The sequence below is a fragment of the uncultured Thiocystis sp. genome, from assembly GCF_903866365.1.
In the GTDB taxonomy this organism is placed as follows: Bacteria; Pseudomonadota; Gammaproteobacteria; order Chromatiales; family Chromatiaceae; genus Chromatium.
This window is the reverse complement of the sequence record NZ_CAIPNF010000174.1, coordinates 1-41,435: the sequence shown is the minus strand read 5'-3', so window position 1 is coordinate 41,435 and position 41,435 is coordinate 1. Positions and strand designations below refer to the sequence as shown.

Genomic DNA, 41,435 nt, shown 5'->3' with positions numbered 1-41,435 from the left:
GATAGTAGAGCTGGACATCTTCGGCGGGGAGCGCGGCGGCCAGCGCGGCCAATCGCGCCCGGTCCGGATCGTCCGCCGCCAGGATTCCCGGCACCTGCTGGATCAGCGCAATCCGATGCAGCAGGGCGATCGTCTCGCGCAACAATTCACCGAAGTCCGGCGTCAGCGCGGCGGCCCGTTCGATGTCGGCGAGCAGACGCGCACCGTCGGCCGCGGCCAGCGCATCCAGCAGATCGAGCACCAGGTCGCCGCTGACGGTCCCGAGCATGGCCCGCACTTCGTCTTCGATGACCCGTCCGCCGCCGAAGGCGATCGCCTGATCGAGCAGGCTCAAACCGTCGCGCATACTGCCATCGGCGGCGCGGGCAAGCAATGGCAGCGCCGTCGACTCGAAGTCGAGACCCTCGGTGCTCAGGACATGACGCAGACGCTCCGCGATTTCGCCCGGCAGGAGACGACGCAGATTGAATTGCAGACAGCGCGAGAGCACCGTGACCGGCACCATTTGCGGATCCGTGGTGGCGAGCAGAAACTTGACATGCGGCGGCGGCTCCTCCAGCGTTTTCAACAGCGCGTTAAAACTGTGGGAGGAAAACATGTGCACCTCGTCGATGAGATACACCTTGAAACGCGCCCGCGCCGGGGCATAAGGGACATTGTCGAGCAGTTCGCGGGTCTGATCGACCTTGGTGCGGGAGGCCGCGTCCACTTCCAGCAGATCCACGAACCGTCCGCTATCGATCTCCCGGCAGGCCGAGCAGACACCGCAGGGCCGGGAGCTGATGCCCTCCTCGCAATTCAGCGCCTTGGACAGGATCCGCGCCAGCGTAGTCTTGCCGACACCGCGTGTCCCGGTAAACAGATAGGCGTGATGAAGCTGGTCGCGGTCGAGCGCATTGGACAGCGCGCGCACGACATGCTGCTGTCCGACCATGTCGTCGAACGATTTGGGGCGCCATTTGCGGGCGAGCACCTGGTAGGACATGCGCGAGTCGAATCGGCTGGTTTGGTGATAAGCGGGCGCTTGGAATGCGCGCCAGTGTAACAGATGACGCCCTGTCGAAACCGTCTCGGGCATGGCACGCGCGGTCTGCGCACCGTCCCGGCCTCGCGGGAAAAGCCGCGAACGGAGTATCTGTCAGGATTCAAGGTAATGGCGGCGGCCGACGCCAGCCACACCCCGGCACACGCTTCAACCGCTGCGGCTGCTCCCTTCCGGGCCTGACCGGGTTCACGGTTTCGCGTTGCGAGGGGACCGACGCAGGCCACCATAACGCAATGTTCGGGCGCACCCGAACGCAAGCGGCGAAGAGTAACAAAGAGCCAACGAGAAAACAAACGTGCCAACGTTTCCAAACCGCGCCCGTTCAGACGGAGCCACCCGACCGATCGCTCGCAACGAGACATGTCGTCGCGGATGCGAGTCGGACGATTTCCGGACATCGCCATGAAAAGCGGTGAGACACGTCAAAAACCGAAAGCCCGACCGGGTTTCCGGGCGACGATCAGCATCTGCTCCCGACCGAGATAACCGAACTCCCGTGACCAGTAATACAAAGCCTCTACCTGGTGGAATCCCAGATCCCGCATCTCCTCCAGCAAACGCCAGCCGAAATGATAGAACGCGAGACAGCCCTCGTCCCTGACTGGATCGCCATGGTATTCCGGCGGCAGCAGATGCAAGACCTCGCCAGTCTCTTGCATCCTGGCCCGCACAAGATTGTCCGCGCAATCGCTGCGAAACGGCACACTCATGATCAAATGACCGCGGGGAGCGAGGCATCTCAGAAACTCCTGTAATGCCTTGCGATAGTCAGGCACATGCTCCAGAACGTCGAAACTCAGTACCTTGGTAAAGCGCGCGTCGCCAAAGGACAGCCGCGTGACGTTCTCGTGGCGAAGCCCACGCGCATCGATCTCGCCACAGAGCCTATCGGGTCCCAGGAATTCGCTTCCGATCAAAGTCGCGGAATAGCGACCGGCGAGGGTCTTGTACAAGTCGGTCGTTTGCTCGGTGATATAGACTTCACCACTTAATCCCCCAAGATGCTGATCGAGCAGATGAATGACCGCACGCATCCGGTTATTCAAACCACAGGACGGACATTTGAGCGACTCTCGCCAGTTTGGCGTCAGGATGCCATCGACTGGGTAGGCATGCTCGAACGACACCTCGAAATCGACCTGCCGCGAGCAGACGTAGCAGGTTCCCGCCACGCCGAACCGGTCGTTAGCGGTCACGAGATGACGCTCGACCGACCGCTGCGCTGAAATTTCGGACTCTGCCCGCGCCAGGCATTCCTGGCGCTCTTGGCAGGTTCCGATCTTCTCCCACTCAATATCATGGCGACCGAGCGGAACCGACTTGCGGGGAAGCCACTTGCCGATACCTGAAAGCAGGTTCGCCAGCATGGTCAAAACCTCTTTTAACGACCGCGAATCAAGGTTCCCACGCCGGTATCCGTGAAGAGATCCAGCATCACCGCGTGCTCCACCCGACCGTCGATGATATGGGCCGTCTTGACGCCGGACTGAACCGCGTCGATCGCGCACTGGATCTTCGGCAGCATGCCGCCGTGGATGACACCCTCCGCGATCAGCGTCTTGACGCGCCCGACATCCAGATCCTGGATGAGCGTGCCGTCGGCGTCGAGCAGTCCGGCGATATTGGTCAGCAGCAGGAGCTTTTCGGCCTTCAGCACCTGGGCGATCTTGCCCGCGACCAGATCGGCGTTGATGTTGTAGGAACGCCCGTCCTCGCCCACCCCGATCGGCGCGATAACCGGGATGAAGTTCCCGTTGACCAGCAGGTTGACGATGCTGGGATCGATGCTCTCGACCTCGCCGACATGCCCGATATCAATGATTTCGGGCTCCTTCAGCTCCGGCGCGTCGCGTCGCAGCAGCAGTTTACGGGCGCGGATCAGGTCGCCGTCCTTGCCGGTCAGGCCGACGGCGGAACCGCCGTGGCGGTTGATGAAATAGACGATTTCCTTGTTGACCAGTCCGCCCAGAACCATCTCGACCACATCCATGGTCTCGGCATCCGTGACCCGCATGCCCTGCACGAACTCGCTCGTCTTGCCAAGCCGTTTGAGCAGCGAACCGATCTGCGGTCCGCCGCCATGCACGATCACCGGGTTAATCCCGACCATCTTCATCAGCACCACGTCGCGGGCGAAGCCCTCCTTGAGAACATCGTCCACCATGGCATTGCCGCCATACTTGATCACCATGGTCTTGCCGCGAAAGCGCCGGATATAGGGCAGCGCCTCGATGAGGACATGGGCGATGGTCTGGGCGTGATCGTGAGGAAGTGTCATCGCGCGATGAGGCTCTTGATTGAAAGACGAAATCCGCATTCCCAAAGACGTTTTCGCCTGTGGGGAGAAGAGAAAGCGGAAATAGTAAGCGGTTGCGGCGATTTTTGCATCGCGCTCCCAGGACTACCGCTTCCCGGTATGCCCAAACCCCCCGCTACCGCGCGACGATGACTGGAACTCATCGACCAGCACGAGATCGGCGCGCAGGACCGGCACCAGCACCAATTGGGCGATCCGTTCGCCGATCTCGATCCGAAAGGCCGTGTCGCTCCGGTTCCAGCAGGACACCAGCAGCGGCCCCTGATAGTCGGAGTCGATCAGGCCCACCAGATTGCCGAGCACGATGCCATGCCGATGCCCAAGCCCGGAGCGGGGCAGGATCATCCCGGCGACATCCGGTTCGGCGATATGCACCGCCAACCCGGTCGGCAGCAGTTCGCAACCCCCTGGCGCCAGATCCAGCGGCGTCTCCAGCATCGCCCGCAGATCGAGCCCGGCCGAGCCCTCGGTCGCGTAGTGCGGCAGCGGGAACTCGCGGCCCAGCCGCGGATCGAGAATTCTGACCTCAAGTCGATGCAACATGGCGCTCCAGATACCGTTCGGCGATCAGTGCGGCCAGCTCCCGCGCGAGCCGGGTCTTGCTCATCATCGGCAGCTCGCGGCGCCCGCCGTCCCAGAACACCGTCAGCGCGTTCTCGTCGCGCTCGAATCCGCCCCGCTCGCCGCCGACCCGATTGGCGGCGATCATATCCAGCCCCTTGGCTGTCCGCTTGGCGAGCGCATGCCGCTCGACCTCGTCGGTCTCGGCCGCGAAGCCGACGGTGAAGGGCGGCGGCGTCAAGGCCGCGACCTCGGCGAGGATATCCGGATTGCGCACCAGACGCAGCGTCAACGCCTCGGCATCCTTCTTGATCTTCCGGTCGGTCGGCTCGGCGGGCCGATAATCCGCGACCGCCGCGGTTGCCACGAAGAGATCGCAGGACGCGACCTGTTCCATGACCGCCGCCCGCATCTCCAGCGCCGTTTCGACCTGGGTCGACTCGGCGACGTTCGGCGCGGGCAGTGCGGTCGGTCCGCTGACCAGCACGACTTGGGCGCCCAGATGGCTCAGGGCCGACGCCAGCGCATAACCCATGCGGCCCGAACTGCGATTGCCCAGATAGCGCACCGGATCGAGCGGCTCGCGGGTCGGTCCGGCGGTCAGCAGCACCCGCGTCCCCGCCAGCAGACGCTCGGCCAACGGACGCATCGCCTCGGCAATCTCCATGGGCTCCAGCATGCGCCCCGGCCCCACGTCGCCGCACGCCTGATCGCCCTCGGCCGGCCCCAGGATGCGCGCCCCGCGCTCGCGCAGAACCTCCAGATTCTCCCGCGTCGCCGGATGGCGCCACATGTGCTGATTCATGGCGGGCGCCAGACACAACGGCGCCTCGGTGGCCAGGGCCAGGGTCGTCAGGAGATCGTCGGCGATGCCGGCGGCCAGGCGCGCCATGAGATCGGCGGTGGCGGGCGCGATCAGCAGCCAGTCCGCCCAACGCGCCAGTTCGATATGACTCATGCCCGCCTCGGCGGTGGGGTCGAGCAGCGTGGTGCGGACCGGATGGCCGGAGACGGCCTGAAACGTCAGCGGCGTGACGAGGGCGGTCGCCGCCTGCGTCATGACCACGCGGACATCGAAACCGCGCTCCTTCAGACGGCGCACGAGATCCACGGACTTATAGGCGGAGATGCCGCCGCCGATCCCGAGGAGCAACCGCGAATCCTGGTGTTGATCCATTGGCGTTTCGTGTATTCTAGGCTGACATGAAAGGCGCAAGTGTAGCCGAAGGAGAATGCATGGCAATCAAGGACTGGCCGGAAGGCGAGCGGCCGCGGGAAAAACTCTTGGAACGGGGCGCCGCGGCACTCTCCGACGCCGAACTGCTGGCGATCTTTCTGCGGACCGGAATCCCCGGCAAGAGCGCGGTGGATCTGGCCCGCGATCTTCTACAGGAGTTCAGCGGCCTCGCCGGGCTGCTGGCCGCCGATCAACGGCGTTTCTGCGAGGGCAAAGGGCTCGGCGCGGCCAAATTCGCCCAATTGCAGGCCGTGCTCGAACTCAGCCGCCGGTATCTCATGACGCGCATCAACGACCAGGATGTGCTGACCAGCCCGGAGGCCACCCGCGACTATCTGAAGATGCGGCTCTATGGCTCGCCGCACGAGATCTTCGCCTGCCTTTTTCTCGACAACCGCCATCGCATCATCTGTTTCGAGGAGCTGTTTCGCGGCACCATCGACGGCGCGAGCGTGCATCCGCGCGAGGTCGTGCGGCGGGTGCTGGAGACCAACGCCGCCGCCGTGATCTTCGCGCACAATCACCCCTCCGGTGTCGCCGAGCCCAGTCAGGCGGACCTGCGCATCACGCAACGGCTCAAGGCTGCGCTCGATCTGTTCGAGGTACGGGTACTCGATCACGTCATCGTCGGGGATGGCGACGGCGTCTCGTTCGCCGAGCGGGGGTTGTTGTGATCCCCCCGCACCAACGCTCCGCGGGATTCATGGCGCGGCATAGAACCATCGACCTGGGCTTGGACCCAGGTCGGTTTGGGAGATCAAGCCCCGGTCGACGGAGTCTCCGGGCGAAAGCCCGAAGCGGCATCAAGCCAGTAACTGCGAGACGAACTGAGAGGAGATGTTGTTGGCCTGGCCGAGCATGGCCATGTTCGCCTGGCTCAGGATAAGGTTGCGGCTCTGCTCCGCCGTCGCGCGCGCGTAGTCGGTGTCCTGGATGCGGCTCCGGGCCGCCGCCGTGTTGACGTTGCCCTGCTCCAAATTGCGAATGCTGGCGTCGAAGCGGTTCTGGGCGGCGCCCAACTCTCCCTGTATCCCGCTGAGATAGTCGCTGCTCTGGTCCAGCACCTTGAGTGCGCTGGCGGCGCCGGCGGCGGTGGAAAGGTCGATGCTGTCGAGACCAAAAGTCTTCATCTGCCCCTGAAGGTCACGGGTGTTCACGGTCATGGAATCGTTCGCCTTGGCGCTGGCCTGGAGCGTCACCTCACCTTCCTGCGTGAGTAACTGAACCCCATTGAACGCGGTGCCTTCGATGTCCTGGGCGATCTGCTCCTGCAACGCGCTGGCCTCGGTCTGAAGGGCGGCGCGATCCGAGTCGGAGAGCGTGCCGTTCATGCCCTGGAGGCTCAGATCGCGGATCCGCTGCACGGCGTCGCTGATTTGGCTGACCCCGGCTTCCGCCGTCTGCACCATCGAAATCCCGTCGCTGAGATTGCGAACCCCCTGCGTATCTCCGGTCAGTTGGGCGGCGAACTGCGAGATGAGCGCCAATCCGGCGGCATCGTCGGCGGCGCTGTTGACCCGCTTGCCGGAAGCCAGGCGTTCCTGCGTCGTCTCCAGGGTACCCTGACTTCGGTTGAGGAGGCTCTGCGCGCCCAGCGCCATCTGATTGTTGATTCCCACCATCGCGGTCACCTCTGTTGTGTGCTGGATGTGAAACAGTATAGAGAATGGTACGCGATACGTACCGGCGACCGGTCCCAATTCCAAATTTCGTCTGCGTGAGAGTATGGATACCGGTGCTTGCGACGGTTTAGGGTATTTTGGGCGGAATCGTAGAGCGGAACGCTGGCGAATCTGAAAGGCCATATCGAAATGAACGGCGGAACGGTCATCGGCGCGACGGTTCTGACCGGCAAACCCTATTCGTCTGTTCTGGAGCCAACCGCGCAACAGCTCGCGGCACTGAGGGCGAAACATGGACAAGCACTTGAAGACTGGTGGCGAGACCGATTCGGTGACGGCTTCGACTGCCTTACTCAATCGGAGGCTCGCACCTTGAGCGCTCCCCGGATGCTGACAGAATCCGAGATCGCATTGCTGAGGAAGAGTAAGCAGGAGATTGCCACGCGCTTTAAGGCGGGAAGGCGAGGAAGATAAGGGATTCGCCGCCATCCCTTATCGGGTTCTATCGGCGCGACCGCTTGGAGGTCTTGGGCCGCTTGGTCGGCTTGGTGGCCTTCCGTCGCTTCGGAAAGTGCGGAAAGATCGGTTGATCCGGGTCCGGTGGGATCAACGCATCCCAGTCAAAATTGAAAAAGACGTAAGCCCGGTCGGAGATTCGCCGCTTGTAGGCTGCTGATCGCTCGGCATCGCCACGCATGGCAAACAGCAGGCAAAGCTGCTCCAAAGCCTCATCTTCGGTGATGTCCGCCCGATACGCCTCGGCGTCTGGTTCAGCCAGATACCGCAGCTCCTCGGGTGTCGGGTCGTGGTCAAAGATCGTTTCCATGTGCCTGTCGGATGTCCGCCCTCTCGTTCAAATCCGAGACGACCGTGGTGGCGCGATCGGATTGCCCAGCGAATCAGGCAGCCTCGTCCGCCGCCTGCTCATAAACGGCCCGCAGATGCTCGGGGAGCAGATGGGCGGGATAGGTCCGGTGGCGCAGCTTGCCGAGGTGCCACCACCAATGATCGAGCGGCTGCGATGGGTCGTCTTCCAGGAGCACTGGATCGATGTAGTCGTTGACTTGAACCGCTTCGATGACAATTTCATCGAGGTCTCGCACTTCCTGGGACTGCGCGAGCGACGGGGCAAGCGCCGCGCGCGCCTGACGCATTCCACGCCCCTCCCCATCCATTGAGAACTGAAAAAAGGCGTATTCTTCATAGCGCTTTAGCGGATCAGATCGCTTAATGTCCATAATGCATCTCCAAAGTCGTCATCCAGGTCATGGTAGAGGCTGATCCGCGTCCCGTCAGGATCATAGACCGCAATCCAGCCTTCGCGCGGCGAGCGGACTTGATACCGCCGGCCCGCTTGACGATAAACCTGCGCATCCGGATCGCTCAAAATCCGACCATAGAGCGCGTCCATGTCATCCATATCGCGCAACGCGACGCCATCAAGATATCGCTTCCTCATATAGTGTAGTTGACGGCTGTCGACACTGGCGGGAGCCTTTCGCACTCGCTGTATAAAATCGGCGACCTCTTGGACTTGCTGGTGAGGATCAAGCAGAGTCAGCAGTTTCTCGGTTTCTTTTTTGTTGCGGTTCATGTTGTTGATTGGCCATCGCGGATTCTCGCGCGCCTGGATCAAGGCCGCGCGCGCCGCCTGGCGCTCTGGCTGTCGCTCCTCGCTCATCGCGCGCCCGGCATCCGCGGCGGGGCGGTGCGCCACAGCAGGTCGATCTCCGCGTCGGTGAGTTGATACGCCTGGATGATCAGATCGGACATCCGCCGCTCCAGGGCGCGGAGCCGGGCGGCGCGTGCCTGTTCGGCGGTGGCGTAGCGGCGATGGGTGTCGGTCAGCTCGGTCAGGGTCTTGGGAGTAAGGCGGGGCGCACCCCTCGGGCGGCGTTTACGCACCTCGGCGGCGAACGCCTCGCCGGTCAGGTCGGCGAAGGTCTCCAGACGCTGACCGGGCTTGTCGACGCCGAGTTCCAGACGCAGCCAGGTCAGCAGTTCGCGGGATTCCTGCTGGGTGACGCGCGTCAGCTCCAGGGCGGCGGCGGCGTGCTCCTCGACCTCGCGGCGAAGCGCGGGGGGCGGGTCGGCGATTGGGAGGGTCGTCGTGAAAGAGTTGAACAGACGCAGCGCTTCATCCTTGCCGTGTTGAGCGTGACGCCACATATAGGCCCACATCACCGGGGAGTTCATGACGGCGAGAGCGTAAAGGTCTGATGTTCCCCAGATATAGCAGGTGTTGAGGAAATAAAGCGGCTCTGCTGAGTAAGCGAACTGAGGGCGCCAGGCAATGTCGGTGTGGACGATCTTCGGTCGCTCGAACTGCTCCCAATACTCGACGCTGTCCTGAATCTCGTACCAAGCATAGCGGCCCGGCTTCCTTCCAGACCAGTCACCATCCTTGGCCGCGTCCCAATCGCCCGGCCTTGGCTCAAGTCGCTCGCGGAAGCGTTCCAGATGCGCCCGGATCGACGGATAGGCATCGATCTCAAAACCACGACGCGCAAAGATCATCCACAACCCCTGCCAATCCGGCACCCAGCGCCCGATGTCCTGACCCCGCAGATAGGGTTTGATGACCTCCGCGCAGCCCGGATCGTCGCGGATCAACTCGGCGCGGGTCGCCTCGTCGATCAAAAAGGCTTCGTTGAATCCGGTCAAAACACCTCGGTACGGTTTGACTCCAACGAACTCGGCCAGCGGCACCCCGCGCTCGCGCAGCCGGCCCATCAGGGTCTCGACCTCGGGCGGCTCCAGGCTCCAGGGTTCGGCGCCGTAGCGCGACCAGGGCACCGGGTAGCCGTGCTCGTGGACATAGTTGTCCAGCGACAGCTCGGCCGAACGGTCGCGCGGGACCGGGCAGACCCGCACCACGCATGGCTCCGACGCGGGCTCGGGGGAGCGGTGGCGGGCGATCAGGATGCAGGGAAAGGTGTCGGCATCCTCGAAGATGGGCGCGTGGCCGAAGTCCAGGATCTCCTCGATCTCGGCGCGTTCGGCGAACAGTCGGCGCAGCGGCTCGCCATAGCCGGCGCGCAGCCATTTGTTGGTGACGATGTCGCTCAGTTTGCCCTGGGGGGCGAGCAGTTCCAGGCCGCGCTCGTAGAAATAGACATAGAGGTCGGCGACCCCGTGATAGCTGGCGTAACGCGCGGCCAGATAGGGCTTGAGCGGGCCGAGCGATTCCTGGCGCACGTAAGGCGGATTGCCGACGACGATGTCGAAGCCGCCTTGGGCCATGACCTTGGGAAAGGCGGCGTGCCAGTCGAAGGCGCGGGTATCCGCCGGCAGCTTGGCGAAGGCGTCGACGAGGGCCGGCGGGGCATCCGTCGGCGGCGGCTCCACCAGCGAATTGCCGCAGCGGATGTTGGCGTCGAGGTTGTTGAGCGGCTTGTCCTGGCGCGCGGTCTTGAGCCAGAGGCTGAGTTTGGTGATCTCGACCGATTCGGGGTTGAGGTCCACGCCGAAGAGGTTGTCTTGCAGGATCTGGCGGTTCAGGTCGAACAGCCCCAACTGCGCGGGCGTCCCTTGCAGTTCGGCGATGGCGCGGTTGACCCGCTCGTATTCGCCGATCAGAAAATCGAAGGCGGCGACCAGGAAGGCCCCGGAGCCGCACGCCAGATCCAGCACCTTGATCCGGCCCAGTACTTCAAGCAGATCGATCCAGACCTTCAGGCGGGTCTCGTTCGACAGCGGGCCGGGCTTGCCGGTGCGGTGACGGGTCTCGATCTCGGCGTGACGCTCGGCGAGCCAGCCGCCGATGGTGCGCGACACCATGAAGCGGGTGATCGGCTCGGGGGTGTAGAAGATGCCGTCGCGCTTGCGCCGCGAGCGCTGCCGGTCCACGTTCTCGCCGCGGATCTCGGCGCGCAACGACTCCAGGTCGCTGATCGACTGCTCGAAGATATGCCCGAGAATGTTGACGTTGAGATCGGTCTCGAAGTCGTAACCGGCCAGGGCCGCGATGCCATCCAGACCCGCGTCGGCCACCCGCAGGGCGTCGAGCGCGGGATCCGCGGCGAACAGACCGCCGTTGTAGGCGTTGATGCGCAGGGGCGGATGACCCTGGTCGACGGCGCGGAAGAGTCCGCACAACTGCTGCCAGCGCGAGACCGGGACGAAGCCCTCGCTTTTGGTGCCGAGCGCCTGCTGGAGCACCTTGGGCGGCAAGAGTCCGGTGTCCTCGCAGACGCAGATGAAGAGACAGCGATCGAGGATCTTTTGGGTCAGCTCCAGGAGACGGACGCCATGCGCATCCGTCTCCCGGTCGACGGGCGGCGGGTTGTCGCGGCGTAACTGATCGAAGAGATCGAGGCGCAGATCGCGATAGACGACATAAAACGCCTTGCCGATGCGCTCCTCTTCGACATGGGTGTGGGTGGCCAGACGCTCGACCGCGCTCTCGCTGTCCGGCGTGGTTCCGAATAGGTTTTCGCGGCCGAGCAGGAACAGGAAGGTGCGCAGATGCTCGGGATCGGCGAGCGCGCCGAGGTCGAAACGCTGGCAATAGCCCTGGCCGCGATCGGTGCGATAAAGACGCAGCTCGATGAAGTTGCCGACCAGCACCCAGCGGCAGCCGTCGACCCTGGCGGCATAGCCGAACGCCTGCTCGACCGGAGTGAGCCGACCATAGCCCGCCGCCTGCCGGGCGTCCAGATCGGCGCCGGGGGATTTCAGCTCCAGCACGGCGCGGGTGCGCTCGATGCGCGCGCCCGCGCTCGCACCGGCGCCGTACCAGCCGAGTCGGGCATCCGGCGGACGATAGCCCTTGACCGCCTTGGAACTGGTTTCGGGTTCGAGATGGTGCAGCCCGTCGGCGCCGACGATCTGCCGATAGCCGAGCAGGCGGTCGATGACCTGGCTCAGGAATTGACCCTGGAGCGGCTTTTCCTTCTGACCGAGCAGCGCGCCCGTGCCGGCGCTTGCGGCCCAGCTCGCGGCGATCTGACGCTGCTCCGTGTCGAGGGCGGGCGTGAAACCGCGTTGCGCTTCGTCCAGGAGTCGCCGGTTGAACAGCGGCTTGAAGTTGTCCGTGCTGGCCATGCGCGGCGATGCTCCCATGCGTCGAGTGTTCCAAAATGAGTCGGTCTGTCCAGACGGCTCGGCTGCGGTGCGCTCCCGTTGGGCCTTTGCGGATCGATTATGTCATCCTGCTCGCCCTGACGCGCGCGCCACTCCGGGTTAGAGGATATCAACAAAAGAAGGCAGGGCTTGCGCTGCACTCAATCCGCTGATAGCATTCCGCTTCTTTCTGTACCGAATCACACTCGCCGACTTGCAGGGATTCCCGCCATGTCCAAGGTATGCCAGGTTACCGGTAAACGTCCCCTCACCGGCAACAACGTCTCGCACGCGAACAACAAGACCAAACGCCGCTTTCTGCCGAATCTCCACGATCACCGTTTCTGGGTCGCGACCGAGAAACGCTTCGTGAAGCTGCGCGTCTCCGCCAACGGGATGCGCACCATCGACAAAAAAGGGATCGACACCGTGCTCGGTGAGATCCGCGCCCGCGGCGAACGGGTCTAACCGGAGGATTTATCCATGGCCAAGGCAGCACGCGACAAGATCCGCCTCAACTCCAGCGCCGGCACCGGTCATTTTTACACGACCACCAAGAACAAGCGCAATCAGCCGGGCAAGATGGAGATCAAAAAATTCGATCCCGTCGTCCGCCAGCATGTGATGTACAAGGAAGGCAAGATCAAATAGCTTGGTCCTTCCCGTGACCGTGGTTGGCCTGACAGCTTGCCGCAACAAGAAAACCCGTTGAACGCGGGTTTTCTGTTTTTGATCCCGAGCGGTTGCGCGCGACTCGCCACGCGAGAGCCGGGCGGCCTAAACCGCGGACGCGCCTTGTAGCGAATAGCCACGCAGATTGCGGGAAAAGCGTTCCAGCGCCTCGATACCGCTGGCTTCGGCCTGCTGACACCAATCCCCCAGGGCGGCCAGCAGCGCCTCTTGAGACGACGCCTGACGATCCCAGACCTCCTGAAGACGTTCCCGAAACTGATAGACGATGGCCAGGGTCCGATGCCGCGCCAGCAGTTGTTCCAGACGCTCCCTGGCGCTCGCGTCGAGCCGGCTTCCCTCCTTGATCAGCAGACGCTGGGCGCTACGGACCAGGCGTCGGCAATGCTCGGCGTCACGGCACAATTCAGCCCGCGAAACCGGCCGCATGACCTCTTTGCCATAGCGGGCAAACACATGCATCCGGCTCACGATGACGGCACTCAGGGTCTCCATATCCAGTTGACGCTTCCCCGCGATGACCCGCGGCTGGGGCGCGACCCGGCGGATGTGGGCCAGACCCAGTGCGCCGAGGATCCGGATATACAGCCAGCCGATGTCGAATTCCCACCACTGCGAGGAAAGACGCGCCGAACTCGGATAGGCGTGATGGTTGTTATGCAGTTCCTCGCCGCCGATCAGGATGCCCCAGGGCAGGAAATTGGTCGAGGCGTCCGGCGACTCGTAGCTGCGATAGCCGTAAAAGTGCCCGACGCCATTGACGACGCCGGCGGCCCATACCGGGATCCACAGCATCTGCACCGCCCACACCACCGGACCATAAAGGCCGAACAAGACAAGATCCAGGATCAGCATCAGACCCAATCCCTGCCAGCGGAAGCGGCTGTAAAGCTGGCGCTCCAGCCAGTCGTTGGGGACGCCCTGGCCATAGCGCTCCACCGTCGGCCGATCGGCGGCGGCCTCGGCGTAGAGTTCCGCCCCCTCGGTCAAAACCTTACGCAGCCCCAGCACTCGCGGGCTATGCGGATCCTCGGCGGTTTCGCACTTGGCGTGATGCCGGCGATGCACCGCCACCCATTCGCGGGTCACCATGCCGGTGGTCAGCCACAGCCAGAAGCGAAAAAAATGCGCCACGCTGGGATGCAGATCGAGTGCGCGATGGGCCTGCGCCCGGTGCAGATAAATGGTCACGCCAGCGATGGTGAGATGGGTGAACGCGAGGGTGAAAAGCACTGCCTGCCAGAGGCTGACATCGAGCATGCCATGGAGAGTCATCAAAGTTCCTAATGGGATGAAAGAGAGACATGGGTAACATTACCCAGTATTTTATAGACCCATTTCGGTCGGGATGGTTTGGACCGTTCGTCGCCTGATCGCGCGTGGCCGGCCAAATTCAATCGCGCGGCAGCAACAGGAGTTGGCCCAACACATCGCCATCGACCGGGCCGTTCCAGGGCCAGGGATGGCTGTCTCCCGCCAGCCAGTCGTCGAGCTGATCGGTTCGATAGGGCGAAAAGCGGTGTCCCGATTGGCCGAGCGGAAGGGTGCCGCGGGTCTGCGTCCAGTCCGCGGGGGTCGCGATCATGCGCATGGAGGGCGCGAACAGCGCCTGCTCGGGCTTCAGCGGCGTTGTTTTCATGACATTGACGGTATCCGTGCCGCCGCCCACCCCGATGGGACCGACGCTGAACCCGCGTCCGAGGATGGGCAGCTTGTCGAAGGCGTGCGGAAAGGTCAGGGTGCGGATGCGTTCCAGAGGCGCCTTGCCCGAGACCCCGGAGCGGGACTTCAGGTCCGCCGTTGCCGCCAGGATCGCCCGCGCCCAGATGTCGGCCGGCGTTTCGCGCGCGGGTGTCGTGACATCGTCCCAGAAGCTGGACTGGCCGGAGCGCAGCGTCTCCTGCAAGGGGTTGTAGGCGACCATCGCCATCTCCATCAGCGCCGCCAGATCCGCGCCCAGTTCGTCTCCATAGAGCGCCGCGTACAACGCCGGTTCCAGCAGGACGAACAAGGCCGCCGAAGGACTGTCGCCATCCATGACGCTGTTCCAGTCGAGCAGCGAGTCGCTGGCGATGTCCCAGGCGCGCGCGTCGACCGCCCGCAGATCCATCTCGATCCGACGCAGCGACCGCTGCATCAAACGCGCCTGAAGACTCAGGCGATCGCGCTGGATGTCGGCCATGGACGCAGGCGTCAGCGGCGGTGCCCCGGCGAGCAGTTCGGCGATCCGCTGGGCGCGATAGGGCGCCATCCAGGCGCGGCTGACCCCGACCGGATAATCCGCCGGGATGGTGCGGTTGTTGGCGGTGATCAAGGCGCCGCCCGCGGGATCGGTCTGGGCGGGGTTGCGATTTTGCGGGACGAACCCCCGCCAGGCGTATTCCGGCAGCCAGCCCGGCGACGGAAAGGCGCCGGACCCCTTGCCGCGCTGCGGCAGCAGACCCGTGACCTGCCAGGCAATGCCGCCGTCGCGATGGGCCAGCATCAGATTCAGCGCGACTTGCCGGAATCCGGTGGCCGCCGCGCGCGCCTCGCTCAGGGTGCGGGACCGTGTGAGCCGGTGGATGGCCGCGAAGCTCAGATCCGGCAGATCGTTGTTCTGACGCAGCGCCAGCAGATCGGCGGTGTTCAGACCCGGCAGATCCATAGGGCTGCCGGTCGCGTCGCCCAGGATCCCGTTGACGATAACCCCGTGCGTGGTGCGGCGAACCGCCAGTTCGACCGGCGCCGCGTCCTTGACGGCAATGCGCTCGATGCGCGACAGGATCGGCTCCGGGTCGCTCCCCGCGCGTTCCACCCGGCCATCCGGCGTAACGCGCTCGACAAAGAGATCCTGCGTATCGGCAATCGCACTCGTGAAACCCCAGGCGAGTTGCTCGTTATGACCGATCAGGATCAAGGGCACGCCCGGCAGGGTCACGCCCGACAGATGCAGCTCAGGCGTGATCAGCTCCAATTCATACCAGATCGCCGGCATGGAGAGGGCTAGATGGGGATCGTTGGCGAGCATGGCCGCCCCGGTCGCGGTGCGCGCCCCGGTGACGACCCAGGCGTTGCTGGCGGCGCCGGGGATCGGCAGGCCGAAGCGCGCCGGCAACTGGAAGGCTGCATCCAGCGAAGGCGCCTCCGTCAGGCCCATGCGCGACGGGCGGTTCAGGCGATTCGCGGACAGATACCGGACCAGCTCCGGAGACACCTCGGGGGCAGGAATCCCCTCGTCGGTCGGGAACAATTCACGCGCCCGCGCGGGGCCGATCCGCGCCGCCAGACGCAGAAAGGTCAGCTCGGCGCGCAGGTTAAACGACTGGGTCCAGGCCATGTAACCGCCGATGACCAGGCTATCCTCCGGCTGCCAGGGGGCGGGCGCGAAACCGGCGATCCGATACTCCAGCGGTAGCCGCGCGCGTGCCTCGTCCCGATAGGCATTCACCCCGGCCGCATAGGCCGCGAGCAGGTCGCGGTCGGACGCATCCAGGCTTTCCAGCGTCCGCCGGGCCTCGTGGGCGAGTCCGACGGTCCGAAAAAAACGATCCGCCGGAAGCGCGCCCGCGCCAAACACCTCGGCCAGACGACCGCTGGCCAGTCGGCGAAGTGTGTCCATCTGCCACAGACGCTCGGAGGCGACGACATAACCCTGGGCGAACAGCAGATCCGGTAGAGTGTCCGCCGCGATGGTCGGCACCGCATGCGGCCCGAAGCCGACGCGCACCGGGCCGGTCAAGCCGGGCAGGGTCAGCGTGCCGCGGTAGACCGGCTCGGCCTGCCGGGCAAGCCAGTACAGACTCGCGGCGCCGGTCACGGCAAGGATCAGCAGGATGGACAAGACCGGGATGAGGATGCGTCGCGACATTGGCGTTTGAACTCTTGGTTGGCGAACCGGAATAACGATTCGTGCGGATCGTCCCTATCTTCTCACGATTGCCAACTCTCCAAGGAGGCCCGCGATGCCGAACCAACCCGATACCGAGTCCGTCAAACGCTATCTGATGGCGTTGCAAGACAAGATCCGCGATGCCCTGCGAGACACCGATGGCGGCGCGGGCTTTCGAGAGGATGCCTGGGAGCGTCCGGACGGCGGCGGCGGGCGCACCCGCGTGATGTGTGAAGGCATGGTCTTCGAGCAGTGCGGGCTCAATTTCTCGCATGTCTTCGGGGAACGGCTCCCGCCGTCCGCCAGCGCCCGTCGGCCCGAGCTGGCCGGGCGCCGCTTCGAGGCCATGGGCGTCTCGCTGGTCGCGCACCCCTGGAATCCTTATGTCCCCACGTCGCATCTCAATGTGCGCTTTTTCATCGCCGAAAAGGCCGGGGCCGAGCCGGTCTGGTGGTTCGGCGGCGGCTTCGATCTCACGCCCTACTATGGCTTCGAGGAAGACGTCGTGCACTGGCACCGCAACGCGCGCGCGATTTGCGAGCCGTTTGGCGAGGATCTCTATGCACGTCTGAAACGCGGGTGTGACGAGTATTTTTTCCTGAAGCACCGCAACGAACCCCGCGGCGTCGGCGGGCTTTTTTTCGATGACTTCGATCAGGGCGGGTTCGACCGCGGATTCGCCTTCCTGCGCGCGATCGGCGATGGCTACCTGCCGGGCTATCTCCCTATCGTGCAGCGCCGCTGGGCCAAAACCTATGGCGAGCGCGAGCGCGCCTTTCAGAAATACCGGCGCGGACGCTATGTCGAGTTCAATTTGCTCTATGATCGAGGGACATTGTTCGGACTCCAGTCGGGCGGGCGCACCGAGTCCATCCTCGTCTCCATGCCGCCCGAGGTGAGCTGGCGCTACGACTTCCGGCCTGAACCAGATAGCCCCGAGGCTGAACTCTATGAGCGTTTCCTCGTCCCTCAAGACTGGCTAAATGATCGATCAAGATAAAAACCGTCTTTCTGACAGGAGCAATCGGATGTCCGAACCTCAAGAACGAAACCGAGAAGCCGCCCGGTCGTCGCGAGGCAACGCGATGCTCCCCTGGCGCGCGAACCAGGAGAACGCGACTGCCGTCGTCTTTGGACTCTTTGAAACCGGTCTCGGCGTCATCCGCAGTCTCGGCCAGCAGGGTGTCAAGGTGTATGGCATCGATTACAAGAAAGACATCGGCTGGTATTCGCGTTATTCAAAACCATTACACTGCCCTGACCCGCTTCGTCAGGAACAGTCTTTTCTGGACTGGATCCAGGAAAATTTCTCCGACTGGAGCCTGAAACCCGCCGCGTTCTTCACCTCCGACGACTTTCTTATTTCTTTTTCCCGGAACAGAAACCTGTTAAGCAAGCATTTTGTTTTCAACCTCGCCGAGCATGATCTGATTCAGTGCATCGCCGATAAACATTGCCAGTTTCAGATTGCGACGAAAGCGGGAGTCAATGTACCGGCAACTTGGCCGATCACTAAAGCCGCGGACCTCGACACGCTTCCAGATACCATGCTTTACCCCGCCTTCATTAAAGGTCAGGATGTCAACTCATGGAGAAGAGTCATGGGTGGCGCCATCAAGGGATTTCAAGTCGAAAACGATCATGATCTGCGCGAAAAAATCGCTCCGATTCTTCGGAACGACGTTCCTGTGATTTTACAGGAAGTCATCGCGGGCCCCGACACCAACCATCTCAAATATTGCAGTTATACATCGTCCGACGGCAAAATATTCGCCGAGTTCACGCTTCGTAAAATTCGTCAGTATCCGGTCCGCTTTGGCGTTGGCTCCGCAGTGGAAAGCATTCAAAACGCGGAATTGATCGAAGAGGGAAGAAAATTATTTTCAGGGATTGGCTTCAAAGGGATAGGCTCGGCGGAATTCAAATATGACAACCGGGACGGAAAATTAAAACTCATCGAATTAAACCCGCGTTACTGGCAGCAAAATTACCTTTCCACCGTCTGCAACATGAATTTCCCTTACTTGAATTATCTCGACATCTCGAACCAAACCCCCGCTCCGATCGAATCATTTCAAACTGGGATTAAATGGGTTAATCGATATATGGATTTTTATTCTTTTGCGACATACAGAAGGGAAGGCAAACTGAACTTCCGGGAATGGCGTAAATCGTTAGCCGGTAAAAAAGTTTACCCTGACTTCGCCTGGGACGACCCAATACCGGCGCTCTATGGAATTGATTTCGGACGGAAGCTTTATAAATTGCCTTGGGCTCTGTATAAAAAACTCTTTCGGTCATCCAATCACGTGCGCGCGGATGTTATGGACGTTGAACGTCATAGCCGGGCGTAGTGGCGCGTTTTAAACCCGTCACTACGCCAAAGCCACATCTGGATAGCGGATGTGAAGGCTATACCAGCCGAAAACTCTCGTCACGCACGCCCTGGCATGCAATCGAACCTGCGTACAGTTCGCGGGCGGTCGAGCCGGAACAGTCTCAACCATCATGTTTTCTTGCGAGGCCGCTCCCAACTTGAGATGGTGGCTTGACGGCTGCGGGAGAGCGTGAGTTGATCGGGAGGAGCATCGCGGGTAATCACTGATCCGGCGCCGATCGTGGCTCCCCTGCCAACGGTCACGGGCGCGACCAAGGCCGTATTGGAGCCGACAAAGGCGCCATCCTCGATCTGCGTCATGAACTTGTTGACGCCATCATAATTGCACGTGATGGTGCCGGCGCCGATATTCACACCCGCCCCAACCGTTGCGTCGCCAAGATAGGTCAGGTGATTGACCTTGCTGCCCTGCCCCAGGGTCGTCTTCTTGATCTCGACAAAATTTCCGACATGGGTGTTCGCGGCAAGTTTGGCCTCTGGACGCAGTCGCGCAAAGGGTCCAATGCGGGCGTTCGCACCAACCTCGGCGCCTTCGATGACGCAATTGGCCAGAATTTCAGTCCCGGAACCGATCATGCAGTTTTTCAGCAGACAGTTGGGGCCGACGCGAACCCCGGCGGCGAGCCGAACCTCGCCCTCGACGATGACATTGATGTCCAGGCTGACATCGGTCTCGGCGTGCAGGATTCCGCGCAAATCGAAACGCGCCGGATCGGCCAGGGTCACGCCCGCGCGCATCAGCCGCTCCGCCGCCGCGCGCTGATGGATGCGCTCCAACTCGGCGAGTTGAACCCGATCGTTCACGCCAGTTACTTCCGCGAGCGTGTCCGGCTGGGCGCTCGCGATCTGGACGCCATCCTGGGCCGCCAGCGCGGTAATGTCGGTCAGATAATATTCGCCCTGCACGTTGTCGTGACCGATCCGGTTCAGCCAGTCGTCCAGACCGGCGCGCTCGGCGACCAGAAACCCCGTGTTGATCTCGCGGATGCCCCGCTCCGTCGGCGTAGCGTCTTTTTCCTCGACGATGCGGGTCACGCGGCCCTGCGCATCGCGGAGAATGCGGCCATAGCCGGTGGGATCGGACAGCTCGGCCGTCAGCAGACCCAGACGGGTGTCCGCGCTCACGGCGAGCAGGCGGCAGAGGGTCTCGGAGGTAATCAGCGGCACATCGCCGTACAGCACCAGTACCCGATCCATCCCGGTCATTGCCGGCATCGCCTGGAGCACCGCGTGGCCGGTGCCCTGCTGCCGGGCCTGTTCGACCCAGAGGCAGTCGTGCCCGCTCAGAGACGCCTGGACCTGTTCGCCGCCGTGACCGAAGACCACGACCCGCCGTGCGGCGCCGAGTTGGTTCGCGGCGTCGAGCACATGCGCCAGCAGTGGCTGACCGGCGAGCGGATGGAGTACCTTCGGCAGACTGGAACGCATCCGTTTACCGAGACCCGCGGCCAGTATCACGACGCCTAGTTTCATACGTTGCAAGTCCTCTGTTTGATCTCGAAGCGATTTCCAGACATTCGGAAATTCCTTAAGAATTTCAGAATCAATGAAGACTTCCGCCCGGCAGGTTGCAGACGCCCAACTCGGCGCTCAACTCCGCGTGCGTGGGGTCGCGCACCTCATGAATCCGGACATGGACCAGGAGCAACTTACCGGCCAGCGGGTGGTTGCCGTCGACCGTGAGCTTGCCGTCCTCGATGCGGGTGACATAAAAGGATTTAACCTCGCCGGTGTCGCTCTGCATCTGGACTTCGGCGCCGACGAAGCGGAATTCCGGCGGAACATTCTCCAGGTCGTCGGTAAAGGTCAGGCTTGGATCATGCGGGCCAAAGCCCTGATCGGGACCAAGCCGCAGTTCGACCTCGTCGCCCACGGATTTTCCGCGGATCGCGGCATCCATCCCGCCGATGAGTTCGGTCTGACCGCCCTGAATGTAGGTGACGGGCAGATCCGTCTGCTCCAGGATGGCACCCGCCGCATCGACGATGCGGTAGGTCAACGAGACCAGCTTGCCGTCGTCAATCGTTTGATCCGACATGCTCATGCGTACCTCCACGCGAAAACGCAAACGCCCCCGTCGTCTTGACCGGGGGCGTCTGTCAGAGTGCCAGCAACCGTGGCTGGCTAGGCTGGCGGGGACAGCGAATCAGCGCCCCTTCATTTTACGCAGCTTCTCGATCGCCCGCAGTTGCGCCACAGCCTCGGCCAATTCGACCTGGGCCTTGGCGTACTCGAACTTGGCGGTTTGACCGGCGAGCGCATCCTCGGCGCGGCGTTTCGCTTCCATGGCCGCCGCCTCGTCCAGGTCGCGGGCGCGGATCGCGGTGTCGGCCAGGACCGTCACCACATTTGGCTGAACTTCCAACATGCCGCCGGAGACATAGAAATGTTCCTGCTCGCCCTGCTCGTTCTCGACCCGCACGTCGCCCGGTTTGAGCCGGCTGATAAAGGCCGTGTGACGGGGGGCGATACCCACCTCGCCCATCTCCGCGGTCGCGTAAACCATGGTGGCGAGGCCGGAGTGGATGGCGCCCTCGGCGCTCACGATATCGACACGTACTGTCATTGCCATGGGAGATCCCCCTTAGCTGGCCGCCATCTTTTCGGCCTTGGCCACGGCCTCGGCAATCCCGCCGACCATGTAGAAAGCCTGCTCGGGGAGGTGGTCGTACTCACCGTTGACGATGGCCTTGAAGTCCTTGATGGTCTCCTTGACGGGAACGAATTTTCCCGACGCGCCGGTGAAGACCTCGGCCACGAAGAACGGCTGCGACAGGAAACGCTGGATCTTGCGTGCACGCGAGACGGCCAGCTTGTCGTCGTCCGACAGCTCGTCCATGCCGAGGATAGCGATGATATCCTTGAGTTCCTTGTAGCGTTGCAGTGTCCCCTGAACCGCGCGGGCGGTGTCGTAGTGCTCCGGGCCGACCACGTTCGGGTCGAGGATGCGGCTGGTGGAATCCAGCGGATCCACGGCGGGATAGATGCCCAGCTCGGCGATCTGACGCGAGAGCACCAGGGTCGCGTCCAGATGCGCGAAGGTGGTGGCTGGGGACGGATCGGTCAAGTCGTCCGCGGGCACGTAAACGGCCTGGAAGGAGGTGATCGAGCCGGTGCGCGTGGAGGTGATGCGCTCCTGCAGGGCGCCCATCTCGGAGGCCAGGGTTGGCTGGTAGCCCACGGCGGACGGCATGCGACCGAGCAGCGCGGACACCTCGGTGCCGGCCAGGGTGTAACGATAGATGTTGTCGATGAACAGCAGCACGTCGCGACCCTCGTCGCGGAAGAACTCGGCCATGGTCAGGCCAGTCAACGCCACGCGCAGACGGTTGCCTGGGGGCTCGTTCATCTGACCATAGACCAGCGCCACCTTGTCGAGCACGTTCGACTCTTTCATCTCGTGATAGAAGTCGTTGCCCTCGCGGGTCCGTTCGCCGACGCCGGCGAACACCGAAAAGCCGGAATGCTCGGCGGCGATGTTGCGGATCAGCTCCATCAGGGTCACAGTCTTGCCGACGCCGGCGCCGCCGAACAGACCGACCTTGCCGCCTTTGGAGATCGGCATGATGAGGTCGATAACCTTGATGCCGGTCTCCAGGATCTCGGTGGAGGCGGCCTGGTCTTCCAGCTTGGGTGCGGCACGGTGGATGGACCAGCGCTCTTCGCACGGAACCTCGCCCAACTCGTCGATGGGATTACCCAGCACGTCCATGATGCGGCCCAGGGTTGCCTGACCGACCGGCACCTGGATGGGCGCGCCCGTCTTGACAACATCGAGTCCGCGCTGCAAGCCATCGGTCGAGCCCATGGCGATTGCCCGCACCACGCCATCGCCAAGCTGCTGCTGGACCTCAAGCGTCAGGCCCATCGAGTCGATGGTCAGCGCCTCGTAAATCTTGGGCATCTCGCCGCGTGGGAACTGAACGTCCACGACGGCACCGATGATTTCCACCACGTTACCGGAACTCATAGTCTTTTCCTCTTCTGCCTTGCGGCGTCTGCGATTCTGTCTGGATCTGGTCCTGCGCCTCGATCACCCGCGCCCTGATCGGTCGATCGGGCGCGGGTCATCCGCGTCAGCCACCGGCGGTTAGACCGCGGCGGCGCCGCTCACGATCTCGGAGATTTCCTGCGTGATCGCGGACTGGCGCGCTTTGTTATAAACGAGCTGAAGCTCGCCGATGAGATTGCCGGCATTGTCCGAGGCGGACTTCATGGCGACCATCCGGGCGGCCTGCTCGCAGGCGCTATTCTCGACCACCGCCTGATAGACGAGCGATTCGAGATAGCGGGTGAGCAACGCATCCAGGACCGTGCGCGCATCCGGCTCGTAGATGTAATCCCAGTGGTAGGGCATCGGATCCCGCGCCTCACCAGCGATCGGAACCAGTTGGCGGATCAGTGGACGCTGCGTCATGGTGTTCACGAACTCATTGCCCACGATATAGATCGCATCGATCTCTTTGGCCTCGTAGGCATCGAGCATGACCTTGACCGTGCCGATCAGATCCTCGATATGCGGCTTGTCGCCCAGATGCGTCGCCTGACTGATGAGTTGCCCCCCGAAACGCTTGAAAAAGCCGAGCGCCTTGGAACCGATGGCGCAGAACACGGGCTCGACCCCCGCCGCCTGACGTTCCTTGACATCGGCCACCAGGCGGCGAAGCAGATTGCTGTTCAGACCGCCGCAGAGACCGCGATCGGAGGAAACCACGATATAGCCGACACGCTTAATCTCACGCTCCGTGGCCATGAAGGAATGACGGTATTCGGGCGTGGCTTTTGCGAGGTGACTGATCACCTGAAGCATCTTTTCCGCATAGGGCCGAGAGGCCGACATGCGCTCCTGAGCCTTGCGCATCTTCGAGGCCGCGACCATTTGCATGGCCTTGGTGATCTTCTGCGTACTCTTGATGCTTGCGATCTTGGTACGGATTTCTTTGGCGCCTGCCATTGCTTAGCTCCCAGCCTCCAGCTTCCAGCCGCCAGCCGGTGGGCTGGTGGCTCGCAGAGGTTCGATGGATGTCGAGACGCAGTCTGCCAGCCGCCGACCTCTTTGCTGGAGGCTGGTGGCTGGTGGCTGACGGCCGTTACCAGGTATTGTTGGCCTTGAAGTCCTTGATCGCCGCATGCATCGCTTGCTGGATGTCATCGGAGTAATCGCCGGTGTCGTCGATCTTCGCGAGCAACTCGGCCTGGGCCGACTTCATATAGCTTTGCAGGGCGCGCTCGAAATCCACGACCTTCTTGACATCCACGTCGTCCAGATAGCCTTCGTTGGCGGCGAACAGCGAGACCGCCATCTGACCCACGCCCATGGGCGAGTACTGGGTCTGCTTCATGAGTTCGGTGACGCGCTCGCCACGCTGCAACTGCTTGCGGGTCGCTTCGTCGAGATCGGAGGCGAACTGCGAGAAGGCCGCCAGCTCGCGATACTGGGCCAGCGCCAGACGGATACCGCCACCGAGCTTTTTGATGATCTTGGTCTGGGCCGCGCCGCCGACACGCGACACCGAGAGGCCCGCGTTGATGGCCGGACGGATACCGGAGTTGAAGAGGTCGGTTTCCAGGAAGATCTGGCCGTCGGTGATCGAGATCACGTTGGTCGGCACGAAGGCGGACACGTCGCCGGCCTGAGTCTCGATGATCGGCAGCGCGGTGAGCGAGCCGGTCTTGCCGGTGACCTTGCCGCCGGTCGCCTTCTCCACGTAGTTGGCATTGACGCGCGCGGCGCGTTCCAGCAGACGGGAGTGGAGATAGAAGACGTCACCCGGATAGGCTTCGCGGCCTGGTGGACGACGCAGCAGCAGCGAGACCTGACGATAGGCCCAGGCTTGCTTGGTCAAGTCGTCATAGACGATCAAGGCATCCTCGCCCTTGTCGCGGAAATACTCGCCCATGGTACAGCCGGCGTAAGGCGCGATGAACTGCATGGCGGCGGATTCGGCGGCGGCGGCGGCCACGATGATGGTGTGATCCATGGCGCCATGCTCTTCGAGCTTGCGCACCAGGGCCGCGATGGAGGAGTTTTTCTGCCCCACGGCGACATAAATACACTTAACGCCAGTATTTTTCTGGTTGATGATGGCGTCGACGGCGACTGCGGTCTTGCCGGTCTGGCGGTCACCGATGATCAGCTCGCGCTGACCGCGGCCCACCGGAACCATGGCGTCGATCGCCTTGATCCCCGTCTGCACGGGTTGATCGACCGACTGACGGGCAATGACGCCTGGCGCGACCTTTTCGATCGGCGAGGTTCCAGAGGCATTGATCGGTCCCTTGCCATCGATGGGGGCGCCGAGCGAGTCCACGACGCGACCGAGCAGCCCTTCGCCAACCGGTACTTCCAGGACACGACCGGTACAACGAACCCAGTCACCTTCGGAGAGGTGGGTGTAGTCACCGAGAATGACCGCGCCGACCGAGTCGCGCTCCAGATTCAGCGCCAGACCACTGGCACCACCCGGAAACTCCAGCATTTCGTAGTACTTGGCGTCCGACAGGCCGTGAATACGAACGATACCGTCGGTCAGGCTGACAATGGTACCTTCGGTCCGGGCCTCGGTCTGAAGGTCGAGTTTCTCGATCTTCTGCTTGATGAGATCGCTGATCTCGGATGGATTCAATTGCATGGCGGTGTCCAGTTCAGAATTGCAAAGCGTGGGCCAGTTGCTTGATCTTTCCGCGAACCGAGTCGTCGATGACGAGGTCCCCGGCGCGAATCTCGATCCCACCGATCAGCGCGCTGTCAGTCTCGACCGTCAGGTCGACCTGACCGCCGAAGCGCTTGGTAAGCGCCGCGGAGAGTGACTCCAGCTCATCGTCGCCGAGATCGAAGGCACTGCGGATCAGCACATGACTCACACCCTGATCGGCGGTGCGGCTGACCTCGAAGAGGCGTGCAATCTCGGGCATTGCGGTCAGACGCGCATTGCGCGACAGCAGGCGCAGGAAATTCGCGGCCTCCGCATGAAGACCCTCTCCGCAGACCTCAAGGATGATTTCGAGCACGCGCTCCCGAGGGATGTTCGGGTTGCCGATCTGGGCGGCCAGATTGGCATCCGCGGTCACCGCCGCCAGCAGTTCCAGCGCCTGCGACCAGGCATCGATCTGTCCGGTCTCCTTGGCGCGCTCGAACACCGCTTCGGCATAGGGACGTGCGATGGTGGTTATGTCTCCGGCCATGGGTGATCCCTAGAGCTGCTTGGCGAACGAGTCGACGAGCGAACGGTGCGCCGCGACATCGATCTCTTTTTGGAGGATCTTTTCCGCCGCCGCAACGGCAAGCGACGCGACCCGCTCACGCAGTTCCTCGCGGGCGCGATTGGTCTCGCGATCGATTTCCGCCTGCGCGGAGGCCACCAGACGACCGCCTTCGGCGCGCGCGTCGCCCTTGGCTTCCTCGACGATCTCGGTGGCCCGTTTCTGGGCCTGACCGACGATCTCAGCCGCCGCGGCCTTGGCGTCCTTCATCAGTTCCAGCGCGCGCTGTTCGCCCAACGCCTTTGACTGATGGCCACGCTCGGCAGCGGCAAGGCCCTCGGCGATCTTGGTCTTGCGCTCCGCCAATGCATTGACGATGGGCGGCCAGACATACTTCATACAGAACCCGACGAACACCGCGAAGGCGATCATCTGGGCAAACAGAGTCAGATTGATATTCATAGCGTTGCCTCGTGCCTATGCCTCGTGCCGAATCAGGGTGACCGGCGGATACGCCGCGACCCTGGCGGGAGCGGGACGTCGATTAGGCAGCGAACATCAGATACAGACCCATGGCGATCGCGATGACGGGCAGCGCGTCGACCAGACCCATGACGATGAAGAACTGGGTGCGCAGCATCGGGATGAGTTCCGGCTGACGCGCGGCGCCTTCCAGGAAGCGGCCACCCAGGACGCCGATACCCACGCCAGCGCCAACCGCGCCCAGACCGAGCATGAGACCAGCGCCGATGTATTTGATGGCCATTGCGAATGCTTGTGCGACTTCGAGTTCCATGAGTTCCCCCAGGTTTAAGTGTTGCGACGAATCGCCCGTTGCGAAACGATCGCCGAGTGTGAAAAAGTCATCGGTTGAAAAACATCGGTCGAGCCGAATCCTTGATCGGCGATGCATCGATCAAGCACGCCGTTGATCAGTGGTGCTCCTGATGCGCCATGTCGAGATACACAATGGTCAGCACCATGAAGATAAATGCCTGGAGCGTGATGATCAGAATATGGAAGACGGCCCAGACGAACTGCAGCAGGCCGCCGGTCAGATTGAGCACGACACCGCCGCCATAGAGCAGCGCGATCAGAATGAAGATCATCTCGCCGGCATACATGTTTCCGAAAAGACGCAGCGCCAGCGAGAGCGGTTTGGAGAGCAGGCTGATGCCTTCGAGCAGCAGATTGGCGGGCATGCCCCACTTGCCGAACGGTTGCAGGGTCAATTCGCCCAGGAAGCCGCCAACCCCCTTAATTTTGACGCTGTAATAGAGCACCAGAAAAAAGACCATCAGCGCCATGCCGAAGGTTGCGTTCGGGTCGGTGGTCGGGACGACTCTGAGGAAAACGTGATGCGGATCGGCGCCAAAGACCGCCAGGAACTGCCCGAAGAGATACGGGAGCAGATCGACCGGCAGCAGATCCATCAGATTCATCATGAAGACCCAGGCGAAGATGGTCAGCGCCAGCGGCGCGACCATGGGGTTCCGGGCACTGAATGAACCACGCACGTTTTCTTCCACGAAATCGACGATCCATTCGACAAAATTCTGTGCCGTGCCTGGCACGCCAGCCGTGATGCGTTCGGCGACGCCCCGGAAAAACCAGATAAACAGGCCACCCAGCAGGATCGAGAAGAACATCGTATCGACATTGATGGCCCAGAACCCCATGTCAGCGGCTTCGGCGCTCGAATGCGCGAAGCCGAACCCATGCTCCGGATGGACACCGAGAGTCAGGTTCGTGAGATGGTGCTGGATATATCCCTGGGAGGTGAGCGCTTCGGAAGAGGACATCAATCATCTCTCACGTCATGTTTCGACTGCCGAATTGGGCGGCGATCAGGGTTGGTATGACTTGGACGGCAACATAGGCCCCAAGCATGACCGGAAGATTAAGGTTATCGATCACCGCGAAAGCGGTGGCAAACAAGCCGAGAATCAATGCGATCTTAGCGGCTTCGCCGCGATAAAAGCGCATGGCCAGGCGCGCGGTCTCGGCTGCCCGATATTCGCGAAAGACCCAGACCGCAAGCAAACTATTTGCAAGCAGACAGGTTCCCGACCCGACCAGAACGGAAATGGCAACCGAATTGCCGAACGGCAGGGCGAGAATCGTCATCGCCAATCCAAACGCAAACTGGATTTTCAGAATCCTTTTGGCCTGGAAAGCCCCCGGCTGTTGCATGAGATCGTCTTCAGTGGGGTGAGCACGCCGTTCACCGAGCGCGCAGTATAAGGGGTTGCCGATAGAGGGTCAACGCAACCCATGCGTTTTAAACAGCGCCGATCGCCGGATTCGGGATCCTGTGCAACGACGCCCCGCGTGACGCGGGCGGTTTCGCCGCACTCATTGGATATGCGCGAGGATGCCGTCGAGCTCGTCCAGACTGTGATAGGCAATCACCAGCTTTCCCGCCCCCCGGCTGCCATGGCGAATCTGGACCTGGGCGCCGAGCCGGTCGGTCAGATCGGTCTGCAGACGATGAATGTTCGGGTCGGTATCCGACGGCCGCGCGACGGGTTCGCTGGAGTCATCGCTCTGCTGCAGGCGACGCACGAGCCGCTCGGTTTCGCGCACCGACAGACCGGCGGCGACCGCCTGCTCGGCGGCCTTGCTCTGCGCGGCGCCCTTCAGACCAAGCAGCGCGCGGGCGTGCCCCATCTCCAGGTGCGACTGCTCCACATGGGTCTTGACATCGGCATTGAGGTCCAGTAGCCGCAGCAGATTAGTGACCGTCGTGCGGGATTTACCCACCGCCTCGGCGACCCGCTGATGGGTCAGGCCGAACTCGGTGATGAGCCGATCCAGCGCAGCAGCCTCTTCGAGCGGATTGAGGTCGGCACGCTGAATATTCTCGATCAGTCCGATCACGAGCGCCGTCGGCTCGTCCACCTCGCGGACCACCGCCGGAATGACGGCGAGACCCGCGATCTGGCAGGCGCGCCAGCGACGTTCGCCGGCAACGATTTCATAGCGTTGCTCGCCCGCCGACGCCCCGGCCAGGGGACGGACCACGATCGGCTGAATCACGCCCTGGGCGACGATGGAATCGGCCAGTTCACGCAGCGCCTCCTGATCGAAGTCCCGACGCGGTTGATAGCGTCCCCGCTGGATCCGCTCCAGTGGCAAATGCGTGAGGCGCTCGCTGTTCGGGAGATGCGGACGCGCGTCAGACGCAGGGTCTTCGACGAGCGTCCCCGCGGACGACGCGATCGGCACCTCGGGCGCGCGCGCGGCGCCCAGCAGCGCATCCAGCCCTCGGCCCAGTCCCCTTTTTTTCATCGGTTGCTTGTGATCGATATCCATGGTGCGTGTCTGGTCAGGCGGCATGCAGGCGTTTATCCAGGCGCCGCAGGACTTCGCTGGCGAGCGCCAAGTAGGAAATGGACCCCTTGGACAACGGATCGTAGAGTAGCACCGACTGACCGTGGCTCGGCGCCTCGGCCAGACGCACATTGCGCGGGATCACGGTACGGTAGACCTGGTCCTTGAAATGGGTGATGAGCTGCGTCGAGACCTGATTGGCCAGATTGTTGCGCGGATCGTGCATGGTACGCAGGATGCCTTCGATCCGCAGTTCCGGATTGCGGCTCACGCGGATCTGCTCGATGGTGTCGATCAGGGAAGACAGCCCCTCCAGCGCATAGTATTCGCACTGAAGCGGGATCAGCACCCCCTGGGCCGCGACCAGCGCGTTGACCGTGAGCATGTTCAGGGACGGCGGACAGTCGATGATGACCAGCTCGTAGGCGCCCGCCACGCTGGCCAGCACCTTGAGCAGACGCCGCTCGCGGTCGGGCGAATCGAGCAGGCCGATCTCGGCGGCGGTCAGGTCGGCATTCGAGGGCAGCAGATCGAACCCTGGCGACGGCTCGTCAATACGCTTCAGACAGTCGGCGGGAGAGATGTCGCTCAACAGCAGATCGCAGACCGTGGAGTCGAGCGCGTGCTTGTCGATCCCGCAGCCCATGGTGGCATTGCCCTGGGGATCCAGATCCACGAGCAGCACGCGATGCTTCATGGACGCCAGCGAGGCGGCCAGATTGACCGCCGTCGTGGTCTTGCCGACACCGCCTTTCTGATTGGCGATCGCGATGATGTTGACCATGGTCGGCTCAGTCACTCCGGAGTTCGATCAAATGACGGGGTACGTCGAGGAAAGGAATATTCAGACGGTGGACAGTCAGTGCTGTAGACGGCCATCCCCGATTCACTGGCGATGCGTCCGGATGGCGCCCCTTCATCAAGAGCAGCCGGCCAGGACACGCGAGCAGATCGGCCTTCAGGACACAGAGAAGATCGGCTTCCGCGACCGCGCGGCTGACGATGGTACTAAATTTTCGATCCGGTCGGTACGTCTCGATGCGCGCCTGGACGGGCGCGACGTTGTCGAGCCCGAGTTCCATCGCCGCCTGGCGCACGAAACGGATCTTTTTCCCGTTGCCGTCCAGCAGCGCGAAGCGGCGAGCCGGCTCCAGAATCGCCAGCGGCAACCCCGGCAGACCGGCGCCGGTCCCGATGTCGAGCACGCTGTCGCCGAACAGGAAGGGCTGGATCGCGAGACTGTCGAGCAGATGTTTCGCGACCATCTCAAGAGGATCGCGAACCGCAGTCAGATTGTAGACCTGATTCCAGCGCGCCAGGAGGGCCAGAAACTGGAGCAGCCGCGATTGCTGGTCCGGCGTCAGCGTCAGTCCCAACCGCGCGGCCCCCAGGACCAGCCGCTCCTCGATCGCCGACGGTTCGGCCGCGCCCGCTCCCATCAGGCGGACTGACGCTTGAGGTGGATCAGGAGCAGCGAGACCGCCGCCGGGGTCACGCCGGGGATGCGCGCGGCCTGCCCCACGGTGACGGGCCGGACCCGCTTGAATTTCTCGCACACCTCCTTCGAGAGACCGCGCACCCGATCGAAATCGAACCCCTCGGGCAGCACCTTGCTTTCCTGCTCGCGCTGACGGTCGATCTCGGCGCGCTGGCGCGTGATGTACCCGTCATAGCGGGACTGAATCTCCAGTTGCTCGCTCACCGCCGCCGCGACCGGCTCCGGCGGCTCGCCAATCAACCGGCGGATACCCTGGTAGCCCACATTGGGACGGGCCAGGAGTTCCAGCGCCCGCGCCTCGCGGCGCAGGGGCTCGCCGAGCACCTCGGCCGCGAGGGTCTGATCGATGGTGTCGGGCCGGATCCAGGTCTCGCGCAACCGCTGACGCTCGCGCTCGATCGCCTCGCGCTTGGACGCGAAGTGCCGCCACTGCGCCTCGCCCACCAGACCGAGCCGGCGGCCGGTCTCGGTCAGACGCAGATCGGCATTATCCTCGCGCAACGTGAGCCGATACTCGGCGCGGCTGGTGAACATCCGGTAGGGTTCGCTGGTTCCGCGGGTGACGAGATCGTCGACCATCACCCCCAGATAGGACTCGTCGCGGCGCGGCAGCCAGGGTTCGCGCTCCTGGACCCGCAGGGCCGCGTTCGCGCCGGCCAGCAGACCCTGGGCGCCGGCCTCTTCGTAGCCGGTGGTGCCGTTGATCTGCCCGGCGAAAAAGAGCCCCCGCAGATGATGCGTTTCCAGCGTCGGCGACAGATCGCGCGGATCGAAAAAGTCATATTCGATGGCATAACCGGGGCGCGTCAGATGCGCCCGCTCGAACCCCGGGATGGAACGTACCAGCGACTCCTGAATATCATAGGGCAGGCTGGTGGAAATGCCGTTCGGATAGACTTCATGGGTCTCAAGCCCTTCCGGCTCCACGAACACCTGATGCGAGGTCTTGTCGGCGAAACGCACGATCTTGTCTTCGATCGATGGACAATAACGCGGGCCGACACCTTCGATCAGCCCCGTAAACAGCGGCGAGCGGGAGAGACCGGAGCGGATGATGTCGTGTGTGCGCTCATTGGTGGACGTGAGATGACAACTGATCTGGCGCGGATGATCGCTGGCGCTCCCCAGGTAGGAAAAGACCGGCACCGGCTCGTCGCCGGGCTGCGCGACGAGCCGGCTGTAATCGATGGTGCGCCCGTCGATGCGCGGCGGCGTCCCGGTCTTGAGCCGTTCGACCCGAAAGGGCCGCTCGCGCAGACGCCGCGCCAGGGCATTGGCGGGTGGATCGCCGGCCCGCCCGCCCTCATCGTTGGAGAGCCCCACATGAATGCGCCCGCCGAGAAAGGTGCCGACCGTGAGGATGACCGCGCGGGCCATGAAACGCAGGCCCATCCGGGTCTGGACGCCGATCACGCGATCCTGCTCGACGAGGAGGTCATCGACCGTCTGCTGAAACAGCGACAGACCGGGCTGATTCTCGACCGCGACCCGCACGGCGGCCTTGTACAACGCGCGATCCGCCTGGGCGCGGGTGGCGCGCACCGCCGGCCCCTTGCTGGCGTTGAGGATGCGGAACTGGATGCCTCCGCGATCGGCGGCACGGGCCATGAGACCGCCGAGTGCATCGATCTCCTTGACCAGGTGCCCCTTGCCGATGCCTCCGATCGCCGGGTTGCAGCTCATCTGGCCGAGCGTCTCGATATTCTGGGTCAGCAGCAGGGTGCGCGCCCCGCAGCGAGCCGCCGCCAGCGCCGCCTCGGTGCCGGCGTGACCGCCCCCAACCACCACCACATCGTATTGATCGCTCGCCATCATGACAGGAAGCCTGAGCCAATGAAGCCTGCTAGTGTAACCCAAATCGGGACGACTGAGCCGATTGAAAAGAGAGACTTTTTCGCCTCCGGGCGCCAACGCGTCCGCACCGGAGCGAGCGACCGATGAGCCTGTCGCACCGCCAGCCGCAGCGGCAACCGCAACGCGACGTCAGTCTCCCGGACGCGATCCTGGACAGCGCCAGCGCCGTGATCCTCGGCAAGGATCGCGAACTGCGACTCGCGCTCGCCTGCCTGCTGGCGCGCGGCCACCTGCTGATCGAGGATCTACCGGGGGTGGGCAAAACTACCCTTGCCCACCTGCTCGCGCGCCTGCTGGGTCTGGACTATGCGCGCATCCAGTTCACCAGCGATCTGTTGCCCGCCGATGTTATCGGGGTCTCGGTCTATGACCGCGCCGCCGAGGGTTTCCGCTTCCATCCCGGCCCGATCTTCTCGCAACTGGTGCTGGCCGACGAAATCAACCGGGCCACGCCCAAGGCCCAAAGCGCGCTGCTGGAGGCGATGGAGGAACGCCAGGTGACGGTCGAGGGCGAGACCCGCCCCCTGCCGGAACCCTTCTTCGTCATCGGCACCCAGAATCCGCTCTTTCAGGTCGGCACCTTTCCGCTGCCCGAGTCCCAGTTGGACCGCTTCCTGATGCGTATCCACCTGGGCTATCCGAACGCCGAGCAGGAAAAGCGGCTGCTCGCCGGCGAGGATCGCCGCGCCATGGTCGCGCGCCAGGCGCCAGTGCTCAGCAATGTTCAACTTCTGGAGCTTCAGCAGCGGGTCGCCGACATCCATGCGGCGCGGCCCATCATCGACTACGTACACGCCATTCTCCAGTTCACCCGCGGCTCCGAGCGCTTCGCCTATGGACTTTCGCCCCGCGCGGGGCTGGGGATCCTGCGCGCGGCCAAAGCCTGGGCTCTGCTTGCGGATCGTGACTATACGATTCCAGAGGATATCCAGGCCGTGCTGTCCGCCTGCGTCACACACCGCCTGACAGGCGGTGAACCGGGGCAGCGGATTGGAGGGGATGAAGTGGCCTCCCACATCCTGAATAACGTACCCCTTTGAGATCTTGTGCAGGGACGGCACGCCGCCCCTGCGGGGGCACCGAGCCCGTGCCCGGATCAGGTCGACTTTCCACGGTCGGAAGCAGACCGGAACCAGGATCCGGCTGGCCAAGAGGAATCTCGCCGTCCATGGCCTGGAGGGCGACACCAGCGAGGCCAACACCTTTTACGACGATGTCCATCATTTCAAGAACCTTTCCGCGTTGATCCTGCTGGACGAGCTGGCCTTTTGCCTCGTCCACGCAGCCAGTCAGGGCAGCCAGGCGGACGGCATTCGCGCCGCCACCCTGGCCGGCATCGCCCCGCGTTCGTCAAGCCGTTCGTGAAATCCAACCAGAACGACGCGGTCGATGCCGAGGCGATCTGCGAGGCGCCGACCCTGATCGTCTGCGAGTCCACGCGGTTGCGCGGTTGCGCGCGGAGGACTGGGAGGAGCGCATGATCGGCCTCTCCACGGACGTCGACGGTCACTCGCTGGAACATGCGCTGTCGGCGCTGCGCGCACGCGGCCCGCATGTCCTCTTCATCGAAGGCGGCGGCGTGACCGTGTCGCGCTGGAGGATGGCGGGCAAGCTCGACCGTCTGCAGATTGCGACCGCGCCCGTGCTCATCGGGTCCGGGCGCTCTGGGATCAGTCTGCCGCCGTCGCCGACCGTGAAGACGTGTCGGCGTCCGCCTTACCGGTTGTATCGGATGGGCGAGGATCTGCCGTGGGACTTCGATCTGCGGGGCGAGCGTGGCAATCCGACGGCGGAGGACGAACCCGTGCAGGCGCCGCTGCGTTTGCTTTGACCCTGAAAAAGTTGTTGACCGGACTGACGGTCATGGTTTCTCAAGGCTGGACCGGGCCACACGAAACTCGGCGGCTTTTAAGGCTTTGCCTCTGGATGCGATTCGCTCGCTTCACAGCTCCATATTTCCGCGATATTTCTTTTCGCAGCGCAGGACGAGTTCCAGCGTGACGACGGGCGTCCCTTCCTTGACCGCCTCTTTTTCGATGATGCGTCGGATGATCGGCCGCAGGAAGGCCGGCGCCTCGTGCACCCGTTCCTGGGCGTCCGCGCGCCAGCTCACCCCGAGCTTCTTGTTGACCCAACTCCCCGGCGTGGGCAGCGGCTCGATGGCGTCGGCGATCGACAGCCCCGGATCGCCCCCGAACGCGGCCTCGGCGAACACGTCGGACATCCCCTGACCGAAGGCGCGGGTAAAGACCGGAAAGGCCGGATCGTTGCGAAAGAGTACCTTTTTCAACGCCAGCACCGCGTCGCCACGCGCCTTCATGGATGCCGCGTCCTCGTCGCGCGCGGCGGGTTCGAGATAGGCCGCGCGCCAGGTCTCGACGACGGCCGCGAAGGCCGGAAGAAAACGCTCGGGTTCCAGCGGCTTGAGTGGGCAGTACAGGAGGTGAGGCGAGGTGACCGGGCGCAACCACTCGACCTCGGCGTCGGGGAGTTCCAGCGCCGCTCGCTGCGCCCGCGCCACCGCGCCGAAAGGGGCCATGTCCAGCGACGCGGCGCAGGGCGCGAGATCCAGGATAAGCAGCGTCCGCGCCGGCGGCATGCCGCCAATGTGCAGCAGAAAGGAGGGAATCGCGTACTCCAGGCGCGGGTAGGCGAAGATCACCAGACCGCCCCGACCCGGTTTCAGGGTGTACTGATGAATCATCGCCCGATCGAGCTTCTCGCCCTGGTAGATGCGGGAACGGGCCAGGATCCGCGTCTCGGCGGCCTGACGATGGCTGCTGTATTCGGTGAAGTCGTGACGTTCCAGACAACCCTGCAAACGGTCGAGGAACAACGCCTCGAAGCGGTCCCACAGCGACGCTTCCGCGTCTGGCGTTCGATCCTCGGGCATCCCGTCTTCCATCCTCGCACTTGAATTCCAGGACTATAGCGATGCACTGGTTGCTTGGCAAAGTGGGTGCGGACGACGCAGGACAACCACGAACGGATGCAATCCGAGTCTGCGCTTTTCCACAATTCGCCTGACGCCTTAGCGTTCCACGGCGACGCCGCGCCAGAATGCCACATGATCCTTGATGTTCGAGGCCGCGGGCTTGGGGTTGGGATAGAACCAGGCCGCATCCACGTTACAATCGTTCCCCACCACGATGTGGTAATACCGCGCCTCGCCCTTCCAGGGGCACCGGGTCGTCCGCTCGCTCGGCTCCAGGAACTCGCGGCGGACCGCGTCCAGGGGAAAGTAGAGGTTGCCCTCCACTTCCACGACCGTGTCGCTTTCGGCGATCGTCTGATTCTTCCAAACCGCTTTGGCCATGGCGCAAACCCTCATTGGCGATACCGTGTCGATGCTGTCAATATAACGCACATTGTGTCAGCAACCTTCCGTTTCCAGCCTGCGACGCCTCGTTTGACCGCGCCTTCCGGGATGCCGGTCTGGCGAAGGTCGGACCCACGGACGCGGATCGGACGAGTCGGTTCCGTGCGTTTTACCAGCAACGATCATTCGCGATGCCAATCCGCCCCAGCCCGATCCGGGAGCGCCAAGCGTGCATCGCTCACAAGGGCGACGATGAAAGTTCCAAAAAGTCTTGAACCGCTATTGCAGGACGGTCTGATCGATGAAGTCATTCGGCCGCTCAAAAGTGGCAAGGAGGCCGCGGTCTACGTGGTGCTCTCCGAGGGTGTGGTGCGCTGCGCCAAAGTCTATAAAGAGGCCAATAAACGTGGCTTTCATAAGCAGTCGCTGTATCGCGAAGGCCGCAAAGTGCGCAATAGCCGGCAGGCCCGCGCGATGGAAAAAGGCACCCGCTATGGGCGCCGGGAACAGGAAGACGTCTGGCAAAATACCGAGGTCGATGCCCTGTATCGACTGGCCGCCGCGGGCGTGCGGGTACCGCAACCCTATCACTTTCTCGAAGGCGTCTTGATCATGGAGTTGATCATGGATGAACAGGGTGTCGCGGCACCCCGCCTGAATGACCTTGAATTGAACGGGGAACAGGCCCTGGAGTACCATCGCTTACTGATTGGGGAGGTCGTGAAAATGCTCTGCGGAGGATTAGTGCATGGCGATCTCTCCGAATTCAATGTGCTCATTGACGCGCAAGGTCCGGTGATTATCGATCTGCCCCAGGCGATTGACGCGGCGGCAAACAATCACGCCGCCCGGATGCTGGAGCGGGATGTCGACAATCTGGCTGCCTACTTCGGTCAGTTCGCGCCCGAACTGCTGACCACCAGTTACGGCAAGGAGATCTGGCACCTGTACGAGAGCGGCAATCTGTCGCCTGACATGAAACTCACCGGTCACTTCAAAGGTCAGCATAAAAAGGTCGATCTCGACAGCATCCTGAGAGAAATCAATGATGCGCGGGAGGATGAAATGAGACGTCATGCCCGAGACACCACTCTGATCGTCAAGGATTAATCCGATGATCCTCCCAAAATTACGCATTCTTCTCGTAACCTGTTTTTGCCTTCCAGGCATTGCGGCCGCTTCCGCCGATCCTGTCCTGGAGTTATCGGTCAAGGATCGCTTGGTCACGGGCCGCGTGGATGGCGCCTCGCTGGCGGCCACACTGGAACGGCTCGGCAGTCAGACCGGCATCGACTTCACGATCGAAAGCGCGAGTTTGGCAAACTCTCCGATCATCCGGATTTTTAACGAGGTTTCTCTGGATGAGGCGATCCAGGCGCTCGCCGGTTCCAGCAATGTGCTCGTCTACCGGCAGACCGAGGAAGGTCGGAAATTGGAGAAGGTGATCGTACTCGGGCGTGGAGTCGAGCGGACGACGAGTCAAGAACGCGGTTTTTCAGTTGCCTACGGGCCGGGCGACGATCAACTTGGCGCGGTCGATGGCGTTGAAGGCGCGAGCGAGGGACCGGCTTCTTTTGCGGTGGACCAGCATGGCAACCTTTTCGTTTGCGATACGGTCAATCATCGGTTGCAGGTTTACGATCCGGACGGTCGACATTTGCGAAGCATTGCTCTCGGAGAGATCGTTCCCGAGGATGTGGTGTTTGACAAAGACGGGTTGATTTACGTCTACGGGACGGATGACACCCTGAGCCAACTGGATGCAAACGGCAATGTGCTGACAACCATCAAAGTCGATTCATCTCGATGGAAGAGTCGGGGACCGATGCGGGTGGTCGACGGTAACATCTACATACGCGGAAATGGGGCAGGCGATACAGCAATCGCCACAATCGCCTCCGGGGCATTGGCCCAGCCGACCGAGGCCCAACTCGGAGAGGGCGTGGCGAAGGGTTTCCTTGGTGCTGACGGACAGCGATTCGTTCCCGCGGTCGATTGGCGGAACAAGGTCGGTAACGTTCGGATCGATTACCCGGACGGCCGCTCTGTTACGGTGTCTCTTCCAAAGAGCGGTGTCATTGGGGCGGAGTTTCTCGGAGAAGATCAGGGCGGGAGCTTCTACGTGAAGACGGAAGCCGACCAGGACGACTCTATTGCCATTGACGTTTTCGTGTTCGACGCTACTGGGCGTCATCAAAAAACGATCGCGATTCCAAGCGAGGAATACAATTATTGGTCCATACGAAGCGCCGTGGCGACAGGGAGTGGCGAGGTGTTCAACATGGCCCCTGGATCCGATCATGTCAGTTTTCATTCGATCAAACCATAACCTCTGAACCGGGTTGTCACTTTTACGCATCGTCGACTCAGCGTCTGGGAATCGACCGCCGGTTTCTCCAGATCTAATCGGCGCGCAACCCTTCAAACTCGGCAATAAAGGCAGCGAGCCGGCCGGCGGCGATCGCCTCCCGCAGTCCGCGCATCAAGGTCTGGTAATAGCGCAGGTTGTGGATGGTGGCCAGTCGCGCGCCCAGGATCTCCTTGCATTTGTCGAGATGATGGAGATAGGCGCGGCTGTAATGACGACAAGTGTAACAGTCGCACAACGGATCCAGCGGCCCCTCGTCGGTGCGATTGACGGCGTTGCGGATCTTGACCGTCCCCTGGTGGGTGAAGAGATAGCCGTTGCGGGCATGAGGGGTCGGCATGACGCAATCGACCATGTCGATGCCGCGCCGCACGGCGGCGACGATGTCCTCCGGGGTGCCGACGCCCATCAGATAGCGCGGACGATCAGCCGGGAGCTTGTCGGCGAGAAAGTCCAGCACCCGCAGCCGATCCGCTTCCGGCTCGCCCACCGAGAGACCGCCGATCGCATAGCCGTCGAAGCCGATCGCTTGCAGCCCGTCCAGCGACTCGGCGCGCGGGCGCTCGTGCATCCCGCCCTGGACGATCCCGAACAGTGCTGCCTGATTGTCGCCATGGGCCGCGCGCGAGCGTGCCGCCCAGCGCAGCGAAAGTTCCATCGAGGCGCGCGCCTGGTCCTCGTCGGCGGGATAGGGGGTGCATTCGTCGAAGATCATGACGATGTCGGATCCCAGCTCGCGCTGGACCCGCATCGAGACCTCGGGGCTTAAGAAGACCGGGCTGCCGTCGACCGGCGATTGGAAGTACACGCCCTCCTCCGTGATCTTGCGCAGCTCGCCCAGGCTGAAGACCTGGAAACCGCCGGAGTCGGTGAGGATGGGGCGCTCCCAGTGCATGAAGCGATGCAGATCGCCGCAGCGGCGGACGATCTCGGTGCCGGGACGCAGCATCAGATGGAAGGTGTTGCCCAGGACGATCTCGGCGCCGACTTCCAGCAGTTCTTCCGGGGTCATCGCCTTGACCGTGCCGTAGGTGCCCACGGGCATGAAGGTCGGGGTCTCGACCGTGCCGCGCGCGAAGGTCAGACGGCCGCGGCGTGCGCGACTGTCTCGGCCAAGCAATTCAAATTCCATCATCCGTCTCCGTCAAGTTGCTCATCCAGCCAGATACTCAATTGATGCAGGTTCGTCACCGTCAGGAGCGGCGGCGCCAGTTCGTGCGGCCAGGCGCGAGCGGTGCGGTTGATCCAAACCGCCGTCAAACCGAAGGCGCGCGCGGCCTCGACATCCAGCCAGGGATCGTCGCCCAGGTGCAGACACTCGGACGACGTGCAGTCGGCAAGTTCCAGCGCGCGGCGGAACAGCGCCGGATCCGGTCGGGCCGCGCCGGCCTCGGCGGCGGTAATGCTGTGCTTGAAGAGTCCCCGTAGCGGGGTGGACGCAATCTGGGAGTTGCCGTTGGTGATCGACACCAGGCAATAGCGCCGGGCGAGTGCCCGCAGTGCGGGGATGACATCCGCGTAGGGTTCGACCCGGTTGCGATGCGCCAAAAAGAGGTTCATGGCTGCGTCCGCGAGTTGGGGCGGGTAGCCGAAGTCGTTCAGCAGCGCACTCAGCGAGCGGTGCCGGACCTGTCCCAGGTCGTGCGCGATCTCGGGCGTCGCTTCCATGATCCGGCGGCGGTGCTGGCGCAGGCTTGCGATGTCATGGGCTTCCGCGAGCGACGGCGCATGGCTGAAAAGCCAGGCGTGAAGCGCCTCCTCCGCCGCCTGAATGACCGGCAGGCAGGGCCAGAGCGTATCGTCCAGGTCGAATGTCACGAGACGAATTGGCGGAGCGGGCATGGCATCGGTCGCGGTCGCAAAGGGCTGCATTGTGCCTGGAACCGGGGTCGAGGGCCAAATGCAGTCTGGGACGGTGCGGGGACTATAATGATTCCCCATGGAGAATCTATCCAGCGCGGGCCCGTGTGGCCGGGAGTGACGATGACTGCCGACTTATCCCATGGCGCTCTTGCTGGCGGTCAAGGAAACCGACCTCGACGAGGCGACATTTCCGACCGATTGCCCGCACTCACTGGAGCAGTTGCTCCAACTGGAGGATTACCCCGCAGCGCAGAACGCGAGCGAGTAAACGGCTTCAAGAGAGATCCGAGATGACAACGAAGACAGGTTCGATCCCGCATGGCCCCTTTCGCGTCGATCAGTTGCGCGAGGGTGATCGTTATGAACTGAGCAATGGCCACCCGATTTATTGCGCCCCGTCCGGGCGCGACCATTCGGGGCGCAATCTGTCCGGCGGCGGGGCGCTGGAAACCGACCCGGACGTGGAGTGGGCGGGCGTCGATGCCGGTTTCACGCCGACGACCGGCACCCTGCGCGCGCCGGATATCGCCGTGGCTGCCGCAGGCGACGAACGGGGCTGGATCCCCGGCGTGCCGCCGCTCGCCGTCGAATATTGCGGGCCGGGGCAAGACGAACAGGAACTGGAAAACAAGATCGCCGAGTTGCTCGATCACGGCACCCAACAGGTGTGGGTGGTGCGTCTGGTGGGGCCGCGGCGTGTCGAGGTACGTTGCCCCAAACAGCCGGTGCGGGTGCTCGGACCCGGCGAGATCCTCACCGCCCCCGGCATCCTGCGCAATCCAGTGCCCGTCGAGGCGCTCTATGATCGCGATGCCAGCCATCGCGCGATGCTGCGCAATCTGCTGCAACGCGCGGGCTACGAGAGTATCGACGCCATTCGCGAAAGTGGCATGACCGAAGGGATCGATCGAGGCGTCTCCGAGTCGATCCTCGACTTGCTCGCCGACCGTGGGCTCTGCATCGACGCCGCCAGTCGGGAGCGCATTCTCGGGTGTCGGGACCGGACACAACTGAAACGTTGGCTACTGGCCGCCGCACGGGTGGATGATCCAGCGCGACTCTTCGACTAAACCGCGTCCTGCGCGATCCGCGCGGTTTGGCTTCGATCATCGCCCGGACACCGTTGTTCGGTCCGCGCAGCGGCCCCTACGAAGGGTCCGCTGCGCGGACCACCGGCCGATCCGTGCTGGCT

44 protein-coding genes and 1 other RNA gene are annotated in these 41,435 nt (G+C 63.0%); 13 read left to right on the top strand and 32 right to left on the bottom strand.

The window, feature by feature from the left end; all coding sequences use genetic code 11:
- From dnaX to coaBC, 6 genes are all read right to left on the bottom strand, one after another.
- Nucleotides 1-985, bottom strand: a 985-nt coding sequence (dnaX, locus tag QZY07_RS09815) for a DNA polymerase III subunit gamma/tau (protein WP_295401997.1), incomplete at its 3' end; no start/stop codon positions are given.
- A gap of 179 nt (nucleotides 986-1,164) precedes the next feature.
- Nucleotides 1,165-1,261: signal recognition particle sRNA small type (ffs, locus tag QZY07_RS09810), an RNA gene on the bottom strand.
- Between the two features lie 206 nt (nucleotides 1,262-1,467).
- Complete coding sequence (locus QZY07_RS09805; protein ID WP_295401996.1) at nucleotides 1,468-2,412, bottom strand: methyltransferase domain-containing protein; 945 nt, start codon at nucleotides 2,410-2,412, stop codon at nucleotides 1,468-1,470.
- A gap of 14 nt (nucleotides 2,413-2,426) precedes the next feature.
- Nucleotides 2,427-3,323, bottom strand: coding sequence for an acetylglutamate kinase (gene argB / locus QZY07_RS09800; protein ID WP_295401994.1), 897 nt, complete (start codon nucleotides 3,321-3,323; stop codon nucleotides 2,427-2,429).
- A gap of 123 nt (nucleotides 3,324-3,446) precedes the next feature.
- Nucleotides 3,447-3,905: a dUTP diphosphatase gene (dut, locus tag QZY07_RS09795; RefSeq protein ID WP_295401992.1), complete on the bottom strand. Its 459-nt coding sequence runs from the start codon at nucleotides 3,903-3,905 to the stop codon at nucleotides 3,447-3,449.
- A complete protein-coding gene (coaBC, locus tag QZY07_RS09790; protein ID WP_295401990.1) occupies nucleotides 3,889-5,100 on the bottom strand; it encodes a bifunctional phosphopantothenoylcysteine decarboxylase/phosphopantothenate--cysteine ligase CoaBC in 1,212 nt (403 codons plus the stop codon). The genes dut and coaBC overlap by 17 nt, the downstream gene beginning before the upstream one ends.
- 59 nt (nucleotides 5,101-5,159) lie before the next feature.
- Here coaBC and radC point away from each other — a divergent pair, with 59 nt between their 5' ends.
- On the top strand, nucleotides 5,160-5,834 hold the full coding sequence (gene radC / locus QZY07_RS09785; protein ID WP_295401988.1) for a DNA repair protein RadC: 675 nt from the start codon (nucleotides 5,160-5,162) through the stop codon (nucleotides 5,832-5,834).
- Nucleotides 5,835-5,963: 129 nt separating this feature from the next.
- On the opposite strand, the gene QZY07_RS09780 is transcribed toward radC, so the two are convergent.
- Nucleotides 5,964-6,782 carry a flagellin gene (locus QZY07_RS09780; protein ID WP_295401986.1) on the bottom strand — a complete coding sequence of 273 codons (819 nt, stop codon included), beginning with the start codon at nucleotides 6,780-6,782 and terminating at the stop codon, nucleotides 5,964-5,966.
- 189 nt (nucleotides 6,783-6,971) lie between these two features.
- On the opposite strand from QZY07_RS09780, the gene QZY07_RS09775 reads away from it, so the two are divergent.
- Nucleotides 6,972-7,256, top strand: a complete 285-nt coding sequence (locus QZY07_RS09775; RefSeq protein ID WP_295401984.1) for a hypothetical protein — start codon at nucleotides 6,972-6,974, stop codon at nucleotides 7,254-7,256.
- A 28-nt stretch (nucleotides 7,257-7,284) separates the two neighbouring features.
- On the opposite strand, the gene QZY07_RS09770 is transcribed toward QZY07_RS09775, so the two are convergent.
- The 4 genes from QZY07_RS09770 to QZY07_RS09755 form a co-directional block, all read right to left on the bottom strand.
- A complete protein-coding gene (locus tag QZY07_RS09770) occupies nucleotides 7,285-7,608 on the bottom strand; it encodes a hypothetical protein (RefSeq protein WP_295401982.1) in 324 nt (107 codons plus the stop codon).
- A gap of 73 nt (nucleotides 7,609-7,681) precedes the next feature.
- Nucleotides 7,682-7,936, bottom strand: a complete 255-nt coding sequence (locus tag QZY07_RS09765; RefSeq protein WP_295401980.1) for a hypothetical protein — start codon at nucleotides 7,934-7,936, stop codon at nucleotides 7,682-7,684.
- Nucleotides 7,937-7,992: 56 nt separating this feature from the next.
- Entirely contained in the window at nucleotides 7,993-8,463 is a 471-nt protein-coding gene (locus tag QZY07_RS09760; protein ID WP_295401978.1) for a hypothetical protein, read from the bottom strand.
- Nucleotides 8,460-11,828 (bottom strand): DNA methyltransferase, encoded by a 3,369-nt coding sequence (locus tag QZY07_RS09755; RefSeq protein WP_295401976.1) that lies wholly within the window; start codon nucleotides 11,826-11,828, stop codon nucleotides 8,460-8,462. Before QZY07_RS09755 ends, QZY07_RS09760 begins: the two co-directional genes overlap by 4 nt.
- Nucleotides 11,829-12,077: 249 nt before the next feature.
- Here QZY07_RS09755 and rpmB point away from each other — a divergent pair, with 249 nt between their 5' ends.
- Both rpmB and rpmG read left to right on the top strand, forming a co-directional pair.
- Complete coding sequence (rpmB, locus tag QZY07_RS09750) at nucleotides 12,078-12,314, top strand: 50S ribosomal protein L28 (RefSeq protein ID WP_295401974.1); 237 nt, start codon at nucleotides 12,078-12,080, stop codon at nucleotides 12,312-12,314.
- Between the two features lie 15 nt (nucleotides 12,315-12,329).
- Nucleotides 12,330-12,497 (top strand): 50S ribosomal protein L33, encoded by a 168-nt coding sequence (gene rpmG / locus QZY07_RS09745; protein WP_093034499.1) that lies wholly within the window; start codon nucleotides 12,330-12,332, stop codon nucleotides 12,495-12,497.
- A gap of 126 nt (nucleotides 12,498-12,623) precedes the next feature.
- Here the strand turns inward: rpmG and QZY07_RS09740 are convergent, their stop codons facing one another.
- A complete protein-coding gene (locus QZY07_RS09740) occupies nucleotides 12,624-13,811 on the bottom strand; it encodes a fatty acid desaturase (protein ID WP_295401970.1) in 1,188 nt (395 codons plus the stop codon).
- A 118-nt stretch (nucleotides 13,812-13,929) separates the two neighbouring features.
- On the bottom strand, nucleotides 13,930-16,386 hold the full coding sequence (locus QZY07_RS09735; protein ID WP_295401969.1) for a penicillin acylase family protein: 2,457 nt from the start codon (nucleotides 16,384-16,386) through the stop codon (nucleotides 13,930-13,932).
- Between the two features lie 94 nt (nucleotides 16,387-16,480).
- On the opposite strand from QZY07_RS09735, the gene hemF reads away from it, so the two are divergent.
- Both hemF and QZY07_RS09725 read left to right on the top strand, forming a co-directional pair.
- A complete protein-coding gene (hemF, locus tag QZY07_RS09730) occupies nucleotides 16,481-17,407 on the top strand; it encodes an oxygen-dependent coproporphyrinogen oxidase (protein WP_295401967.1) in 927 nt (308 codons plus the stop codon).
- A 28-nt stretch (nucleotides 17,408-17,435) separates the two neighbouring features.
- Nucleotides 17,436-18,761, top strand: a complete 1,326-nt coding sequence (locus tag QZY07_RS09725; protein ID WP_295401965.1) for a hypothetical protein — start codon at nucleotides 17,436-17,438, stop codon at nucleotides 18,759-18,761.
- Between the two features lie 152 nt (nucleotides 18,762-18,913).
- On the opposite strand, the gene glmU is transcribed toward QZY07_RS09725, so the two are convergent.
- The 15 genes from glmU to mnmG all read right to left on the bottom strand — a co-directional run bounded on the left by glmU (nucleotide 18,914) and on the right by mnmG (nucleotide 32,654).
- Nucleotides 18,914-20,278: a bifunctional UDP-N-acetylglucosamine diphosphorylase/glucosamine-1-phosphate N-acetyltransferase GlmU gene (gene glmU, locus QZY07_RS09720; protein WP_295401964.1), complete on the bottom strand. Its 1,365-nt coding sequence runs from the start codon at nucleotides 20,276-20,278 to the stop codon at nucleotides 18,914-18,916.
- 70 nt (nucleotides 20,279-20,348) lie between these two features.
- Entirely contained in the window at nucleotides 20,349-20,849 is a 501-nt protein-coding gene (locus tag QZY07_RS09715; protein ID WP_295401962.1) for a peptidylprolyl isomerase, read from the bottom strand.
- Nucleotides 20,850-20,951: 102 nt separating this feature from the next.
- Nucleotides 20,952-21,377, bottom strand: coding sequence for a F0F1 ATP synthase subunit epsilon (locus QZY07_RS09710; RefSeq protein WP_295401960.1), 426 nt, complete (start codon nucleotides 21,375-21,377; stop codon nucleotides 20,952-20,954).
- A gap of 12 nt (nucleotides 21,378-21,389) precedes the next feature.
- Nucleotides 21,390-22,775, bottom strand: coding sequence for a F0F1 ATP synthase subunit beta (atpD, locus tag QZY07_RS09705; protein WP_295401958.1), 1,386 nt, complete (start codon nucleotides 22,773-22,775; stop codon nucleotides 21,390-21,392).
- A gap of 120 nt (nucleotides 22,776-22,895) precedes the next feature.
- The gene (gene atpG / locus QZY07_RS09700) at nucleotides 22,896-23,759 is read right to left on the bottom strand and encodes a F0F1 ATP synthase subunit gamma (protein ID WP_295401956.1); all 864 of its coding nucleotides are present in this window, start codon (nucleotides 23,757-23,759) and stop codon (nucleotides 22,896-22,898) included.
- A 136-nt stretch (nucleotides 23,760-23,895) separates the two neighbouring features.
- Nucleotides 23,896-25,437: a F0F1 ATP synthase subunit alpha gene (gene atpA / locus QZY07_RS09695; RefSeq protein WP_295401954.1), complete on the bottom strand. Its 1,542-nt coding sequence runs from the start codon at nucleotides 25,435-25,437 to the stop codon at nucleotides 23,896-23,898.
- A 13-nt stretch (nucleotides 25,438-25,450) separates the two neighbouring features.
- Entirely contained in the window at nucleotides 25,451-25,990 is a 540-nt protein-coding gene (locus tag QZY07_RS09690) for a F0F1 ATP synthase subunit delta (RefSeq protein WP_295401952.1), read from the bottom strand.
- A gap of 9 nt (nucleotides 25,991-25,999) precedes the next feature.
- On the bottom strand, nucleotides 26,000-26,470 hold the full coding sequence (locus QZY07_RS09685; protein WP_295401950.1) for a F0F1 ATP synthase subunit B: 471 nt from the start codon (nucleotides 26,468-26,470) through the stop codon (nucleotides 26,000-26,002).
- An 82-nt stretch (nucleotides 26,471-26,552) separates the two neighbouring features.
- Nucleotides 26,553-26,804 carry a F0F1 ATP synthase subunit C gene (atpE, locus tag QZY07_RS09680; protein ID WP_014778974.1) on the bottom strand — a complete coding sequence of 84 codons (252 nt, stop codon included), beginning with the start codon at nucleotides 26,802-26,804 and terminating at the stop codon, nucleotides 26,553-26,555.
- Between the two features lie 136 nt (nucleotides 26,805-26,940).
- A complete protein-coding gene (gene atpB, locus QZY07_RS09675) occupies nucleotides 26,941-27,810 on the bottom strand; it encodes a F0F1 ATP synthase subunit A (RefSeq protein ID WP_295401945.1) in 870 nt (289 codons plus the stop codon).
- A gap of 10 nt (nucleotides 27,811-27,820) precedes the next feature.
- Nucleotides 27,821-28,135, bottom strand: coding sequence for an ATP synthase subunit I (locus QZY07_RS09670; RefSeq protein WP_363184015.1), 315 nt, complete (start codon nucleotides 28,133-28,135; stop codon nucleotides 27,821-27,823).
- 228 nt (nucleotides 28,136-28,363) lie between these two features.
- A complete protein-coding gene (locus tag QZY07_RS09665; RefSeq protein WP_295401941.1) occupies nucleotides 28,364-29,347 on the bottom strand; it encodes a ParB/RepB/Spo0J family partition protein in 984 nt (327 codons plus the stop codon).
- Entirely contained in the window at nucleotides 29,337-30,125 is a 789-nt protein-coding gene (locus tag QZY07_RS09660; RefSeq protein WP_295401999.1) for a ParA family protein, read from the bottom strand. Before QZY07_RS09660 ends, QZY07_RS09665 begins: the two co-directional genes overlap by 11 nt.
- 7 nt (nucleotides 30,126-30,132) lie before the next feature.
- Entirely contained in the window at nucleotides 30,133-30,780 is a 648-nt protein-coding gene (rsmG, locus tag QZY07_RS09655; RefSeq protein WP_295401939.1) for a 16S rRNA (guanine(527)-N(7))-methyltransferase RsmG, read from the bottom strand.
- Nucleotides 30,780-32,654 (bottom strand): tRNA uridine-5-carboxymethylaminomethyl(34) synthesis enzyme MnmG, encoded by a 1,875-nt coding sequence (gene mnmG, locus QZY07_RS09650; RefSeq protein WP_295401937.1) that lies wholly within the window; start codon nucleotides 32,652-32,654, stop codon nucleotides 30,780-30,782. The genes rsmG and mnmG overlap by 1 nt, the downstream gene beginning before the upstream one ends.
- Before the next feature lie 122 nt (nucleotides 32,655-32,776).
- On the opposite strand from mnmG, the gene QZY07_RS09645 reads away from it, so the two are divergent.
- The 3 genes from QZY07_RS09645 (at nucleotide 32,777) to QZY07_RS09630 (ending at nucleotide 34,524) form a co-directional block, all read left to right on the top strand.
- Nucleotides 32,777-33,733 (top strand): AAA family ATPase, encoded by a 957-nt coding sequence (locus QZY07_RS09645; protein ID WP_295401936.1) that lies wholly within the window; start codon nucleotides 32,777-32,779, stop codon nucleotides 33,731-33,733.
- Nucleotides 33,734-33,737: 4 nt separating this feature from the next.
- The gene (locus QZY07_RS09640; RefSeq protein ID WP_295402001.1) at nucleotides 33,738-34,058 is read left to right on the top strand and encodes a hypothetical protein; all 321 of its coding nucleotides are present in this window, start codon (nucleotides 33,738-33,740) and stop codon (nucleotides 34,056-34,058) included.
- 112 nt (nucleotides 34,059-34,170) lie between these two features.
- Nucleotides 34,171-34,524, top strand: coding sequence for a dihydrofolate reductase family protein (locus QZY07_RS09630; protein ID WP_295401934.1), 354 nt, complete (start codon nucleotides 34,171-34,173; stop codon nucleotides 34,522-34,524).
- Between the two features lie 111 nt (nucleotides 34,525-34,635).
- On the opposite strand, the gene QZY07_RS09625 is transcribed toward QZY07_RS09630, so the two are convergent.
- On the bottom strand, nucleotides 34,636-35,586 hold the full coding sequence (locus QZY07_RS09625; RefSeq protein WP_295401933.1) for a PCP reductase family protein: 951 nt from the start codon (nucleotides 35,584-35,586) through the stop codon (nucleotides 34,636-34,638).
- Nucleotides 35,587-35,724: 138 nt separating this feature from the next.
- Nucleotides 35,725-36,009 carry a DUF427 domain-containing protein gene (locus QZY07_RS09620; RefSeq protein ID WP_295401931.1) on the bottom strand — a complete coding sequence of 95 codons (285 nt, stop codon included), beginning with the start codon at nucleotides 36,007-36,009 and terminating at the stop codon, nucleotides 35,725-35,727.
- 255 nt (nucleotides 36,010-36,264) lie between these two features.
- Here QZY07_RS09620 and QZY07_RS09615 point away from each other — a divergent pair, with 255 nt between their 5' ends.
- Together QZY07_RS09615 and QZY07_RS09610 are read left to right on the top strand one after the other, a co-directional pair.
- Nucleotides 36,265-37,122, top strand: coding sequence for a PA4780 family RIO1-like protein kinase (locus QZY07_RS09615; RefSeq protein WP_295401929.1), 858 nt, complete (start codon nucleotides 36,265-36,267; stop codon nucleotides 37,120-37,122).
- 4 nt (nucleotides 37,123-37,126) lie between these two features.
- Entirely contained in the window at nucleotides 37,127-38,341 is a 1,215-nt protein-coding gene (locus tag QZY07_RS09610; RefSeq protein WP_295401927.1) for a hypothetical protein, read from the top strand.
- 73 nt (nucleotides 38,342-38,414) lie between these two features.
- Here QZY07_RS09610 and tgt read toward each other — a convergent pair whose 3' ends face one another.
- Nucleotides 38,415-39,512, bottom strand: a complete 1,098-nt coding sequence (tgt, locus tag QZY07_RS09605) for a tRNA guanosine(34) transglycosylase Tgt (RefSeq protein WP_295401925.1) — start codon at nucleotides 39,510-39,512, stop codon at nucleotides 38,415-38,417.
- On the bottom strand, nucleotides 39,512-40,222 hold the full coding sequence (locus QZY07_RS09600; RefSeq protein WP_295401923.1) for an HAD family hydrolase: 711 nt from the start codon (nucleotides 40,220-40,222) through the stop codon (nucleotides 39,512-39,514). Before QZY07_RS09600 ends, tgt begins: the two co-directional genes overlap by 1 nt.
- Nucleotides 40,223-40,382: 160 nt before the next feature.
- Here QZY07_RS09600 and QZY07_RS09595 point away from each other — a divergent pair, with 160 nt between their 5' ends.
- Together QZY07_RS09595 and QZY07_RS09590 are read left to right on the top strand one after the other, a co-directional pair.
- Entirely contained in the window at nucleotides 40,383-40,511 is a 129-nt protein-coding gene (locus QZY07_RS09595) for a DUF29 family protein (protein WP_295401922.1), read from the top strand.
- Nucleotides 40,512-40,533: 22 nt separating this feature from the next.
- Nucleotides 40,534-41,313, top strand: a complete 780-nt coding sequence (locus QZY07_RS09590; RefSeq protein ID WP_295401920.1) for a Uma2 family endonuclease — start codon at nucleotides 40,534-40,536, stop codon at nucleotides 41,311-41,313.
- Nucleotides 41,314-41,435 lie beyond the last annotated feature (122 nt).

What these genes read in the sequence shown, in the direction of transcription:
- QZY07_RS09740 (WP_295401970.1), bottom strand. Translation starts at nt 13,811, where the DNA reads ATGACTCTCCATGGCATGCTCGATGTCAGCCTCTGGCAGGCAGTGCTT.
- QZY07_RS09625 (WP_295401933.1), bottom strand. Translation starts at nt 35,586, where the DNA reads ATGCCCGAGGATCGAACGCCAGACGCGGAAGCGTCGCTGTGGGACCGC.
- tgt (WP_295401925.1), bottom strand. Translation starts at nt 39,512, where the DNA reads ATGGAATTTGAATTGCTTGGCCGAGACAGTCGCGCACGCCGCGGCCGT.
- atpB (WP_295401945.1), bottom strand. Translation starts at nt 27,810, where the DNA reads ATGTCCTCTTCCGAAGCGCTCACCTCCCAGGGATATATCCAGCACCAT.
- QZY07_RS09660 (WP_295401999.1), bottom strand. Translation starts at nt 30,125, where the DNA reads ATGGTCAACATCATCGCGATCGCCAATCAGAAAGGCGGTGTCGGCAAG.
- QZY07_RS09595 (WP_295401922.1), top strand. Translation starts at nt 40,383, where the DNA reads ATGGCGCTCTTGCTGGCGGTCAAGGAAACCGACCTCGACGAGGCGACA.
- QZY07_RS09670 (WP_363184015.1), bottom strand. Translation starts at nt 28,135, where the DNA reads ATGACGATTCTCGCCCTGCCGTTCGGCAATTCGGTTGCCATTTCCGTT.
- QZY07_RS09710 (WP_295401960.1), bottom strand. Translation starts at nt 21,377, where the DNA reads ATGGCAATGACAGTACGTGTCGATATCGTGAGCGCCGAGGGCGCCATC.
- QZY07_RS09805 (WP_295401996.1), bottom strand. Translation starts at nt 2,412, where the DNA reads ATGCTGGCGAACCTGCTTTCAGGTATCGGCAAGTGGCTTCCCCGCAAG.
- QZY07_RS09690 (WP_295401952.1), bottom strand. Translation starts at nt 25,990, where the DNA reads ATGGCCGGAGACATAACCACCATCGCACGTCCCTATGCCGAAGCGGTG.
- QZY07_RS09665 (WP_295401941.1), bottom strand. Translation starts at nt 29,347, where the DNA reads ATGCCGCCTGACCAGACACGCACCATGGATATCGATCACAAGCAACCG.
- QZY07_RS09770 (WP_295401982.1), bottom strand. Translation starts at nt 7,608, where the DNA reads ATGGAAACGATCTTTGACCACGACCCGACACCCGAGGAGCTGCGGTAT.
- hemF (WP_295401967.1), top strand. Translation starts at nt 16,481, where the DNA reads ATGCCGAACCAACCCGATACCGAGTCCGTCAAACGCTATCTGATGGCG.
- rsmG (WP_295401939.1), bottom strand. Translation starts at nt 30,780, where the DNA reads ATGGGAGCGGGCGCGGCCGAACCGTCGGCGATCGAGGAGCGGCTGGTC.
- atpD (WP_295401958.1), bottom strand. Translation starts at nt 22,775, where the DNA reads ATGAGTTCCGGTAACGTGGTGGAAATCATCGGTGCCGTCGTGGACGTT.
- rpmB (WP_295401974.1), top strand. Translation starts at nt 12,078, where the DNA reads ATGTCCAAGGTATGCCAGGTTACCGGTAAACGTCCCCTCACCGGCAAC.
- QZY07_RS09755 (WP_295401976.1), bottom strand. Translation starts at nt 11,828, where the DNA reads ATGGCCAGCACGGACAACTTCAAGCCGCTGTTCAACCGGCGACTCCTG.
- mnmG (WP_295401937.1), bottom strand. Translation starts at nt 32,654, where the DNA reads ATGATGGCGAGCGATCAATACGATGTGGTGGTGGTTGGGGGCGGTCAC.
- QZY07_RS09615 (WP_295401929.1), top strand. Translation starts at nt 36,265, where the DNA reads ATGAAAGTTCCAAAAAGTCTTGAACCGCTATTGCAGGACGGTCTGATC.
- QZY07_RS09715 (WP_295401962.1), bottom strand. Translation starts at nt 20,849, where the DNA reads ATGAGCATGTCGGATCAAACGATTGACGACGGCAAGCTGGTCTCGTTG.
- radC (WP_295401988.1), top strand. Translation starts at nt 5,160, where the DNA reads ATGGCAATCAAGGACTGGCCGGAAGGCGAGCGGCCGCGGGAAAAACTC.
- QZY07_RS09765 (WP_295401980.1), bottom strand. Translation starts at nt 7,936, where the DNA reads ATGCGTCAGGCGCGCGCGGCGCTTGCCCCGTCGCTCGCGCAGTCCCAG.
- QZY07_RS09600 (WP_295401923.1), bottom strand. Translation starts at nt 40,222, where the DNA reads ATGCCCGCTCCGCCAATTCGTCTCGTGACATTCGACCTGGACGATACG.
- QZY07_RS09735 (WP_295401969.1), bottom strand. Translation starts at nt 16,386, where the DNA reads ATGTCGCGACGCATCCTCATCCCGGTCTTGTCCATCCTGCTGATCCTT.
- QZY07_RS09725 (WP_295401965.1), top strand. Translation starts at nt 17,436, where the DNA reads ATGTCCGAACCTCAAGAACGAAACCGAGAAGCCGCCCGGTCGTCGCGA.
- QZY07_RS09780 (WP_295401986.1), bottom strand. Translation starts at nt 6,782, where the DNA reads ATGGTGGGAATCAACAATCAGATGGCGCTGGGCGCGCAGAGCCTCCTC.
- QZY07_RS09630 (WP_295401934.1), top strand. Translation starts at nt 34,171, where the DNA reads ATGATCGGCCTCTCCACGGACGTCGACGGTCACTCGCTGGAACATGCG.
- QZY07_RS09620 (WP_295401931.1), bottom strand. Translation starts at nt 36,009, where the DNA reads ATGGCCAAAGCGGTTTGGAAGAATCAGACGATCGCCGAAAGCGACACG.
- atpA (WP_295401954.1), bottom strand. Translation starts at nt 25,437, where the DNA reads ATGCAATTGAATCCATCCGAGATCAGCGATCTCATCAAGCAGAAGATC.
- atpG (WP_295401956.1), bottom strand. Translation starts at nt 23,759, where the DNA reads ATGGCAGGCGCCAAAGAAATCCGTACCAAGATCGCAAGCATCAAGAGT.
- QZY07_RS09775 (WP_295401984.1), top strand. Translation starts at nt 6,972, where the DNA reads ATGAACGGCGGAACGGTCATCGGCGCGACGGTTCTGACCGGCAAACCC.
- coaBC (WP_295401990.1), bottom strand. Translation starts at nt 5,100, where the DNA reads ATGGATCAACACCAGGATTCGCGGTTGCTCCTCGGGATCGGCGGCGGC.
- QZY07_RS09645 (WP_295401936.1), top strand. Translation starts at nt 32,777, where the DNA reads ATGAGCCTGTCGCACCGCCAGCCGCAGCGGCAACCGCAACGCGACGTC.
- dut (WP_295401992.1), bottom strand. Translation starts at nt 3,905, where the DNA reads ATGTTGCATCGACTTGAGGTCAGAATTCTCGATCCGCGGCTGGGCCGC.
- QZY07_RS09760 (WP_295401978.1), bottom strand. Translation starts at nt 8,463, where the DNA reads ATGAGCGAGGAGCGACAGCCAGAGCGCCAGGCGGCGCGCGCGGCCTTG.
- QZY07_RS09590 (WP_295401920.1), top strand. Translation starts at nt 40,534, where the DNA reads ATGACAACGAAGACAGGTTCGATCCCGCATGGCCCCTTTCGCGTCGAT.
- QZY07_RS09610 (WP_295401927.1), top strand. Translation starts at nt 37,127, where the DNA reads ATGATCCTCCCAAAATTACGCATTCTTCTCGTAACCTGTTTTTGCCTT.
- argB (WP_295401994.1), bottom strand. Translation starts at nt 3,323, where the DNA reads ATGACACTTCCTCACGATCACGCCCAGACCATCGCCCATGTCCTCATC.
- rpmG (WP_093034499.1), top strand. Translation starts at nt 12,330, where the DNA reads ATGGCCAAGGCAGCACGCGACAAGATCCGCCTCAACTCCAGCGCCGGC.
- QZY07_RS09685 (WP_295401950.1), bottom strand. Translation starts at nt 26,470, where the DNA reads ATGAATATCAATCTGACTCTGTTTGCCCAGATGATCGCCTTCGCGGTG.
- atpE (WP_014778974.1), bottom strand. Translation starts at nt 26,804, where the DNA reads ATGGAACTCGAAGTCGCACAAGCATTCGCAATGGCCATCAAATACATC.
- glmU (WP_295401964.1), bottom strand. Translation starts at nt 20,278, where the DNA reads ATGAAACTAGGCGTCGTGATACTGGCCGCGGGTCTCGGTAAACGGATG.